The following is a 57,671-nucleotide window of genomic DNA, read 5'->3' on the forward strand; positions in this document are numbered from 1 at the left end:
ACGACTAATATCGGTCGGAGTTGGTTTCGTCGCCGTCCGCTCACAATCCCCACCCTATGAGTACATTGAGGGTGGGGACTTCCGCGACTCGTTAAGAGGGCTTCTGCTTCCCTTACTTGGGGTAGTGTTTCGCATGGGAGATTAATGTAGATAGTTTAATGAACTTATGCAGCAATTATCTGAGTAAGTCTTTGTTGCCAAGACTCATTGTTATTAAGAGTTAAGATAATCCGATTATAGGATTCATCTCGCAATTGAATAGTTAAATAATTTGTCTCTCGATTCACATACCAAAACTCTTTACCTCGGTTAGTGTAATAAGTTCCAGCCTTAATCACTCCAGGAATAAAGCTACCAGGGGCACGTAATTCTCGCCAATTACTTTGGGGTTCGGCTGTCGTAACTTGTTCAATATGGGCTAGTGGTATTTGCCAAAGTTTATTCAAGCGAACAGCTAGCAGTTGCTCTTTAAAGGTAAATTCTATCTGCAATTTGTCATCAACTATGCTTAGGTTCACGATCGACTTCGCCGTCAGTAATTTTTTCTATCTAGAGAAAGTATAAGTATATCTAACTGATGGTGCGATGTCTACGATGGGCTATTGGGGGTTACAGCTTTTTGAATGTACCGAATTGGCACGCCCTATGCGATATTGATTAACAAAACATAAAACTATATTGTTTGTTAAAATTCATCACTAGACCCTTTAAGTAGCTATTAAGTTGTGTTGAGAGTCAAATTTATAGCTGATAAAAATATCTAATGACAGAGAAATTAATATTCATGTATTATTAGTAAGGATTTGGCAATTTGGCAGATTATAATTAAACAATTTTGATATATTGCAGAAATTACCAAGATGTTTTTACTTATTATACAGAAGACGGGCTAACCCCCGTCTTTTTTGTTGCTGATCTTTTGGTATTACATTACAATTAACCTGCGATATATTAGCTAAAATACAAATAATACGAACAAAAAGCTGTCAGTTCTAAGCTAAAAAATATCTAATTTATATAACCCAATTAAACATAACTCTTATGGGGTGGGGATATTGCCCGCCTAGTATACAGCGTATTGCGGGTAAATGAAGTACATGGGTAGGGGCACAACATGTTGTGCCCCTACGGTGGTCTGTACGTCACCAAGTTGCAATCTGCTGTATGAAATTTCAATGTGAAAAAGCTTATGATATTTATCTGCAAACAAAATTAAAAAGTAAAAGTACTCCGCAGAATGCCGATGGTAACTGAGTCATTATCTGGTGTGTTACCAGGCTCTAATAGATGAATTATTCCTGGTGTAATGCTGATGTTATCTGTTAGCTGGAAACGATAAAATGCCTCAATTTGAGTGGTTGTCCCTGGTTGTCCCCCTGCACGTCCTAAACCAGTATTAATAAAATCAGGGACATTATTCCCCACAGGTAAACTACTACTGGTGATTTTAGGAGGTTGACCGACATAAATTCCTCCCAAATTTCCTTTAGCAAATAAGTCAGGGAAATTCATAAACACCATATAATTCGTCGTTTCTACATTTCCTGATTGCCCAGGAATGTAAGATTTAGTATAACCACCCCACGCACCTGCGCTAATGCGGGGTGAAATTTGCCAAGTTACAGTTGCACCAACGGCATTAGTTTGTAAAGGTGCTGATTTTCCGGTAGTGGTATTAACTGTAGTTAAACATTCATCACCAACAAATGTTAGCAAACAACCATCTGAAGAATAATTATTAACGTAATATAAACTTAAATCTAGAGTATCAGTTGGTGTCAGCAGCAATTGCACACCTGTAGTAGTAGTTCCATCAAATAAACCGCTATCTTTACCGGGATTTCCTGGTTTATAACTAGTATAAATTGCCTGCAAACTAGCGCGTTTAGCAAATTGCCAATCAATAGCTATACCGCCGTGGCCATATCCTATATTTAAAATTGGATTTCTTTGGGCAAAATAGGACAGTGGCCCTGTTGCAGCACTTTCTACCCGATTTGGGCCTCGGAAAGCAACCGGCATACTTACGCCTTCTGTTCCCACCATTATTGCTAATTTATCTGTCACCAGCCAATGAAAATTGAGGTCACTTATAATCAAGCTATCTGTAGGAAATTCGTAGCCAAGTAAAACATCATTTCGGGAAACACTATTGGTAAATCTAGGCGAAGTTTTTCCTTTACCATCTAAAAGACCTGTAAACAAATAACTACGGGGAGTGATTTGACTAGTTAAATATAGTTGCGCTAGAGAGATAACATTAATGTTTGTTCCAGCATCATTTGTATCTTTTTGTCCATCTCTAGGATTCACATCACCACGATTATTAGTCCGTCCTTGAATGCCAACTATTAGTAGTCCACTGAGTTTAGTTGTTGTTGAGAATTGGTTAGCTTCAATTTCGCCAGTTCTGGCTTCTAAACTATCGACACGACCCCGCAAAATTGCTAATTCAGGGGCAAATTCTGACTGTAATTTTTTTAATGTTGCTAAATCTTCGTGGGTGACTAAATCGCTGGTGGCTGTAGTGATTAATTCCTTGACTCTATCTAAGCAAGCATTCACCCCAGCGGCGAATTCATACCGAGTTAAGGCGCGATTACCGCGATAGCTACTATCTGGATAGCCTGCTATACAGCCATAGCGTTCCACTAAAGACTGTAATGCTTGGAATGCCCAATCGTTGGGTTGTACGTCCTTGAGTTGAGAAACCGATGTAACTTGCGCCATCGGATTTATTGGGGAGAGGGGAAGAGAATTTAAATCTGTACTCTCTTGCGCTTGAGTAGTTTTTGTTTTGATATACTCTTGTGCTGATGCTTTTTGAGCAACTCCATTTACTCCCGCAATTAGTAACCATGCGAGCATCCAGATTTTCGCATGACTGCGGCTAATAAGTATACCTTTCAACTTTTTACACTCTGCTCACATACTTAAGTGAAGAGTGTATGCGCTATTGTTTAGCCTTCACCTGGGAAAATTTACGGATTTTGTTCAAAATTAGATTTAAATCTTTCTGGGCAACTTCTGAAAGGACGAGTATAACAGGGTATTGGGTATTGGAGACTGGGGACTAGGTACTGGGAACTAGGAAAGAGTTTTCTCAATTCCCAATCCTCTATTTCTAATCCCCAATCTATGGCAAATCGTCCACGCAAGCTGATACCAAAAGCCTCTAAACCAAATAAACCTCATGCAGATGTGACGAAACGCATCGCTAAAAAACCCCAGAAAAAGCTAAAACGGGGAAGTTGGTTCTCGTCAACATTAGCGATGCCTACGGTGGCAAGCTACGCAATTCTGGTAAGTAGTGCTTGTCTAATTATGGCTTTTGCCTGGATTAGCGTTCTCTTTATCTTCAATCCAGACCAGGTAAGCTGGCTAAATAAAATTTTACCTGCATGGGCGCAAATCCCCCTTGGTAAGCACGAACGCCCCAAAACTATCAAACAAATTCAACTCGATTTGAGTCAAAAAAACCAAATATTTGGGGAAACTCTGTCTTTAAATCAGAATGCGAAAAACTCTTTTTTACTACCTGTTTTTCAACAGCGTGCTAATTGTCAATCTGATTGTAAAACACTTGTGGAAATCAGGGTTTACGAGCGTTCAGAAGAGTTAGAGTTTAAATCCCAGTCAGAAAATTACTACTACCTAACGAGTCAACTATCTGTAACTGGGCCAGAAGAATCCTTTGTGATTTCTCCCTCACTTGATGAGACATTAGAACTCCAAGATATCAGCATTCCCTTACCTTTAACTGAAGTGCAACGCTTTGATAGTGGCACACCATCACCAGGGGTTTGGTTTAATTTGTGGGGTAAACGCCAACAAGGAACTGGTGCGATCGCTTACGGTTATATTGTATACTACAATCCAGAACGCACCAATTTACTACAAATGTTGTCTTGGAGAAGTCCTAACGGACAATTACCTAAATGGCAGCAGGTAACTGGTGATGGTACAAAAGAGTTAGTTATCGATCAAACTATAGGTTTAGAACCGTATTTACAGGTTTATCAAGTCAAGCCTGTGAAGTTATTACTCAAACCAATTGAATTGGAGGCGATTAGCCTCAAATCACCAGCCTTCAAGGATTCTGCATATCAAAATGCCCTAGCAATTGCTCGTAGTGGACTGTGGACACCAGCCTTTGAATGGTTGAAATTCATCAAGGAACAGCGCAAAGGAGTTTTTCCACAGACGGCGCAAGGGCAAATGGATTTGATTCGCTTGCATTCCCAAATTACTAAAACCCAAGCCCAGAAAAAATGGGCAAGTCCTAGTCAAGAAGTGTTAGCAAACTTGATTGATGGTCGCTGGGAGAAAGCTTTAGAGGTGTTTGAAGCGTCACCACATAATGTCCAAGAAATTGCTACTCTACTCAAAGCGGATAAAAACCGATTGTGGAATCGGACTGCTGCGGCGTTGCGAGTGAACCCAAATAGATTAGAGGTGCAAGCTTGGTTCGCCTTAATTTTAGCAGTTCAGCAGGGAGAAGAACACGCTAATTCTTGGTTAAAGACGCAACCAAAAATTACAAAAGATAATCTTGCCTATATTCAAGGTTTCTTAGCAAGACTGAATGGTGAGGGTGCAAAGTCGCAAATATCCTCTACTCACCCTAGTCAGATTGTTGGTACAGTGCAACCAATTTCTCAAGTTACTAGTAGCGAGTGGCTGCAACAAAATTCCTCAGCAGACTTGAAACTCACAGATAATCAAGTTTGGTATCAGGTAGAGGTGAGTGCATTTAATAATGGGAAACGCTGGTTAAATTCCCCCTTTGAAAATTTCAACCCACCCAAAACTGATATCGCCAAATTTTTATGGAAAACTTTGGGAATCACTTCTGACCCAGAAATCCAGATTGTAGTCTGGTTGCCAAATGGAGAACAACAAATTACTATAGCTGCTATCAAAGCGGTGCAACTACGGGGTAAAGTTTTGCGCCTATTAGCTGCTGGCCCAAAAGTTCCAGAGAATCAAAACGATGTTATCCAACCCAAACCTTTAGCCTTAACAAATGCAGCGTTGGAATGGGTACAACCATCTCCCATCACTCTACAACAACTGTATCAACAAAATCCCCAAGGGGTGAATGTAATATTATCGAATCTTTGGAAATCTTTACAGCAATCTGGTGAAGTTGCGGCTGGTGCTATTCCTAGCTTTGAGCAGATGCAAGAAAAGTTGGGTGATTGGCCCGTTCAAGTGATTGATTTAACAAATAACGCTCAACCAGAAATAATACTGACTATCTCAGCAGTAGCAATAGCATCCCTGAATCAGTCTGCACCTGAAATTCAGGGGGGAAATATAGAGCAACGCCGCGACCGGACTATAATTTTGTCCGATCGCAATGAAGTCATTTACACTGATTTTACAGGAAATGACTTACAAAGACTCTCTGCGATCGCCAAGCTTTCAGACCTGCAATCCTTAGCCTTATTAGTAGAAAATGCTCGTAACTACAGTTTGAGGCGCTGGTCAGAGAAAAATCAGCGCTTTGAATAATACGCCCCTCGATCAAAGTACTGGCCTAGGCGTAGCCCGTCGTAGACATCGCTATTTCCAAAATTGACTTATTCTTTTTGGCTAGTTTCAGCTAGACGTTGGTTCTTGAGGTTTTCTAACTGCTGCAACAGAGAGTCTACCTCTGCTTGTAAATGCATAAATTTAGCTTGCTGATCGTCTTGATAATAAGACTTGGTTAGCTTACTGACCCAGTTAGCGTGGGATTCGCGATCGGAAACACTAGATAAACAGGTAGACATAGCCTAATTAAATCCACAATTTAACTCACACCATTAGAAATATTATAATAATGCTCTTTTAAGCTTTATTAAAATATTGTATATTTTTCATCAATTACTCTAATGGATTTCAGGTTCAATCATCAGAGACGGCGATCGTGGTGGCTGTGTTCCAAAGAAAACACCACCCTAAATGACTTGGGCAAGTACTCGCCCAATGCTACTGCCAAGGAGAGACAGCGCATTGTCTATTTAACTGGTATTCTAAATAAAAATGGCAAGTGAAACACCTGCACCACAAAAAATAATATTCTATAAGTAATATTCTTTTGGAATTCAAGGGCTAGGACAGGGCAAAGAAAAATTAGCTTTCTTCCTCTTCCGCTTCCATCTGCCACTTTCTTTAAATATCCAATCCAAAACATTAAGAAATTTTAAATCCTGTGACTTTGAGCCTGTCTGTTGCTAAATCTTATCGCCAACCCTGGCCCGGGCTGATAGAAGCCTATCGCCAATACTTGCCTGTCAGCGAAAACACACCGGTTGTCACTCTCTTGGAGGGCAACACACCTCTAATACCAGCGCCAGCGATCGCAGAACGTATTGGCAGACAAGTACGGGTTTTTGTAAAATATGATGGTCTGAACCCTACCGGCAGCTTCAAAGACCGGGGGATGACTATGGCAATTTCCAAGGCCAAGGAAGCAGGGGCAAAAGCAGTAATTTGTGCCAGCACGGGTAACACCTCAGCCGCCGCCGCCGCTTATGCAAGACGTGGGGGGATGAATGCCTTTGTATTAATTCCTGATGGTTATGTGGCACTGGGCAAATTAGCCCAAGCATTACTATATGGTGCAGAAGTATTGGCAATTAAAGGTAATTTTGACCAAGCGCTAGAAATTGTCCGTGAGATGGCCGAAAGCTATCCAGTCACTTTGGTGAATTCGGTCAATCCCTACCGCCTAGAAGGGCAAAAAACAGGAGCCTTTGAAATCGTTGATGCGCTGGGTGATGCCCCAGACTGGCTGTGTATCCCCGTTGGTAATGCGGGAAACATCACAGCATATTGGATGGGCTTTTGTCAATATCATCAAGATGGAAAGTGCGATCGCTTACCCCGAATGATGGGATTCCAAGCCGCAGGTGCAGCCCCATTAGTACATGGTCAGCCCGTGGCGCATCCCGAAACCCTAGCAACAGCAATTCGCATTGGCAACCCTGCTAGCTGGGAATTAGCGATCGCAGCCCAAACCGCGAGTCAAGGAAATTTTCACGCCGTTACCGATGCAGAAATTCTCGACGCTTATCGACTTTTGGCATCATCAGAAGGGATCTTCTGTGAACCTGCTAGCGCCGCTTCTGTAGCCGGCTTGTTGCAGGTGAAAGACCAAATTCCGACAGGAGCGACGGTAGTTTGTGTCCTCACTGGCAATGGTTTAAAAGACCCAGACACAGCTATTAAATACAATCACAGTCAATTTAAACAGGGTATTGCACCAGAATTGGGCGCAGTCGCCGAGGCAATGGGATTTTAAGCAGCATAATATCTATAAATTGCCCAAATGACTCATAAAATAAGATTGTTTTTTCTCTGCGTTCTCCGCGCCTCTGCGGTATAAAAATAATTTATTTAGCCAATCCAGACGCGGAGTACACGAAATAAAGAGCATAAAGAAGAATTTGGGGATTGTTAATTTTGAATTCGGAGCGAAGCAACGTGACTCATTCTACTGATATTGCTACCTTAGCCCGATGGATGGCAGCTGATTTTAGTAATCAAGAACAAGCTTTTGAAAATCCGCCTTTTTATGCCCACATTCGCGTGTGTATCCGTCCCCTTCCCTTGGAATTGTTCTCAGGGGTAAGTTTGTTTCTCGAACAAGCTTATGATTTTATGCTCAATCAACCCTACAGGCTGCGGGTAATGAACTTGATTCCGGCAGAAAACCACATTATTATTGAACACTACACCCTTAAAGAAGAACAAAAATTTTACGGCGCATCTCGTGAACCTGAACGTTTAAAAGATTTATCCGTTGACCAATTGGAAAAAATGTCAGGTTGCAACATGGTTGTAGAGTGGACAGGTAAGAGCTTTAAAGGCAGAGTTGAACCCGGTAAAGGCTGCATTGTGGTTCGTGACGGCAAAAATACCTATCTAGATAATGAATTTGAGATTGACGCTAAAGAATTTTTCAGCCTCGACCGGGGAAGGGATTTAGACACTGATGAGCGTCTGTGGGGTTCCATCGCCGGGCCATTTCACTTTGTTCGATGGGCAAATTTTGCCGATGAAGTCAAGTTAATTAACGCGCTTGACGCTCACATTTAGCCGCATCGCAATCTTCCTAGACCAACAGAAAGCCCGAACAAGAGCGGGTAAAGATATGCTCAGTTATGCCTATGTCATTATGACAGAAGTTCTGATTAGCGATCGCTAATCCAGATGTAACGAGAACCTGGATGGTGACAGCAATACTAAAGACTACCAAAAACATCCAGTTAACCCACTATTTGTACCCCACAATCTTGTGCTACTATTGTTAAACTGACCTATATGCTGTTTAAGCTATCAAGCGGTAAGCAAAAAGCTCTATAGTGTGGGTGTGGCGGCATAGCCAAGTGGTAAGGCAGAGGTCTGCAAAACCTCCACCCCCGGTTCAAATCCGGGTGCCGCCTTTAACAAATTAATGTCCGTTTTGAAGCATCTTACATCAACTAAAACCCTTGTAAAGCAAGGGTTTTATTATGGTCTGAAAATATCAAGTGAGGTAAAACTGGGGTAAATTCCAACCTTAGCTGACTATCAAAATGACTATCGCTACCTGTTTAAAACCCTTGCCATTCTTAGCCGTATTATGTCAAATGTAGTCACAATTTTTGCTCCAAAATGGATATTGATCGGAAAATACAGCAGGCGAACGATCAGCTAAAAGCCAGGGGAACAAGGGTAACGATTTACAGGCGGGGCGGGGGCGATCGCTTAATAGCATCCAAAGTATTTGTACCTCATAGCAGCAGGAAGTGCTGTATGGTGTAAGCTCTCGGTAAAATGGGTATGTCGGTAACGAAAAAAAAGACGCATCCATAACCAACCTTATGCTCACAACAGCTAATTTTCTTCAGTACACCCAATGGTCAGGCATCGCTACCTTGGTATTCGCTGCTTTAACAGTTTTGGCTTTTATTCTCAAATGGGGCATTCGCTTTCGACTGGTGGGTACGACTGGCTTTATGCTGGTACTGACAGGTGGTTTATTTGGACTGTCAATAGTCCCCTTGAGCCGGACTGTGATTCCAGGAGCAACCAAGTACACTTTAGTTTATGACAATGGCTCAAACCAAGCAGTGATTGCTACATCACCCCAAATTACACCCACACAATTAGAAGCAACTTTACGTCAAGCAGCTAGTAATCTTTTTTCTTATGGTCGTTCCGGTACACGAGAAGACGAAAATTTGACAGTTCGCGCCCGCACCATTATTCACCCGGAACCAGGGGCTTCTGTACCAGTTTACTTGGGTGAGGCCAAGCGATCGCTAGTTTCTCACCAAAATTCACCAGTCACAGTGGAAATTTACACAGACAAATTCGCCCAATTGCCAAAACCTAACGTTTAAGGGAATAGGGAATGGGGAATGGGGAATGGGGAATAGGGAAAGAATCAGGGAGCAGGGGGAGAAGAACTATTAATTATTGCCCAATTCCCAATTTCCAATTTCCAATTCCAATGCTTGTTATCAGAACGACATAATTTATTTTGTATTTACTGATACATTAATAGTTATTATTAGATTAAGATATTCAAACTTTCGTGGTTTTACTGTGGAAAAAGATCGATCGGTGTGCGTGTAATGGATACTGACAGTTGTAATTTGTCAGATGTTATCCTAATTGCCACTGTTGACATTTTTACAACTTTTTGCAGGAAAAGGAACAGCGTGGGAGTATACATTTCTCTGACGCACGTATCCCTAGCTGGAATGGCCACCATATAGATGATTCAGTTCTCAATCACTTTTCTTGAGAATCTGAGAGTGGTAATGTTAACTAATTATACGGTTATTCAAAACTTTGATAGTTCGGAATTTCAGGCTAATGGACATTACAGATTGGAGCAACGTCGTTAAATGGCTTAACGAGTTGGCGCGACTATATCGGTTAAAACCTAGTTGAGTCAGATATAAGTTTGTAGCTATTTGGCAACAAGCATCTCTAACTGTAAGTCTATTACATTAAGAAATATCAAGGTTTTGGCAAACTAGATTATATGTCTAATCAAATTTCTACTCAACCTTCCTTGTCTACTCAAACCTCTAGTTCATTATTTACGCTCACAATTGCGCCAGCAAAAGTAATCCGTGGTTCTGGGGTGTTGCAAGCAGCCGCAGCAGAGATCGCCCGTTTGGGAAGTCGTCCCTTAGTTGTGGCAGGTGAATGTACTCTCGCCATCAGCCGAAAGAATTTACAACCAGTTTTAGAAGCGCAACAGTTACATATTGCCCAAGCTTCTTATGGTGCAGATTGCTGCGAAGCTAGCCTGAAATCTTTACAGAAGAAGGCAAAAGAACATAAAGCTGATGTAATTATCGGTTTTGGTGGCGGCAAAGCCTTAGATACAGCGAAATTACTCGCGCAGCAGTTGCAGTTACCAGTAGTGACAATTCCGACATCAGGGGCTACCTGTGCCGCTTGGAGTGCCTTATCGAATGTTTATTCGGAAGATGGGGCCTTTCTCTATGATGTAGGGTTGTCTCGTTGTCCCGATTTATTGATACTCGATTATGACTTGATTAAAACTGCACCACAACGGACTTTAGTAGCTGGAATTGGTGATGCGATCGCTAAATGGTATGAAGCCTCGGTTAGTAGCGGGCATTTGCAAGACACTTTAATTATTGCTGCGGTGCAACAAGCAAGAGTTTTGCGAGATATCCTCTTGCAAAAGTCAGTCGCCGCCTTAAATGAACCGGGTAATGAAGTTTGGCGAGAAGTCGTAGACGCAAGTGTTTTATTAGCTGGGGTAGTTGGAGGACTTGGAGGGGCGCAGTGTCGCACAGTTGCAGCCCATGCCGTGCATAATGGTTTAACGCACATTTCAGGACATGGCAGTATTCATGGCGAAAAAGTTGCTTTTGGAATTTTGGTGCAACTGCGTTTAGAAGAAATGCTACAAGGCAATCAACTAGCAGCATCGGCACGACAACAGTTGTTAAAATTCTACACAGAAATTGGACTACCCCAAAAATTAAGTGATTTGGGATTGGGCAATATAACATTAGGCGAGTTACAAACAGCCGCCGATATTGCTTTAGTTCCTAATTCTGACATCCATCGACTACCCTTTAAAGTCGCGCCAGAACAGTTGATGGCAGCAATGGTTTCCACCACTGCACCTATAGATAGTAGAGACATGAATAGAGTTTCACCCAAGGGAATCAGTGACGAGGTTGAAGAATGAGTTTAAATTGGATTGTCCCAGCAGAACGCATACAAAAACTACCACCTTATGTATTTGCCCGTTTAGATGAACTAAAAGCGAAAGCACGGGAACAAGGGTTAGATTTAATTGATTTGGGTATGGGAAACCCCGATGGTGCAACGCCAGCACCAGTTGTAGAAGCGGCGATCGCTGCCTTGAAAGATCCCGCCAATCACGGTTATCCGCCCTTTGAAGGCACAGCTAGTTTCCGCCGCGCTATCACCAATTGGTATCATCGTCGTTATGGTGTGGTTCTCGATCCTGATAGTGAGGCTTTGCCATTGCTGGGTTCTAAAGAAGGATTAACCCATTTAGCGATCGCCTACGTTAACCCTGGCGATTTAGTTTTGGTTCCTTCCCCAGCTTATCCCGCCCATTTTCGCGGCCCTGCGATCGCAGGGGGGAAAATCCACAGCTTGATTCTCAAACCAGAGAATGACTGGTTAATTGATTTAGCTGCTATTCCTGATGAGATTGCAAGACAAGCTAAGATTCTCTATTTCAACTATCCCAGTAATCCCACTGCTGCCACCGCCCCCCGCGAATTCTTTGAAGAAATCGTCGCTTTTGCCCACAAATATGAGATTTTGCTGGTGCATGACTTGTGTTATGCCGAGTTAGCTTTTGATGGTTATCAACCCACTAGCTTGTTAGAAATTCCCGGCGCGAAAGAAATTGGTGTAGAATTTCACACCTTATCTAAAACCTACAATATGGCTGGTTGGCGCGTTGGGTTTGTGGTGGGGAACCGCCATGTAATTCAAGGTTTACGGACATTAAAAACTAACTTGGATTACGGTATTTTTTCTGCCTTACAAAAAGCAGCCGAAACAGCTTTGCAACTTCCAGATGTGTATTTGCACGAGGTACAACAACGTTATCGTACCCGCCGCGATTTCCTCATTGATGGGTTAGGAGAGTTGGGTTGGGATATCCCCAAAACCAAGGCGACAATGTATCTTTGGGTGAAGTGTCCCGTTGGCATGGGTTCCACAGATTTTGCCTTGAATGTATTGCAGCAAACTGGTGTTGTTCTTACCCCAGGTAATGCCTTTGGGGTTGCAGGTGAGGGTTATGTACGGATAAGTTTGATTGCAGATTGCGATCGCTTGGGTGAAGCCTTACACCGCTTCAAGCAAGCAGGTATCCGCTATCAACCTGCTACATCAGAAGCGATCGCCGATCTCGTTACTTGATTGGAGGAAGGAAACCTAACATTTCTAATAATGCCGACTCTTCCAAAGTTCGGTTAAGTCGATGAGACAGTTCTTCGGCTAGGGTAATAGCTTGCTCCTTTTCCTCATCTGTTTTGATAACCTTGGGTTGATATTGAGCAAGCAAACTAGCATAAGTTTCACGGTTAAAAGTAAGGGTCATTTTTCCATTTATCCTTATCGTATTCTGCGTGCGTCAAAATGTATTTAAGATAAATTATTTGGTCGGTGTAAACTAAATCAACTATCAGACGATATTTGTTTCCTTTGATATTAAAAACGGTGAAATTCCCAACAGCTTCTGCTTCAGGATAAACTGCTTGCACTTGGGCAAGATTATTCCACGCACTTTTATTGGCAGCTTTTTACGACTAGATAATGTGCATTGTATCTAACTCAATTGTGCCACAAGTTGATTTTCCAAAAGCGTGTCATTGGTTAACAAGTCTTCAACGGTGATTCGCAAAAAGCGTTGCTCATCAACCTGAAAAAGAATTTTGATGCGATCGCTTCCAGGATATCCGGCTGGTGTGAGTTGGGCAATTGTCCTCGCGCCTTCTTGATCGTTTAGAGGTTTAACGCTGGTTTCGTTACCATCTAGACGACGGGTAATTAAGCGATCGCCATCAAAATAAACTTCAGTACTACCCGTATCTGCTCCCAATTCTCCCATAATCAATTCAATGCTGGGCTGATTTTCTAAAGAAGCACCTAAGACTAATTCCACTGGCTGACTCATTGGGTATGCTTGTCCCGCTTTAATCAGAGAATGCCATTTGTGACGCTGATTGCGGCGATCCCAGTAGCGGATACCATAACTATGATATAGAAAGTCTTTGATTTGCACACCTTGAGCTAGCTGTAATGCACCTTGAGCGATCGCTTCAAAGGGACGTTCGCAACGGATTTTTTCTGGCTCAAAATACTGTTTTATCCATGTCTGCACTGCTGGCAATTGCACTGTTCCACCAACTAACAAAACTGCATTAATATCAGGAAGTTCAATTCCTTGGCGTTTTGCTTGCTGCAATAGTGTTGTCATTGACTCATCCAATAACTCAAAAAATGCATGTTCTTTGAGGATATTTTCAAAAGTATCGCGGTTTAATTCCAATTCATAGCTTTCATAAGTTTCATCATCAAAATAAACTTCACTAGCTTGATTTTGGGTTGATAGCTGAATTTTCAACCGTTCAGCCAAGCGTGTTGTCAAGGAACTTATCGCCAACTCTTGAGTTTTTGCAAAGTAATCTACTAACCAATTATCAATGTCAGTACCGCCCAAATTTTGCCCTGCTTTCGCCAGGACACGAGCAGTTTTGACTTTTTGTTTTGAATCTTCAGCCAAAGACTTATTACCCCACTTAAGGAGAAATCCCAAGGGCTTTGTGGTTGCTTGCACGCTTTGATCCAACCGCACAAGGGACAAATCTAAAGTGCCACCACCGAAGTCAATCACCAAGAGATTTTCTTGATCTGCCAAGCCATAACCCAAGGCGGCGGCTGTGGGTTCATCCAGCATCCGCACCTGTTCCACGGGGAGGGCTTGACAAACTTTCCCTAACCAGTGACGGTAAGCTTCAAAACTGTCTACGGGCACAGTTAACACGAGAGAATCTAACCCACCTTGCAGGGGTGCTAGTTCTTCAATCACCTGGGTGAGGAACCATTGCCCTACTTGCTCAAAGGTGACAATTTTGCCATCGAGTTCGGGTAAGAAACCTTGGATATCTGCACCAATACCCCGCTTGAAGCTGCGGAAAAATCGCGTTTCGCCCTTGAGATCAAGACCGCGATCGCGTACTTGTTGCCCTACTAAGACTTTATTTTGGCTTGCGTCTTCAACATAAACCAAGCTGGGAATCAGTGGCGGATTGAGACTTTGTTTAATTGATAAACCTGGTAGACTCAGGGTTTCTGGCTGCTGGGTTACAGGGTTCCAACGAGCAATGACTGTGTTGCTAGTACCAAAATCGATTGCGATCGCCATATTTTATATTTATTATCTCGCACGAACAAGCCAAAGCTGCTTTATTTATAAAATTCTTGAGATTTCATTGGGGCATTGAGAAGGCTATGGAAGCGGAGGTTGTTTTTTGCCAATCCTCCGTTTCGGATATTTTTATTCTCGCTCAAAAATGAATTGGCAAAATGCTGCAAAAAGCTTAGGTAACATTTTGTAGCCTACTGGCAACCAAATCAACAGAGGCTGCTACATAAGTGGATCAAATTAAATATCAAACCTCACCCTGCCTCCGGCTTCCCTCTCCTTACTAAGGAGAGGGATTGAGGGTGAGGTTTGATCTTATATTTAATTACGCCTACCTACTTATTCCTCTTGCACATCAACCCAGATACTCCCTTCTTCCACACGAAGAGGAAACACTGGCAACGCCTTTGGTTGTGAAACCAAAGAGAGTACTTTACCTACCCCAGGTGGCCAAGAACACCAGTCTTGTACCTCACCAGTTCGCAGATCAAAAGCACTGTGATGGAAGCTACAAACGATCGCCCCATCTTTGATTTTGCCACTTTTCAGAGGTAATTTTAAGTGGGGACACGTATTATCTACAGCATAAAGCTGATTTTCGTGATTCAAAAGTAGAATTTTCCGGTTGCCAACTTTCACCACTTCTCGCGTACCTGGGGAAAGTGCTTCAACTGCAAGAACTTTAGTCCAACTCATTAGGTTCTCCTCTCCTAATTGATCTGCTTTCAGTTTCTCGCAATTGTGACCAGTGCGATCGCCTTTCAATACTGGGGAAAAATCAGTAGATCGCAAATTTTTCCCGAAAGGGTGATGTCTATGACGGGCTTTGCCAACACTAGTGGAATATTAAAGCTATAAAATATTACATTAAATTCTATTTTGACACTGAATAAAATTAATTTTGGGTAAACTAAACAAAGTACTTCCTATCCCAGCATCATAAGGCTTGTAGCCTATAACAACCAATTTTGAGAAATATAAAAAATGATGAAGACAAGTTACGAATTTGACCAGGCTATTCTTCCCGCAGGATCTTCATTAAAGACCAATATTCTGCTACGTTTTCGTGCTGACATAGCTGAATCTCCTCGACGCAACCTTAACCTTTCTCTTGTAATTGACCGTTCCGGTTCAATGGCAGGCGCTCCCTTACATCATGCACTCAAAGCTGCTGAGTCTGTGGTAGATCAACTTGAGCCTGATGACATTCTCTCAGTAGTTGTTTACGACGATGAAGTGGACAGCGTTGTACCACCCCAAGCTGTGACTAACAAAGCCACACTAAAAAATTCAATCCGCAAAGTCAGAGCAGGCGGTATTACCAACTTATCGGGGGGATGGCTCAAAGGCTGCGAACATGTCAAAGCAGGACTAGATCCGCAAAAAATCAATCGTGTTCTTTTGCTTACCGATGGTCACGCCAATATGGGCATTCAAGACCCCAAGGTACTAACGGCGACATCAGCGCAAAAAGCAGAAGAAGGCATCACCACAACTACATTAGGTTTTGCTCAGGGTTTCAATGAAGACTTACTGATTGGGATGGCAAGGGCAGCTAGAGGCAACTTCTACTTTATTCAAAGCATCGATGAAGCAACTGAAGTGTTTAGTATCGAGCTAGACAGTCTCAGAGCAGTAGTAGGACAAAACCTCAAGGTGACACTTGAGTTGGCTGATGGTGTCAGCCTTGTTGATACCTTAAGTCTAGCCAAAGTTACCCAGAATGATGCTGGTCAAACTGCGATCGCCTTGGGAGAGCTTTACGAGGGTGAAGACAAACTTCTCGGCTTAAGTTTAGTGATATCAAGCGCTCAACTTGGCGAGTTACCTGTGATGAAACTGCATTACAGCGCCGATGTTGTCCAAAATGACCTTATTCAAAGCGTCTCAGGCACAGCAGATATTATCGCTAAAGTTGGCACTGTTGAGGAAGCTGCTTTTGCCTCTACGAGCCATATCATTCTTGAACTGAGCCGCCTCACCATTGCTAAAGCCAAAGAAACTGCCCTCGATTTAGCTGAACATGGCAAACACCAACAAGCCGAAGAAATCCTCCGTACCGTTGTCAAAGATTTGCGGGATAAAGGGTTAAACGAGAATTTTGAAATTGCTGAAGAGATCGAGCAACTTGAGTATTTCGCAGGTCGAATCGCTCAAAAAGCTCTGGGTAATGCCGGCCGCAAAGAATTGCGAGATCAATCTTACCAAACGATGAACCGCAATCGCAGCGATCTGGTGGGGCGCGGTGTCACTGCTGGCGATGAAGTGTACGCAATGCCGGTTGTGAATGAAGTTGGTTCAGGGGTTGAACTGTATTGCGTTCGGGAAGGGGGTAAACTGCGGGTCAAAGTCATATCCGAGGGTTACGATTCTAGTAAGAATATCCAGTTTCCCCGGAGTATTCGGGCTGAGGGAGCAAGGTACGTTGTTGAAGGTCTGGAACTTTCAAGCGATCGCACTTTCTACCGCGTACATGGCAATATCACTCGTTTTGCTCAACCCGGTGAAGCAGATATCTTCGTTACTCCTAGACAATCAAATATTGCTAATACAGGCAAAGCCTCTAAAGGCCCTGCCAGTGCCGCCGACCTACCCATAACTGACACTGTAAAGGACGGAATTCTTGTTCAGTGCGTCAAAGATGGCAGCAAGTTACGTGCTAGGGTAGTTTCTGACGGATATGAACCCGATTGGAACATGCGTTTTCCGCGATCGGTTCGTGAAGAAGGAATCCTTTATGTGGTTGATGAAGTGAAAACAGCACCTGATGGCAAGTCTTATATTGCCTGTGGTGAAATTAAGCGATTTCTCCAACCCACTATTACTGTATCGCCGTAAAATTCTAACCAACAGCACTAAATCAGTTAATAATGATTCACTTTTGGTAACTTTATTTGACAAACCATCAATAGGTAGGCGTAATTAAATATAAGAGCAAACCTCACCCTCAATCCCTCTCCTTAGTAAGGCTGTGTATACACAAGTCGAATTACCCCCCTTAATCCCCCCTTGTAAAGGGGGGAAACCGGAAAATCCAGTTCCCTCCCCTTTATAAGGGGAGGGTTAGGGTGGGGTAAAACCTTGGTTAGTCAGGTATTTTCAGACTTGTATATACACCGTAGCCTTACTAAGGAGAGGGAAGCCGGAGGCAGGGTGAGGTTTTATATTTAATTTGACCCATTTACTTAAAGCCACTGTTTACCATAACTTAGTTTCAAAAGGAGAATATCTTGGATGGCTCGAAATAAAAAGAAATCAGCCGGGTTCAAGTATGAGGATGCACTTGATTCTAGATGCCCTATTTGTTGTATTGTCCCGCCCCATATACTGAAAAATGTCGTGGTGAATGGCAATCCCCAGCAGCGTACTTGGGCTTTTCATACATTAAATATTTCAGCACAATTTCTAGGACGGAGAAACGTCGTAGGTAATGTCTCATTTGCACCTTCTCCGGGTGAGAAGCGCCGTACCATCTACGATGCAAAATATGGCCAGCAACTTCCTGGTACATTAGTGCGCGGTGAAGGCGATCCTCCCAGTAGTGATGTCGCAGTGAATGAAGCCTACGATGCTGCCGGTGCTACTTATGACTTATTTCATGAGATATTCGATCGCAATTCCGTTGACGACAAAGGACTACGTTTAGACTCCACCGTGCATTATGGCGTTAAATATGACAATGCCTTTTGGAACGGCGACCAAATGGTTTATGGTGATGGCGATGGAGAACTGTTTCAACGCTTCACGACATCAATTGATGTGATTGGGCATGAACTAACTCATGGTATAACCCAGTATGAAGCGGGTTTACAGTACTATGGCGAACCAGGGGCATTGAATGAATCCTTTTCTGATGTTTTCGGTTCTTTGGTGAAACAGAAGATCAAAAATCACACTGCACAACAGGCTGATTGGCTGATTGGGCAAGGTCTTTTGGCACCGACTGTCAAAGGTACTGCCCTGCGATCCATGAAAGCACCGGGAACAGCTTATAACGATCCTGTATTGGGTAAAGATCCTCAACCAGCCCATGTAAAAGATAAATATACAGGTACTGATGATAACGGTGGGGTGCATATCAACTCAGGAATTCCTAACTATGCGTTTTATTTAGCGGCTGTTGCGATTGGTGGCTATGCTTGGGAAAAAGCAGGCAAAATATGGTACATAACCTTACGCGATCGCTTAAATGCTAAAGCAGATTTTAAAAAAGCTGCAAACGTCACCATTCAAGTTGCTGGCGAACTCTACGGTAATGGTAGTGATGAGCAAAAAGCTGTGCAGAATGCTTGGCAAAAGGTAGGAGTTATTTAGAGACGCGATTCATCGCGTCTACAGGAGTCATACCTTCCACTGCCTCACTCAAGACTCAGGACTGATAAATCTGTTGTTTGTTCTTGCTAAACTGGCAGATGTATAGATATCATCTGCCAGTTTAAGTATTTATTCAGACTAAATAACACAACGGAGAGCAAAAAATGCGGATATCCTTTGAACGCACAGGCGGCTTTGCTGGAATCAGCAAGAAGACAACCGTTGATACAGACACTCTCCCACCGCATGAAGCTGCCACACTTCCCCGACTGGTTGAGGTTGCAGATTTATTTAGGCTACCTGAACTAATTACCTCGCCAAATCAAGAGAGCGATCGCTTTCAGTATAAGTTAACAGTAGAAGATAACGGTAAGCAGCATACAGTGACTGTCAGTGAGTCAGCATTGCCAGGAACCTTAAGACCCCTAATTGAATGGTTACAAACCGCAGCACAAAAAAGATAAAAAGTAAAAATTACTCATAAATTTTTGTTACTCTAATCAAAAATAAAAAACATCAAATACCAATATGTATTAGAGGTAGAACAACGTTATGGCGTTTCCCTACCTAGTGAGTATACACCAATGGGCAAGCTACTGCCCATTGGTGTCATTTAAGGTAAAAGCTCTCTACCCCCCTACACACAAATTGAATTACCCCCCTTAATCCCCCCTTGGAAAGAGTAGAAATAGCAAATCCGGTTCCCTCCCCTTTATAAGGGGAGGGTTAGGGTGGGGTAAAAGGTATGTGGAATAAGCGTTTGAGCTTAAGTTTACACCAATGGGCACTGCCTATCGTGCCCCCACACCCCGCGACATAACGTTGTACCGCATCTAAACGAGAACCGCCATATACCCTAATAAACAATTTACAACCAATTAAGAACCGCTAAATTTTATCAGCATGATTATGAACAAACCAATCAAGCGAGCATTTTTAGATACTGAAGATGGGCAGATTCTTTACCGTATTGGTGGTGAAGGAAAACCTCTGCTTTTACTTCATCAAAACTTCCGAAGTGGTGACGAATTCCGCGAGTTGATACCAATATTTGCTCAAAAAAGACTAGTCATTGCTATGGACTTTTTGGGATTAGGAGATTCTGATAAACCATCCAAAATGTATTCAATTGAAGATTATGCAAAAACTGTTATTTTGCTGATAGACGAATTAGGAATACAAACCGCAAGTATTCTTGGGAACCATACAGGTGCTTGTGTAGCAGCAGAAGTTGCAGCAGCTTATTCTGAGAGAGTCGAAAAAATTATATTATGCAACATAGATAACTTTAACGAAGAGGGAAAAGCAGCTTTATTCAATAAATTTGAAAATCTCAAGATACAAGCAGATGGTTCTCATCTTATGAAAAGATGGTCAGCCAGGGCAAGCTATATAGGTTCTGCTGAGTTAAATCATCGTTGGGTTTTGGACGATTTAAAAGGTTTTGGCTATCCTTGGTATGCACCTTTAGCTGTTATCGACTACTGCCAAAGAATGGAAGCAAGATTTAGTTTAATTAAATCTCCAACTCTAATATTGTCTGGAACAGAAGACGTAAAACAATTAGAAAGGCTAGGTTTTGCTAATGCAGATAATAGAGAGTTTATTTTAACAGCAATTCCTCATGCAAAGATGATTGATATTGAAGGCGGAACAATATGTATGATGAACCAAATACCTGAAGAAATATCAAAGGTGGTAATTGCTTTTCTAGAATAAGCTAGTTTTTAAAACCAAGAGAATTTATAATCTTTTAATATTGCTCAAAATAGGGCAATACAACTGAGTAAATAACTATATACAGCCTCTAAAAGTTTTATGCCCAGAAAACACATTGAGTTTATTCAATCAGCAGATGTCCCCCAGAAATCTTGGGTTATTGATGGTCTTTTGGAAGGTGCTAAAACACAGATTCTGAGTTTCGATACCGAAAACGGTTCTTCTACAGAAATTGTTGAGTGGACGCAACACTGGAAAAGCGATTCTGGTTATTTCAATTGTGATATAGAAATTTTTGTTCTTAGTGGACAAATGCAAATTGGACAACTGCATCTTGGACAATACACTTACGGCTTTATTCCTGAAGGTGTCTGCATGGAAGCTTGGAGTACTCAAGAAAATACTACAGCCCTATGGATGCCAAGCGCTGAACCCATTTTTATAAAATCACTAACTGATGCACCAGGGGCAAAAAGACAAGATTATATACCTTCTTTAAATTCCTATCTAATTCCTTGGTCTCAAACTCTCACTCCAGGTTTTCCTCCAGGAGCAATGAGAAAAACCCTGCGTGCCGATAGTAACATTAAAAGAAGCACTTGGCTGATCGGATTATTACCACAGTTTGCTGAAACTTTTGGAGAGTATCATCCTATGACGGAAGAGGGATTTGTCCTCCAGGGAAGTATGAAAACACAGGTAGGTCTCTTGACTCCAGGTTGTTATTTTTCGCGTCCACCACTTATTACACACGCCCCAGCATACACCGAAACTGGATTCTTTGCTCTTATTCGTGGTGGCTATCCTCATCTTTCGTACCATGCCTGGGAACCACCATTACAAACGTACTATCCTTCGGGTTGGAATAAATAGATGCCAAAATATGAAGTAATTTTGTCTCTACTTTAAACCTGCAAATACTTTCATCTAGAGGGAGTTCTTCAAGACTGGGAGCGTTTCAAATACCTCCCAGTAGGTGAACCTAGAACTTGCCCATTGTTGTAAATCAAATTACCACGCAAAAAAGTACTCTTCACCCGCCCAGTTAACTCCACTCCTTCAAAAGGCGTATAACCTTGTTGTGACTCTGATTCAGCAGCACTTACCACAAAGCTTTCATTTGGATTTACCAGCACCAAATCAGCATCATAGCCAACAGCAATATCACCTTTTTCTAACAACCCAAAGCGCCGCGATGGGTTCCAAGATAGCAACTTAGCCATCTGATTGTAAGACATTCCCCGCTTGCTACCTTCACTAAATACACCAGAAAGTAAATATTCTGTACCACCAAAACCAGACTTTGCTAACCAAATATTATTCGGGTCTTTATTACTTCTTTTTTGTTCAGCAGAACAGCAAGCATGGTCGCTAACTATCCAATCTACTTGATTATTGAGTACAGCTTGCCATAAGTACTCTACATCAGCGCGGGGACGGATAGGGGGGTTGACTTTTGCCCAAATCCCATTAGGAGTATCAACATCTAATAACAAATGTCCGACAGTAACTTCTCGCCGAAAATTGATGTGAGGAAAAGCAGTTTGCATAGTCAAAGCTGCTTCCATTGCTTTCCGCGAACTCAGATGTAACAAATTGATATTTACACAGTTAGTTTCATTTGCCAAATAAGAAGCAATGCAAATTGCTAAACCTTCAGAATGAGGAGGACGCGCTGCACTGTAAGCGTGAAGTCCGCTAAGACTAGAATCATTTTCAACTATTTTGGTATAGGCGTTGAGAATTTCTGCAACTTCACAGTGCAAACTTAAGCTGATAATATCTCGCGCTTCTGGATGTTTTTCCATCAAGCGGGTTAGACCACGCATAATAAATTCAAAATGGGCGAAGTCGTATCTTTCCTCTTTGTTAATCATCAAAAAGAGATTTTGCTGGTCTGATAAACCATGCAACCCATAGCCGCCATAAAACATGAAGATTTTAAACGAAGATATACCGTATTCCTCAAACAATAAAGGTATTTCGTCAATATGCTGGCTAGCTATAGGTGCGATGTGATAGCCGTAATCTACAAAAAAATTACCTGCGGATAACGCCAACACCTCTGGAAAAAAATCGCGGTAGGAGCCGCCTTTGTTAAGATAATATTGCCCTGTGCGGATGTAATTTAGGCTGGTAGTCACGCCTACCATTGCGGCTGCTTTAGTTTCAGTCACAGCATCTTTGTCGAGGGGTTGATAGATACCGACGTGCATGTGGGCATCCACGACTCCAGGGAAGCCTAGTAGGTTTTTGCCATCAAATACCTGTTTGCCTGTGTCTGCGCTAATATTAGAGGCAATCTGAGCAAATTTTCCATCCTTAATGCCTAAATCAAGTAGTTCGATTGCATCCTGATGGGGACGAACTACCCGCACATTTTTGATAATTTGATCTAATACGGGAGTTTCAGACACAGTAGACCTCACACTAAAATAAGTTTAGTTAGGAATTCCAAAATTGAATCGGGACAAAGAGCAAATTTCATTATTATATAACGGTTTTTTATGAAATCATCTTCAGGAGAAAAGACAATGGAAACCTTTAATGAATATCATATAGATCCGAATAAATTTACTTTTCTCAAAACTTTTACGGATAACTGGCAAGTAATTAGAGAGGAATTTAAACGCTTTATTAACCAGGCATCTGATGAGGAGTTAAAATTTACTTACGATATTCTTGGCCCTAAAAGTAAAACGATTAAAACTAAGGGTAAATCAAAATACAGCGCTTTTGGGATATTGTTTCAAGGTCTTTTTATTGAAGAATATATTCAAGCGTATCAAATACAATATCCTGATTATGGGTCAGATGAGGCATCAAAAAACGCACTTGAATTAAGAGAGAAATATTTCCCTAATTTAGCTAATGTCATAAAAAATGTGAATTTTAGCGATGATGATATCATCAGAAACGTCTATTATGGTACATTCCATCCTGGTTTAGATATTAAACTGCATGTGAACTATAACCTTCATACGAATCGTGGTTATCTGGGATTAATCGTGCCAGAGGGAGATGTGGCTATGAAAATATGCCACGAACAACTTTATTGGCATGAAGGAAAATTCCTAGTTTTAGATCATAGTTATCCACACTGCCCGCATAATTATACCAATTATGATAGGACTGTTTTGGTTGTAGACTTTTTTAAACCGGATAAGCCTAGAGATGAAGTAATCCGATTTGAGAAAGAGCAAGTCACAGAAAGGATGCAAGATAATCCTTATAGCTTAGGTGTTTTTGGTAAAAGCGATAAAGCTAAAGAAGAAGATTTTATTAAGTATGGTTTAGCTCATCAGTTAGAGTGGGATAAAGCTTTGATTTAGAAATGAATGTAACAACCTACAAAAAGTTAATCGCAAAGCAACTTAATCAAGATTTTAAATCTGCCGTTGAAGTTGTCGAAATTCCTATTTCCAAACCTGCTGCTAATCAAGTTTTAATTCAAAACAAATTTGCTGGTGTTAACGGTGGATTTGATACCTTACTTTGCCGTGGTGATGTTCCATATCTTAATTTAATACCTCCCTTTGATTTGGGTGTCGAAGCTGTAGGGGAAGTTATCGCTATGGGTGAAAATGTCAAAGATTTTCAAATTGGTGATGCTGTCATAACTACAGCACGTGGTGGTGGTTATCGAGAATATCAGGTTATCGATGCAAACTTAGCGGTGAAAGTGCGGGAAGCCACGCCAGAGTTACTAACACTAATGCCGACAGGTGTATCAGCGTTGGTGGCATTGGAACAAGCGGGGGAGATGAAAAGTAATGAAGTGGTTTTAGTGACAGCAGCAGCAGGGGGAACCGGTCATATTGCGGTGCAATTGGCAAAATTAGCTGGGAATCATGTCATTGGTACTTGCAGTTCTGAGGCGAAAGCAAGCTTACTGAAAGAATTAGGCTGCGATCGCATTATCAACTATCGTACAGAAAATCTCAATCAAGTCCTCAAGCAAGAATACCCCAATGGGATTAACTTAATTTTTGACTGTGTAGGTAAAACTGTATTTGATACCTGCGTTGAAAACTTGGCAGTGCGGGGACGCTTAGTTGTAGTTGGTTTTATCTCCGAATACGCAAATAATATAGAACAAGTTACACAACCACGCCTTTATCACCAGCTATTTTGGAAAGCTGCTTCTGTGAAAGGCTTTCTCATGCCTCATTATAAAGAATATATGGCAGAGGCACGCGATCGCCTTTTAAATCTGTTCTACACAGACAAACTCAAAGTTGCCGTTGACTCAACCCACTTTAACGGCATAGAATCAATACCCGACGCTGTAGAATATCTCCTCAGTGGTCAGAATTGTGGCAAAGTAGTTGTGAGATTTTAAGTAAGACGGTATTAGTTTATATCCAGTCAGGGGTGAGAATGACACAAGATTCAGAAAATACTTTAAAAGTTGCTCGACAGGCATTTGAGAATCTTACGCATGGGATGGGAACCGGAGAGTGGGAACCATTGTTAGATATGCTCACAGAAGATTTTACCCTTTGGTTCCCAATGGGTAAATTCCACGGTTTGAATGTCGGAAAAGAACGAGCTAGAGAATTTTTCGAGTATGTTTTTCAAGCCTTCAGTCCTGGTTTAAACCTGACTGCTCTAGACCGTGTTACCAGCAACGAAACAACGGCTGTCTTTGAGTTTCGGGATGAAGGGCTTTTGTTCGGACAGCCTTACAAAAATCGGGTAGCAGTTTCTTTTGATGTGCGTGGAGACAAAATTTGTGGCTATAGAGAATACTTTGGCAGTGATGGAAAATCATATTAAATAACTTGTAATTACGAATTACGAATTATTCAGTTTCTCTCAGGGTTGAGTTGGTTGATTTCTTTGCATTTAGCTTCTGCCGCTTGATATGCTGCCAAATAATCTTGACCACCTAACATTACATCACCATAATATTCATAAGGTGGATCGCCATAAATTGGCAATGGTTCATCTTCTGGATAATCTTCTTTTGACTCTTCAATAATGGCTTTCAGTTTTTTAACTGTTAGCCTTTGTGCTGCAAAATACCAGAGTTCTTGGGGATTTTTGTTCAAATGCGGTAATGTGGGATCGATAATGCGTACTTCAGAGGTATCATCTATCTCAATCCAACTGTGTTCAATTGGTCTGTATGGCTTTCCCAAAAAAGTTAAAAATCCTTGAACATATCTTGCCCCTTCAGTAGACAATGCTGCTTTGTAAGCATTATCAAACGGAGTACTAGCTCTGCTGTTTATACGTTCAGCAGTTGTGATTGACAGCGTTTCATCCAGTAGTTTGTTCATTAATCGCAAGGATTAGAGCAGCCATGAGAATATATTATCACTCATTGGGAATTGGGAATTGGGAATTGGGAATTGGGAATTGGGAATTGGGAATTGGGAATTGGGAATTGGGTAGAAATGACAAAAAAAGAGCCAGAGAGTTAGTTCTCTGACTCAAGGTTGGAGACAAAAGAATCATCAAATAAACCTAACTTAGGTAATAACCTAAATTCTTCCCAGGTTATGCAGCCCTAAAACAGCGCCCACTCCTAAGATGTGGCCAAAGGCGGTGGTTGCTAAAAGGGCTGGTAAACCAAAACCACCAAAGAGATTAGCTGAAGGTAGTCCTGGTTCTGCGTTGGGATATTTGATGGTCGATTTGCCAAAGGCAATGGCAATGATATTAGCAATGATGATAATCAGTCCGACTGTCGGACTCCATTGCAAGGGTGTAGTTGCAGTAGCGAGTAAGGTTGAAGTAAACACCTGATTTGCTCCTGAAATTTATTAATGATTAAAAATATAATCTGAAACTTTACGAAGCAAATTCAACAAATTACCCGATTTTGCATCAATATTTAACAGTTATTCTTACTACTTAATACAACTTGAGTTCATCGGAGTGAGTTCAATACGGTTCGATTGAGGTTTTTTGATGAAAATTCTAGATCGCAAAGACGCGATAAATCGCCGTCTCTACGAAAGTTTTACTCCCAAATCCTATACTTTCGCCTGTTAAGTAGTCGGACACAATTAAATTCATTGGTGGAGATAGGGAACAGGTTAAAGGTTACAGGTTACAGGAAAAAACTTGTGTAATTAATTCTGTCTGATTACTTAAGAGTTCCCTTTTGAAAAACTCCAGTTTTCAACTTGGACGAGGTTTAATTAATTAGATTTTCATAAAAAAGTAAGAAAGTATAACTTTTTTTTATCAAAAGGATGAAAAGAAGTATGGATTTTCCTCTATCTAAAGAAATTAAATATCAATGCTTAACCCAAAATTATACTTTTGGTAGAAGATATAAAAAAATATTAGATGTATATAAATTAAAATAAATATTAATCAATGTTCCTAAACAATTCAGGGAAGTGTGTTATACACGAACTGGAAACAGCCTAAAGCTTTGTTAAAATCAGCAACACACAAACTATGACTACCACCGAAAAACGTATCGCCTTGATTTCCGTCCACGGAGATCCGGCGGTTGAAATAGGGAAAGAAGAAGCTGGGGGACAAAATGTTTATGTGCGCCAGGTGGGTGAAGCACTAGCGCAGCTGGGATGGCAAGTTGATATGTTTACCCGTAAGGTGAGTCTGGAGCAAGACTTGATTGTTGAACATAGGGACAATTGTCGAACTATTCGTTTAAAAGCTGGGCCTCTTGAGTTTGTGCCGCGAGATGAGATTTTTGAACATTTGCCAGAATTTGTGGATAATTTCCTCAAATTTCAAGTAAAAAATGAGATTACATACCAGTTAGTTCATACTAACTACTGGCTCTCTAGTTGGGTGGGGATGCAGTTAAAGAAAATCCAAGGGAGTAAGCAGGTTCATACTTACCATTCACTAGGAGTAGTTAAGTACAAGAGTATAGAAAATATTCCTCTGATTGCTAATCAGCGATTAGCTGTAGAAAAACAGGTGTTGGAAACAGCAGAGAGAATTGTGGCGACAAGTCCGCAAGAACAGCAACACATGCGATCGCTAGTTTCCACAAAAGGTAATATCGATATCATTCCCTGCGGTACAGATATTCAGCGCTTTGGTTCCATTGGGCGAGAAGCAGCCAGGGCTGAAATGCAAATTGCCAAAGATGCCAAAGTTGTATTATACGTAGGACGTTTTGACCAACGCAAAGGTATAGAAACCTTGGTGCGTGCGGTAAATGAGTCTGGGCTACGCGATTCTAATAATCTCCAGCTAATTATTGGTGGTGGTAGTACTCCAGGTAACAGCGACGGCATTGAGCGCGATCGCATTGAGCAAATCGTCCACGACTTAGGAATCAGTCATTTAACCATCTTTCCTGGTTGTCTCAGTCAACGTATTTTACCAACTTATTACGCAGCTGCCGATGTCTGCGTTGTTCCCAGTCACTACGAACCCTTTGGACTGGTTGCGATCGAAGCGATGGCAAGCGGTACACCAGTTGTAGCTAGCGATGTCGGCGGACTTCAATTTACTGTAGTTAATGAAGAAACTGGTTTATTAGCACCACCACAAGATGTAGGTGCTTTTGCGTCTGCCATTGACCGAATTCTCTTAAATCCAGAGTGGCGAGACGAATTGGGTAAAGCTGGCAGAAAGCGTGTGGAAAGTAAGTTTAGTTGGCATGGTGTCGCAACTCAGTTGAGTGAACTTTACATCGAATTGTTGGAGCCATCAGCAAAAGAACCTGCATTGGTTGTTAAATAACCTTTCAAGCAACATAATACACTTCGGATAAAATCATCGTACATACCGATAAATTCTGTAGAGAGACGCAAAATTTTGCGTCTCTATATTTTTTATGGGAGCATATTTTGCCTACATTAATATCAATATTAGAGATGATAGAAGTATACTGGGCATCGACCTTTGAACGCGAACGGCTATGCAACCAGTTGATTTCACCACCCTTACAGCTACTTGTAGCGAAATACGCGCTAACTGGCTGCCCTCGCGGATAGAACAGGTTTATCAGCGCGATCGCTACACTATTGCCATAGCATTACGCACCCTGAAACAGCGTGATTGGCTACAGATTTCTTGGCATCCCCAAGCCGCACATATTTGTATTGGCGATCCACCACCGCGATCGCCAGATACTTTTACCTTTAGCCAACAACTAATACACCAATTGGGTAGTTTGGCACTGGTGGGTATTGAAGCGATCGCTCCTTGGGAACGTGTTATTGATTTGCAATTTGCCCGTCGTCCCGGAGAAAGCGCCCTATATCATGTCTATGCAGAAATTATGGGCAAATATAGCAACGTCATTCTCACCGACGCTAGCAATATAATTATCACCGCAGCCCATCAAGTCAGTCAGCAGCAATCTAGTGTCCGTCCCATCCAAACGGGACAACCTTATGAAACACCACCAAAACTGACTGGAAGTGTCCCCAGTCTGAGCGAATCTCAAGAACGTTGGCAAGAACGGGTAAGTTTAGTGCCGGGAGGAATCAAGCGGCAATTGCTGAAAAGTTATAGTGGACTGAGTGCTGCATTGCTGGATTTAATGCTGCTAGAAGCAAATATCGCACCAGAAACATCTACCGATAGCCTGAGTCCTGACGATTGGCAACGATTATTTGAGCGTTGGCAAGAATGGTTGCAAGCCTTGGATTCCAAAAAATTTCAACCCGCTTGGACAAAAGATGGTTACACCGTAATGGGTTGGGGTGTAGTTGAAAAAGTTAAAGATATTCAGGACTTGCTCAATCATTACTACAGTAACCAAATTGACCAACAATTATTTTCCCAATTGCGCCATCAGTTGAGTCAGAAATTGAATAATATTCTGGTGAAATTACGTAATAAAGCTCAAACCTTTACAACGCGGTTGCAGCAATCAGATCGAGCCGATGAGTATCGACAAAAAGCTGATTTATTGATGGCTCACCTGCAAAACTGGGAACCAGGGATGAAAGAAATTATCCTGGCTGATTTTGAGACAAATTTGCCAGTAGCGATCGCTCTCCAACCAGATAAAAATGCTGTCCAAAATGCCCAAGGTCTTTATAAACAGCACCAAAAGCTGAAACGCGCTCGTGCTGCTGTGGAACCGCTATTGTTAGAAGTGCAGACAGAAATTGAGTATTTAGAACAAGTAGAAGCTGCGATCGCTCAAATAGACACCTACCAAACAGCAGAAGATTTACGAGCTTTAGAAGAAATCCGTGAAGAGTTGATTGGGCAAAAGTATTTAGAAGATCCAGAATATCGCAGTCGTAGCGCCAACGAACCCCCTAGTACCAACTTTCATCGTTACCTTACCCCTAGTGGCTTTGAAGTATTAATCGGCCGCAACAATCGCCAAAATGACCAATTAACTTTTCGTGTAGCTGGAGATTATGATATCTGGTTCCATGCTCAAGAAATTCCAGGGAGCCATCTACTATTACGGCTAGAACCCGGTGCTGTGGCAGAAGAAGCTGATTTGCAATTTGTAGCTAATCTTGCCGCTTACTACAGTCGCGCCCGTCAGAGCGAGCAAGTGTCAGTAGTTTACACCCAGCCAAAACACGTTTATAAACCCAAAGGAGCAAAACCGGGAATTGCAATTTACAAGCAGGAAAGTATTCTTTGGGGAAAACCGCAAATGGTTATTAGTCATTAGTACATTGGGCATTGGGCATTGGGCATTGGGCATTGGGCATTGGGCATTGGGCATTGGGCATTGGGCATTGGGCATTGGGCATTGGGCATTGGGCATTGGGAATAGTTATTCGCCTTGTCGCCTTGTCGCCTTGTCCCCCTGCTCCCTGCCCCCTCTGCCCCTGATTTTTGCTATCTATACCCAGCGATCTGCTGAATTATTCTGATAGATAGAAGCTTTCAAACTTAGCTAATATCTTTTTTTGATGAATATTCAGGAAAAATCTGTGTTGACTGTTACAATATTTGTTAAGAAAAGTTGCCCGTTGCATTTTCGGAACGCGCAATTGGGTTTTAACTCTCTTGAGAAGACAACGCAAAAAAATATTTTCTTGACCAGCTGTGGGAGGCTGGTCTTTTTGTATTTCGACTAACTATAGGACTCATATTTGATTTTTGAAATATACGTAGGGTACGTTACTCTACGCGATAACACACCCTATACATACTTAGATACTCAACTGAGAACCGAGACAACATAAGTTGAAATTTTTGGGAAGCTAATTTCTAAATTAATAATTTTAGTGTCCTGATTATTAATTGGCATTAAGTAAGTGGGTCAGATTAAATATAAAAGCTCACTCCTGCCTCCGGCTTCCCTCTCCGATACTTTGGAGAGGGATTGAGGGTGAGGTTTGATCTTATATTTAATTACGCCTAACTACTTACATCTGACTTGCGATATATTCTATCTCTGATTAATTTGAAATTGCAGTTTTTCTCGTAATTTTTGTGCTTGTTGATAAGCTACTGTCTGCCCTTTATTTGAATTAGGTATTCCTGCTGTTTCGCAAGTTTGAATAAAGTAACTCAAACGAGTTCTCATTGCCCAAATTCCCATTGAAGGAAACAGAGTTAAAGCAAGCATTATAGGCGAAAAAGGCAAGAATGGTAACTTGACTAGTCGTTGCAATTTCTGGAAATTAACAGCCCAAGGATGTAAAAATTCACTCCCGATGCAAACGACTGGGAGAATGGGAATATGATAGCGATCGCTCAACTTAATAAAACTCACATCAAACTTTTCTAGTTGATACCGTCTTTTCCAACCTTTCCGAGGGCCGCGGATACCTTCAGGCGCATATAAGATAATTTTATCTTCAGCCATAGCTGCCTCAAAATTATCTAATTCGGCTCGTACACCACCCAAAACCTGCGACCATTTCGGTGGTAGCCACCAAATCACCCAAGGATGCTCAAATAATGCTGGACTTGCTACGGGCTGTACCACCCATCCTCTAGCTTCACTTAATAAATAACCCAAAGTCAAAAAATCCCAAGGAAAACACATGCCTGCGTGATTCATCGCCACAATCAATGGCCCTGTTTGTGGCAGGTTTTCGACTTGTTGTAATTCTCCTCGAAAATAGTATTTGACGATGGGGCCGAGAACTTCTTTGCGAAAAGCTTGTTGATATTTGGGATCGAATTCACCAACTTCTGTTTGAGGTGAACGAAAACCAAGACGCAACCAACGACTCAGCAACGCCAGATAAAATCCGCCAGGAATTAAAAATAATCCATATTCGGGCCAGTTCCAACCGTCTGTATCAGTATGGTAGCGTTGCCAATGACGATTGAATAAAATTAGCCAGCCTGGAGGATACCAAAGGCAAAACCAATCAAACCAGCTAAATATATAGCCTTCACCTGGCGGATTTTCCAGCTGAGTGTCGAGGAGGTTTTCGGAGTGTTGATTAATCAAAATGGTTAAAGTTCAGGCAAACATTTGATTAAAATTTAATTATAGCTTTCTAGTTTTGCCATCGGTATCTGACTCAGGTTAAAAAGTAAGGTTCTTCAGTACCTGTTATGCCAAATTATTAGTTAAACATCAAAACTTGGCTTCAAAATCAAGATTAAAACCCTAAATCACCCCCAAAGCTCTAAAATGTTAGTAAATAATGTTCATTCTTATTGCATAGCAATAGTTTCAGGGTATTTACAAGGTGATTTAGCATAATATGTAATTAAGAGCCAAAAGTAAAAAGGCAAAAGAAATATTGAATTTATCTTTCTTTTTACTTTTTACTTTTATCTTTTTACTTGTTTATGCATCCTTTTTAAATCCCCTACATTTATTTATGGGGATTATCTTTTTACTTTTTACTTTTTAACCTGTCCTATCTTTAATCCCTCTCCTTAATAAGGAGAGGGACAGGTTTTGCATAGCAAAACCAGGGTGAGGTTTCTTAGGCGCTACCGCCAATCGCCTCAACAAAGAATTGTGTGTACACCGTAGCCGATGCTTTGGAGAGTGACAGGTTTTGCATAGCAAAAACTTTCTTGAGGTTTCTTAGGGGCTATAAAACTTAACTACAAGCAAGGAATGAAGACTAATAAATGATATTGGAATTTTACCAAAAGATGAAGTTGATATTAACTAATGATTCTGCAAATTCTTCCGAAAGTTGGAGCCAAATGGCGAGACACCTGTCTTACTCTTCTTATTATGGAATTAGGAAAGCCACTAAAAATTTCAGATTTAATCCGTGAACTTCGGCAGCAACTCGATCTTTCTCAGGAGAAATTTGCAGCTAAGTTGGGAGTTTCGCTGCGAACAGTCAATCGCTGGGAGAACGGATCTACAGTGCCTTCACAGATGGCACTCAAGCTGATTGAAGAAATGTTACAAAAGATGGGTGAACCAGGCAAAAGACTACTGAACGAGTATCTCCTAAAAGCAGAGCAATGGGAGGACTCTTAAGATAATGTTGAAAGTACCACAAAAAATTTTGATAATGCGCTCTTGGTTACTAACTTATGGTGTGATGGTTCTGGCAGTCATAGCAGCACTGGTGCTAACGGGACTATTGCTACCAGTCTTCGATCCGAGTGTATTTACATTATTTTATGCTGCTGTGGCAATCAGCGCCTGGTATGGCGGCATGGAACTTGGAGTATTAGCGATCGCATTATCTCTTACAACCGCGCTCTATTTTCTAATCGAGCCAATCTACTCGTTCGATTTTCTCAGGCTGAACGTCTTAGTACAATTAACCACATTCTCACTAGTATCCTTCTTAATTACCGCCCTCTCTTCAGAGTTGCGAACTGCTAGACGCAAGGCAGAGACAAGCCTGAAATTGTTGCAAAATAGCGAAATGCGGTTTAGCCGGCTGGCAGAATCCAACATCATTGGAGTCATTGTCACTGATATAAACAACGGCTCCATCATGGAAGCCAATGATGCTTTTCTGAAAATGGTGGGCTATACGCGAGAAGATTTGTCTGCTAACCAAATCAAGTGGCGTGAGATTACCCCACCTGAGTATCTTCTATTGAGTGAACGTTCAGTAGAAGAACTGAGAACGGTTGGAGTCTGTAAACCCTTTGAGAAAGAATATATCTGCAAAGATGGTACAAGAGTTCCCGTTTTGCTTGGTTCTGTCTTTGTGGAAGATAGTGAAGAAACTGTCATTGGTTTTGTTGTTGATTTGAGCCAACGCAAACAAGCCGAACAAATCTTGCGGGAGAAAGAAGAACGTCTGAGGTTAGCTAACGAGCGTTTTGAGTTAGCAGCATCTGCGGTTAACTGTCTTATTTATGACTGGAATCTAGAACAGGATACCGTTGAGAGAACTGATGGGTTAACCCGGATTTTGGGCTATTCCCTCGACATTGCTGAACCAACAGCTAATTGGTGGCGTGAACTTGTTCATCCAGAAGATTTGCAGCGTGTAGAAGAGGAAGCAGTAGTTGCTTTGGCAAATGGCGATCGCTATACTGCCGAGTATCGCATTCGCAACCAAGATAATCAGTACATCTATATATTGGATCAGAAGATAGTGGTGGAACGGGATGCTAATGGAAAACCAGTACGCATAGTTGGTAGCACTACAGATATTAGCGATCTCAAGCAAGCTAAAAAAGCGCTGAGTCAGACTCAAGAGCAATTTCAAGCTTTTATGGACAATATTCCAGCCGCAGCATGGATTACCAATGGAGACGGAGGTGTACTTTATCTCAGTCCAACTTATCGGAGCATATTTGATATAGCAACAAATAAAGCGATTAATAAAAATATTTTTGATTTATACCCAGCCGAAATCGCTCAACCCTTTCTCGATAACATTAGAATAGTTGCCCAGACGAATCAGGTTGTTGAAACCATCGAGTCTGCCCCACGCACAGATGGCACTCTGGGAGAATTTTTAGTATACCAGTTTCCTATTGCAAATGCATCTGGGCAACGTCTTGTAGGAGGGGTTGCAGTTGACATCACCGAACGGGAACGCATCCTTCGTGAACGTCAGCTTGCTGAACTTGCTTTGCAAGAGCGTAGTGAAAGACTCAAACTGCTCTCTGAAACCACCAGTGATTTGCTTTCAACCGAGCGCCCATTGGATTTAATGAACAGCTTGTTTAGCAAACTCTCGGCGCAGATGGATTTGCATTTCTACTTCCACTATCTAATTGAGACGCACGAAAATCAGCAGAAACTTCGGTTAGTAGCTTGGAACGGCATTACTGATCAAGTATTTCAAGCAATTGAATACCTGGAATTTAATCAAGGAATGTGCGGACTAATAGCGCAAGAACGCCGTCAAATTGTCATCAATGATGTACTGAATTCTACTCATCCAAATGCCCAGATTCTCCATTCTTTAGAAATCACAGCTTATGCAGGGCAACCATTAATTGCTCAGGGAAAGCTGCTTGGTGTTCTCTCCTTTGCCAGCCGCACTCGTACCCGCTTCACCTCTGGGGAAATTGCCCTACTGCAAGCAACCTCCGATCAGGTGGCGGTTGCTCTGGAACGCGCTCAGTTGATGGATTCATTACAGAAGCAAAAAGAGCAATTAGTCCAAGCTAACCGGATTAAAGATGAATTTTTGGCGGTTCTTTCTCACGAACTTCGCACGCCGTTAAACCCGATTTTGGGATGGTCAAAGTTACTGCAAACTAAAAAGTATGATGAAGCAACCACCACTCGCGCCCTCGAAACTATTGAGCGCAATGCCAAGCTTCAGACTCAACTAATTGAAGATTTACTTGATGTCTCTCGCATTTTACAAGGTAAACTGAGTTTGAATATTGCTCCTATAAATTTGGAAACTGCGATCGCAGCAGCAATAGAAACTGTACGTCTATCCGCCCAAGCTAAATCTATCAATTTGCGATTTACGATTTTAGATTTGGGATTAGAAAATTCTCAGAGAAATTTAGAATCTATCGATCTTAACAACCAAGCCGAAAATCTCAAATCCCAAATTCAATTTGCACCCCAAGCGCCCCAAAGGTGTAATTCAAAATTACTGGTAACAGGTGATTCCAGTCGTTTACAGCAAGTTATTTGGAATCTCCTTTCCAATGCGATTAAGTTTACGCCCGAAGGTGGACAGGTAGAAATTAGTTTAAAGTCTGTTGGTTATCAGGCTCAACTTCAAGTCAGTGATACAGGTAAGGGAATTAGTCCAGATTTTTTACCATTCGTATTTGACTACTTTCGCCAAGCTGATGGCGCAACTACCAGAAAATTTGGGGGATTAGGATTAGGATTAGCTATTGTTCATCATATCGTTGAGCTACATGGGGGCACAGTTAAGGCAGAAAGTTTGGGTGAAGAACAGGGAGCAACTTTTACAATTATGCTACCAATGATTAAGATTCATCCAAATAGCCAGCAGATTGATAGACAACCTGATAATTTACCCGATCTAAATGGGGTAAAAGTTCTGCTTGTAGACGATGAGCGTGATACACGAGAGTTAATTGCTTTCATTCTGGAACAATCTGGCGCGGTAGTAACTCAGGTAGCATCGGCTATGGAAGCATTACAAGCTTTGCCTCAGTTCCAGCCAAATCTGCTGTTAACCGACATTGGAATGCCAGAAATAGACGGCTATATGTTAATGCGTCAAATCAGAGCGATGTCACCAGAAGAAGGGGGGAAAATTCCAGCGATCGCTCTTACCGCTTATGCTAGTGAGGCTGACTATCAACAAGCAATTGCCGCCGGATTTGGTCAGCATATCACCAAACCTGTGGAACCAGCTAAATTAGTTCGAGCGATCGCAAACCTGATTTTCTAGTTGTAGTGTCTTAAAGCCTGTTTAAAGCCCTTTCTGCTTCATTAAACTCTTGCAGATGGGGGGAGAGTGAAAAACTACGAAGGAAGTTCTTGCTGAGTCATATAACTAAGCTGATTTTAATTGAATAATACCTTTTTGAACCTCGCATTGACGTAAAGTCACGCGATTCCTGCTTCATAGATCCCTGCCTAAATTGCTCCAGGTCTTATGCAGGGTTAGCGCATCTCAAACCCTATTGACAAGGGGATTTATTTGATATGTGGGAGGATGTTCAAGTGACACAACTCAAGGTAGGTTAAGAGATAACCCATCTAGCTGCTGTATCTAAGTAATGTCAACGGGATTTAAGAAGAAGTGCAAAACTAGAAAATCTGTTACACCCAGTGTAGACAGTAAAGAGATTACCAGTAACTTTCTGCAACATTTTACAGGAATAAAAGACCCTAGATCGGAAAGGACTCGATTGCATTTACTCACCGATATTATCACTATTTCCTTGTTGGCAGTCATAGCAGGGGCAGAAGGTTGGGAAGAAAGGTTTTCCAAATTCAGCGATCGGGAAATTTATTCTCGCCTCCTTGTGCCTCAACTTTTTGTATGTAGATTTAGCTAGCACAACTCTTCAACTTCTTCTACCGTAGTAGGGTATTGTTGTGTAGAAAAGTTTTTTTACAATAACTATGTTTTACAGTAACAGATCAGTAATGTTTTTGATTTGTACTTGAGTGAATAGCTTTGTTCAAATCCCGGAGCAAGTCTTCTTCGGCATCGCGTTCTTGCTTGAGTTCTCTAATCATTTCCTGACTAGAACCAATCAGCAAACCAGCAACTGCACCCACAAGGGCGTATTTTTGCTCCAAATTTTGATACATTTGACTCGTGTAAGGGCAAGGAAATAAACCAGCAGCAATAAAACCTATTCCTGCACCCACAAATGCTGTCACAAAGCCAGAGAAAGCGATCAGTCTAGCATTCATTTGCTTTGCTCCAATGCTTATAACTTTGGTGAACTATAGGAATCCGGTTTGATTTCTGAAAAGATTCGTAGGGGAGCCAGTCGTGTGGGCGGGTTTCCCGCGCCACTTGCCACAAACTCCTCCACACCCGCAAGGCAGTGGCTTGACTTGAGGGAACTGGAGTTTTGTTAACAAGGAGAGTACGGCACCAAACTCTTGATAATGATGCGTTACGAACTTCGTTCTAACACATCCTACAATATCTAATTTTGTTCAAAAATCAAATACGAGTCCTATATGTATATTCTCTCAGTGGTTCTCAAAGTTGCAACTTAATCTTTACCTCTTGTAATAGTATGCACAATTGCATAGACTAGTATCCTACTCATTCCAATGAACATCGCTAGATGCTGCAACTTGTATTTCGGTTGCTTGCAAATCTGACTTTTCACGGGATCTGGAAAACCTCTCTCTAAATCTCTCTCCTACAAGGAGAAAGACTTTGAATTTTCCCCCTTCCCGACACGGGAAGGGGGCTAGGGGGTTAGGTCTTTCATGGGCTTTTCCACATGACGTGAAAAGTCAGGCTTGCAAATCTGCGATCGCAGTTTGTAAATTATTTCTAGCTAAAGCTCCTTCTCTAACTAACTGGTAAATATCAAAGGTTTTTGAGGCTGATATAGCTAGGAAAAACGACGAATGCGAGTGCATCTCGTAGAGAAACAATCTCAACTTTTAGCGATACGCCTCTTTGATTCGGCTGCCCTGATGGGGAAGCAAGCTACGCGATCGCTAACGGTGATTTTGAATTGCTGGCTATAATTTTATTTTGGGAATCAATCCTTCAATTCCCTCAACATACCAATCCATCGCCAGTTGTCCGCGATCGTCCAAAACCTTACCCTGTGGCACTCGCACTACCCCTTTTTGGTCTTTTACTGGCCCATCAAAAGGATGTGCAGTACCCTGAATAAATTCATCGCGCTTTGCATTCACCAGTTGTTGCACATCCGCAGGAATCGCTTGATTCATCGGGGAAATATCCACCATCCCTTCAGCAATCCCATCCCAAACACTTTGAGATTTCCAACTATTATTCATTACAGCCAAGGCTTTATCTGTATAGAATTTGCCCCATTTGTTAATTACTGATGTCAGGTGGGTTATTTGACCAAACTTACTCATATCACTGTTGTAGCCAAAAGCATAAATGCCTTTTTCCTCAGCTAATTGGACAACAGCACCAGAGTCGGTATGCTGCGTTAGTACATCTGCACCTGAATTGATTAAAGCTTGAGCGGCTTCTCTTTCTTTAGCTGGATTGTACCAACTTTGTACCCAAAGTACCTTAACTTTTGCTTTGGGATTTGTTGAGCGCATTCCTTGAGTAAATGCATTGATTCCCCGAATTACTTCTGGAATTGGGTATGCACCAATAAAACCAACTACATTTGATTTTGTCATCTTGCCAGCAATCATGCCGGTTAAGTAACGTGGTTCTTCAAAGCGTCCTAGATAATTGCCAACATTAGCAGCAAGTTTGTATCCTGCACAGTTTTCAAAAATAACATCACCAAAGTCTTTAGCAACTTTAATTGTTGGGTTCATGTACCCCAAGGAAGTTGTAAAAATTAACTTGTTACCATCTAATGCTAGTTGACGAATCACCCTTTCAGCGTCAACACCTTCGTTGACATTTTCAACAAAGGTAGTTTTTACCTTATCGTTAAGATTGGCTTCCATATCTCTGCGTCCTAAATCATGGGCATAAGTCCAACCAAAATCACCCACAGGGCCTAGATAAACAAATCCCACCTTAAGAGGTTCATTTACTGCCACAGGTGACGCTGAGGGAAGCATCTCACCCTGCAATTTGGAATTTTTACCTTGAGCGCAACTCGTTAAGGCAAAACTAGATCCTGCTAAAGCGACATACTTTAGAAAATTCCGACGATCCATATTTTATTGATGGGGTTTAGTTGCTGAAAAATATTTTCCTAATTTCTAGTAATGACAGACACACTATTGACTTAATTTTAGCTCTTGTTCTTTACCCTCAACTGACTAACAAAAGAAAGCAAATAATGGTTGAATTGGGCATGGGGCATGGGGCATTGGGCATTGGGAATGTGTACAAGCAGAATAAGGTAAACAAAGGGAACAAGGAGGATAAGGAAAGGTTTATTTTCCAATGCTTAATCCCTAATCCCTTTTGCTAACAACTCCCACAAGGGAATGCGGTTTAATGGAGGTTTTTAATGAATTTATTTGAGCTTTTAGCAGGGGAAGACAATCATTTAGCCCTTGTTACACCTGGAGGGCGATCGCTAACCTATCAGCAATTGCGCGAGAATATTCTTGGATTGGTATCTCAACTCAACAGCTTTAGATTGAAACGGGGCGATCGCATTGCCATTGCTATGACTAATGGTTCACCAATGGCTATCACCTTTTTGGCTGCCGCACTGTGTGGCACTGCTGCACCTTTAAATCCCAAATACAAACAAGAAGAATTTGCTTTCTACTACGAAGATACCCAAGCAGATGCACTGATTACCTTGTCTGGGGAACCAGAAGCAGCTATTGCTGCGATCGCACCCAATATGATGCTGATTAATGCCAAGGTAAACACTGACGGCACTTTAAGCTTTGAATTAGTCAAAACAGGCTCAAAACCAGCAGAATCCTCGAATCCCACAGCCCCTAATGCCGACGATCTAGCGATGATTCTCCACACTAGCGGCACTACCAGCCGTCCGAAACGTGTACCGATTCGTCATCGTAACTTAATCGCCTCAGCCAACAACATCATTGGTGCTTACTCACTCACCGCAGCTGACACTACACTTTGCTTAATGCCCCTGTTCCACGTTCACGGATTGGTGGGCTGTTTGCTGTCAACCCTAGCATCGGGCGGCACACTAATTTGTCCTAATGGTTTTAATGCTCTAGAGTTTTGGAAACTGGTAGATACCTACAAACCTACCTGGTACTCCGCAGCGCCAACCATGCACCAGACAATTCTGGCCCGCGCTAGCCGCAACACAGAAATTGTCCAAGCTAACCGTTTTCGTTTCATTCGCTCTAGTAGCGCTTCTTTGCCCCCCATTATCATTGAACAGTTAGAGGCAACTCTCAACGCTCCCGTGGTGGAATCTTATAGCATGACTGAAGCATCCCACTTAATGACCACCAATCCTCTACCGCCAAAAGTGCGGAAACCAGGTAGTGTAGGTTATGGCTTTGGTGTAGATGTCGGCATTATGGACTCCGAAGACAACCTGTTATCTCAGGGAAGCTTGGGCGAAGTGGTGGTAAAAGCACCTAATGTCATTGATGGTTACGAAAACAACCCAGAAGCCAACGCCACAGCTTTTGTAAATGGTTGGTTCCGCACAGGAGATCAAGGTACTGTGGATGCAGACGGCTACCTCCACTTAACTGGACGCATTAAAGAATTGATTAACCGGGGTGGGGAAAAAATTTCTCCTTTAGAAGTGGATGATGTTTTGCTGCGTCATCCCGCCGTTGCTGAAGCTTTAGCTTTTGCTGTTCCCCACAAATCTTTAGGTGAAGATATCCACGCTGCTGTTGTCCTTAAGGGAGAAGCTAGCGAAAAAGAACTTTTAGCTCACTGTTCAACTATGTTGGCAGACTTCAAAGTTCCAAAGCAAATTCACATTTTAGATGAATTACCTCGTGGTGCTACCGGGAAACTGCAACGGTTAGCTATGGCGAAATTGCTTAACATCGGCTAAATCAGCGATACACTAAGGAAAATTCCTTGAGGAAGCATCAATGGCACGGCCAAACGGGGTTCAAACTGAAATATCTGCACAGGAATTGCCTACAATCTCAGATGAAGATACAGTGACAGTTGAAGATTTGCCAGAACAAGTAGAGGATGTGCAAGATATTGACGACATCTTGAACTCACTCAAAACCTTGCTGAGTAGCCTAGAAAAGCTCCAAAAAGTCCGGCAGGAAGTGGGCGATATCAAACCGTTAATTGGGCGGATGCTGGATGGGGAACTGGTTGCTGGTGAAGAACTTGAGCAACTTAAGGCAGGTGTGAGCAGTCTTTCTCGCCTTGTTCGGGCCTATAATGACCATCAAATAGCGTTGGCTAAAGCCCAACCTGCGAGAAATTTGCTAGATCAAGTCCTCAAAGAGCGGAAAGCTAATTGAGATAAGAAGCGATCGCATTTTTAATTTTAGGAAATGCGATCGCATCCCTAATTACCCAAATGTCTAAACGCACAGCGTAAAGCTGGAGACTCCTAAAGCTCTTGCTTTTCATGATATATCGCTGTAAAACCAAAGTGTTTAATAAATAGTAATAAATATCTACATGAATCAACAGTTAGAATTGCCTTTTAAGGAATTTTATTCTTGCACTTCTAAATCCTTGGACAGTTCATCTACATTCATTAATAACATGAAATTGCCAGTTCATCGCTGGTTTAGATTTAGTGCAGGTTTCTCTGCCCAATGGGTTGAAACTATAATTAGCCAAGCTAAAGAACGAGGAGAAATTACAGTCTTAGACCCATTCTCTGGTTCTGGTACAACCTTACTCGCATCTGAAAAGCTTGGAGTTAAATGTTTGGGAATTGAGGCTCATCCCTTTGTTGTACGTATAGCAAGAGCTAAACTTTTATATCAAACTGACGCTGATGCTTATCTTGAACATATACAAAAAGTTATAAAACGTGCCGAAAATGTTCAGCCATGTATAGATACATACCCGAAACTGATTCATGAATGCTTTAGTATATCTTCACTTGAGTCTCTAGATAGATTACGCCAATCTTGGGAAAAACTTGCTGATGATTCATCTGAATCTCAGTTAGTTTGGTTAACACTTGTATCAATTCTTCGTCATGTTTCTCATGCTGGAACTGCACCCTGGCAGTACATTTTACCAAATAAAAAGAAACAATATTCTTTAGATACAATGTCTGCTTTTTGCCTAATGGCAGAGAGTATAGCTACAGATATGAGAATTGCCGGAAAAATGGCGGCTTCTGTTGCTACACTTATTCAATCTGATGCTCGGACTTGCCAGGGTGTACCTGATAATTTTGCCAACTTGGTAATCACATCACCACCGTATGCTAACAACTATGACTATGCAGATGCTACACGTCTAGAAATGTGTTTTATGAAAGAAATTTCCGGTTGGGGTGATTTACAAAGTGCGGTGAGGCAATACTTAATTCGTTCATGTTCGCAGCACGTAACCAATAAGAATGTAAACATCGATGAAGTTCTAGCATCTGATGAATTATATCCAATCAAAGCTAGTATTATTGAAACCTGTCACAAATTGTCCCAAGAACGACATTTACATGGAGGTAAAAAGAATTATCACTTGATGATTGCCTGCTATTTTTTGGATATGGCTAGAGTTTGGATAGCACTTCGCAGAGTATGCAAAAGTCCTACAACAGTTTGTTTTATGATTGGTGATTCTGCTCCCTATGGTATTTATGTTCCGGTGATTGAATGGATGGGTTTATTAGCACAAGCAGCAGGGTTTAAATCTTTTAATTTTGAAAAAGTTCGTGACCGAAATGTGAAGTGGAAAAATCGCAAGCATACAGTTCCTCTTTGCGAAGGTTGTTTGTGGGTTTACGGATAAAGTAATCACAACAAAAATTATTTTTGCACGAATGTAATGGCAGAGTCATTTTCACATAAATGGGGTCAGATTTTAGGGCATTTCATCCAAGAATTTATTCGTGAGACACTTCAAAAAGTGGCTGATGAGCATGGTTTTTACTTAGATTTTCAGAGAAAGCGCAAGGCACGAATCACTAAAAAGGTATCATGGCAGGATCGTTACGGTAACTATCATGACCTTGACTATGTACTGGAACGAGGAGGTACAGAAGATACTCTTGGTCTTCCAGTAGCATTTATTGAAACTGCGTGGCGGCGTTACACCAAGCATTCTAGAAACAAGGTTCAAGAAATTGAAGGAGCGCTTATTCCTTTGGTAGACACCTATAGTCACCTTAACCCATTTTTAGGAGCTATTTTAGCAGGTGTGTTTACTCAAGGAGCGCTTGACCAATTAGAATCTAAGGGCTTTAAAATTCTTTATCTTAAGTATGAAAATATCGTTAAATCATTTACATCTGTTGGTATAAATGCATCTTTCAATGAAAGTACGCTAGAAGCAGACTTTCAAAATAAGATTGAGCAATGGAAAAAATTATCAGAGCAGGATATTACTAATATCAAGAATCAAATGCTAATTCTTGAAAAAATCCAGATAGATCAATTTATCAATATCTTAGAGCAGTCATTTGCTAGACTAGTCCAACAGGTAAATGTCATTGTCCTACATGGAATATCTCAACAAAGTGCCACTGTCGAAAATGCTATTGAATATATTTATAATTATCTAGATAATCAACCTACATTTGCCCCACCATTAAAATACGAGATTGATATTCGTTATAATAATGGTGATTTAATTCATGCCATATTTAACAATAAAATTGAAGCACTCAAATTTCTCAGAACATTTATATAAAGTGCTAATTAAATAATTCGTAATTAAGTAATGATAAACGTTGCACCCGCCATTGTAATATTAGGTAAAAATAGCGTGACAGTAGCACGCAAAATAATCAGCGTTCTACCAGGGGCGACGCTATACGGTCTAGAGGGTCGCACATCGGGAGTTGATGTCAGCTTTACTAATTTTGGCGAGACGTTGCGCGAGTTATTTGCCCAAGGAACGCCGCTAATTGGCATTTGTGCCGCCGGCATTTTAATTAGGACGCTAGCCCCTCTGCTTTCGGATAAACAACAGGAACCACCGGTGTTAGCTGTCGCTGAAGATGGTAGTGCTGTTGTTCCACTCTTAGGCGGACTTGGTGGAGTAAACGATTTAGCCCGCCGCATTGCCGAAGTGCTTGATGTCAAGCCTGCAATTACGACTACAGGCTATTTACGTTTGGGTACAACGCTGTTGTCTCCTCCCCCCGGATACCATTTAGCAAACCCAGATGATGCTAAAAAGTTTATTTCAGATGTGTTAGCTGGGGCAGAAGTCAAACTAGAAGGCATAGCGCCTTGGTTGAGCGATCGCAAACTACCCATAGATCCACAGGGAGATTTGACCATTCAAGTTACGGAACGTTTGGTGACTCCTACAGCCAACTGTCTTGTGTATCACCCAGCAACGATCGCGATCGCAATTAATGACACCATTGATAATCCAGTCACTTTAGTACAGCAGCTACTAGCTGATGCCAAACTAGAAAAAACATCAGTCGCGGGGATATTTGCACCCATGACCGCCGCAGCCAATCCCGCAATCCACGCTGTAGCTAGCGCGTTGGGAGTACCTGCCCGCTTTTTTACCCCAAATCAGCTAGAAAGTCTGTTATCACAAGGTTATAGCCGCGCCCAAGCAGCAGCGATCGCAGCTACAGGCACATCCCCCTTATTTTCGTCATCTCCTGACGTGGCGATCGCTATTGCCTCCCAAGCAATTGACCCCAACACCATCGGTCAACCACGCGGACGATTAGCGATTATTGGCACTGGCCCTGGTGGAGCGCAATGGATGTCTCCAGAAGTGAAGGAGATACTGAAGTCGGCAACTGACTTAGTGGGTTATAAAACTTACTTAGATTTAATCGGTTCTCTGGCTGATGGCAAGCAACGCCATGAGTCTGACAATCGTGAAGAAGAAGCACGAGCAAAAATGGCTCTTGATTTGGCAGCATCAGGGCGATATGTAGCTGTCGTTTCATCTGGCGACCCTGGTATCTATGCAATGGCAACAGCAGTTTTTGAAGTGTGCGATCGCTATGCCTTACCCGAATGGGATAGTATCGATATTCATGTAGCACCAGGTATTTCAGCTATGCAGGCAGCCGCAGCAGCAATTGGTGCGCCCCTTGGACATGACTTCTGTGCTATTTCCCTCTCTGATATCTTGAAGCCTTGGTCTGCGATCGCACAACGAATTGCTGCTGCTGCGGAGGCTGATTTCGTAATCGCATTTTACAATCCTGTTTCCAAAGAGCGTACCTGGCAATTAGCAGAAGCAAGAAATATTTTACTCTTACATAGAACACCAGATACTCCAGTAGTCTTGGCGCGGAATCTCGGCAGACCTGGACAAACGGTTAAAGCGATCGCACTTGACCAGCTAACACCAGCAAGCGCTGATATGCGGACAATTATTCTCGTTGGTTCCACAAAAACCCGAACTATCAAGCGTAGTGATGGTAATATCTGGGTTTATACACCGCGTCGCTATACCAAAGAGTAGGTATAATAAGCGCCCTCAATAAATAACTAAGACTAGCCTTTTCAAGGTGACTTCTAAAATAAGATTGTTTTTCTCACTGCCGCGCCAGTTGCTACAACGGCGAGGCAGCGCAGTCTTCTCCCAAAGGGAGCTACAGCGTACACACAAGTCATCAAATTGCCCAAAACAAAAACCTCACCCTGTCAAGAAAGAACATCCCTCTCCTTACTAAGGAGAGGGACAGGTTTTACGTAGTAAAACCAGGGTGAGGTTATTTTTAACCACAGAGGTGTAGAAAGCACTCAGAAAAAATAAGAGATTTTACCGAAAGTAAGCTGACAAAATTTTTCACATAATGAAAAAGTGTAAATTTATGTTACATTTAGTTACGAGTCGGGAGTCGATCGCAACCAATATTTGACACCAGACTAATTTATCAAACCTTCCCATAGAACTCACAAAATGACTCTATCGATTCGTCCCGATCTAACTTCTGCCGATCAGTTACTGTCATCTTTAGCTACTGGGCAAAAACAAACTGTCACAGAAGCCCAAATGATGCAGGCTGTGCGTACTTTGTTGATTGGATTAGGAGAAGATCCAGACCGCGAAGGATTAAAAGATACTCCAAAAAGGGTGATGAAAGCTTTACAGTTTCTTACCAAAGGATATGATGAATCTTTGGATGAACTGCTAAACGGAGCAGTGTTTACAGAAGAAGCCAATGAAATGGTATTGGTACGGGACATCGATATTTTCAGTTCCTGCGAACATCATATTTTGCCAATTATTGGTCGCGCTCATGTTGCTTACATTCCTAATGGCAAAGTAATCGGATTATCTAAGATTGCTCGTATTTGCGATATGTATGCACGACGTTTACAAGTTCAAGAACGTCTGACGGTGCAAATTGCTGATGCTTTACAAAGATTACTTAAACCTCAAGGGGTTGCAGTGGTAATAGAAGCGACTCACATGTGTATGGTCATGCGTGGTGTGCAGAAACCTGGTTCTTGGACTGTGACTAGTGCAATGCGCGGTCTTTTTGCAGAAGATGTCGGCACTCGTCAGGAATTTATGAATTTGATTCGGCACAATTCTAATTTTCGTTAAATAGCTTTATTTGACGAAAATTTAGCAGTTTTTAAAATGGGATTTTAACTGGCGTTTGCCCCTCAAAACTGTTTAGCTTTTGAGGGGCAAATTTTTGGCTTTTCAGGCTAAAATTTGATTATTTCTCAGCCTGCCGGCCCATGCATCAGCAAGAAATGTAAGAGTGATATTCCTGATAGGCTTTGCTTGCACTGTAAGATTTAATCGGATAATCTGAGCGATCGCAATTGTTTTCTAAAAAAATTAATGAACAAATTCCTACTGAGTTTGCTTTCTTCTCCTGTGCTGATTACCTCCATTCTCTCTATGGGAGTTATGCTAAATCAAGCACAAGCTATAGAGCCACAACTAGTAGCCAAAACCACAGACCGTCTATCTTGTATCCGCAATAAACATAAAGTGGGTTTAGTGTGTGCAAGGGCTTCTGTATTGGCTCAAATTCCTAACTATCAGCGTGAAATAGAGTTTTCTCAAGAAGATGCTCCTATGCTGGAGTTTAATGATGAAGAAAGCAATGTGGCAATCAACTTATTTGGCTGCGATTGTCCCGCCTGTATAAATTCTTTACGTCAGATGCGCGGTGCTACACCCTTGGTATATTAAGACTTACGCAAAACTACAGGTGGTAGGGGCAATTCATGAATTGCCCCTACATGGAAATAGTGGTTTCGGCTATTTTTTGCGTAAGTCCCATACTTTATGCAAAAGAAAAATGCTGTAACAATTTATTTATATGACTCTTAGCCAATCTCACCCATATCTTTCACCAGAAGAATACCTCGAAACTGAAAAATCTAGCCTGATTAAACATGAATATATCCAAGGGCGGATTTATGCAATGGCAGGGGCAAGTGATGCTCATGTAACAATTACCGCTAACTTAGTCACCTTACTGAGAAATCACATTCGCGGGACTGGATGTCGTATTTACGTTGCTGATATGAAAGCACGCATCGAATCTCTGAATCTTTTCTACTATCCTGATATCATGGTAACTTGTGATCAACGAGATACCAATTTTGAATATTTTAAACGCTATCCCAGCTTAATTATTGAAGTTCTGTCACCCTCCACTGAAGCTCTAGACAGAGGCGATAAATTTAGTGATTATCAAGAATTAGAAACATTGCAAGAATATGTTTTAATCAGTCAAAACCGTCGACGTGTTGATTGTTTTCGACGCAATTCACAAAACAGATGGGAGCTTTATAGCTATAGGGTAAATCAAGAATTACAGTTTACCAGCCTGAATTTTTCTTGTTCTCTCACTGATGTTTATGAAGATGTCTTCTTTCCTGAAACTTTTAATCCTACTTCTGCTTAACGGGAAAGTGTCAAGGCTAATGAATCTTTGATAATCGTTTAAAATAAGGGATTTCCAAGGAATAAATTATCCTAAAAAACGAACCACAGAGACAAGGCAGCGCAGTCTTGGGGGTTTCCCCCATGAGCGACTGCCGCGCAGAGAACACAGAGAGAGGAGAGATTAAGGAACGTGGATTAAATAAAATGCAAAACTTGTATCCTGTCTCACGATCCCTCTCCTTTACAAGGAGAAGGATTGAGGGTGAGGTAAGCCAAAGACATAAACTGGATGTTATTTAATTCTTATTCCTAAGAGGATTTTTGACTCAGTTTTGGAATATTTTTTTATTTGGAAGTCCCTAATTACGCTGATTTTTCCACTCGCAAACCAAAGTAGGTCAAAATAAGCTCAGTTGAGCCACTATTGAGAACTTCATGTACTTCTCCCGGTTCTATAGCTACGCAGTTACCTGGAAGTAGTGGGTATTCTTTACCATTAATATGAATTACTCCCGAACCAGCTTCTACAAAGAATACTTCGCACATATCTTGATGTGCGTGGGCTGGTGCGGTTTGTCCGGGAGCAAAACTTGCTTGAGAAAAGTTGGTGAGATGAGGCAAATCGCCGAAGCGTAGCATCACTTTTTTCTTGATTTCGGGATTGTGAGAAACAGACTCTTCTGGCAAGTCTTTCAGAGAATTGGTAATCATTGGGGTCTTAAATCGTTAGATAATTCTACAATACCCCTAGATCCATCAATCCTCACTCGTTGACCATCTTGCAAAAGCCATGTAGCGCCCCGAACATCCATCACAGCAGGAATACCATATTCACGAGCCACGATCGCACCGTGAGAAAGTCGTCCACCAACTTCGGCAATTAAGCCTCCAGCCCTTAATAGCAAAGGGGCCCAGCCGGAATCTGTGTAAGGTACGACTAGAATTGTATCTCGGTCAATCTCAGGCACGTCTTGTAAATTTCGTAACACCTTCACTCTGCCTTCAGCTTGCCCATGACTGGCTCCAATACCTTGTAAAATTTGGTCAGAGTAGAGTGCAGAGGGAGCTAAGGGGTGAGGAGGTGTATTGCCGTAGACTAAAAGTGGTATTTGAATGAACTCGCTATCTTGAACGAATTGCGATCGCCTCGATTCCACTAACTTATCTAATTCCTCAATTAACCTAGAATCGTCACCCCCAATTAAACGTTGCACTTCATCAAAGTTGAGGAAAAAGATATCTCCGGTTTTCTGGAGTAAGCCTGATTTTAACCATATCTTCTCTAAAGCTACAAAACTCCAACGCAATTCAGCTAAGAGTCGTGAATAAACTTCGGTAACTCTCCCCTTGATATCCACACGCCGTTGCACAAATCCCCGTTTGTACTTACTAGCCAAGATGCTATTAATCGCGTCTTTAGCGCCTGATTGGGGTTCGTTCCCCTGCATTAACTGCACAAACATCTGCTTAATCATCTGGGGATTTTCCCGCCAAGTGGGAACGGAGATATCAGTCCCTACTTCACTTAAATAGCCGTAATCCTGAAGTAATTCATCAAAGGCTTGGAGGATTTTTTCTCCCTCTGGGGTTTGCTTTAACTGCTCAAATACTTGCTGTGGATCAAATTCAACCAATATCTGTTTGGCATCTGTTGCGATCGCACTGAGCGATCGCAATGCTGCTATCTCTGGAGTCACGCTATTATCAATTTGGCCATCCTTGACGCGAAAAATCGCCTGTCGCAGGGCGGCACTTAAGGGGGCTAAAATGCTGTAATACGTTCCGTGGCGCAGCAACTCCAGAATAAAGTCAATTCTGATTAGTAGCTTGGCTGGTTCCAAATTATCTACATTGTCTTGCGCCAACTGCGACAACCCAGCAATAAACCGTTGATGATAATCCCGCTTGAAGTCTTTTTCTAAGTTTAATTCTCGCTTCAGCAACTTCCCTAGTCCTGGTAAATTCTCCCAGGTTGCCTGCAAGGATGGTTTACTTAATTTTGCTCCTCTGGTTAAAAATTCCAGACTTTCCGGCGGCAATCCCATACGGAGAAAAATGTTTCCTAAGAGGGATGCGTTAAAATAGGCTCTGGAATAGTGCAGAGTTGCTGTCTCATTAAAATCTAACCCTAAAGCGCGATCGCCCAAAACTAGAGTAAAAAATTCTCCCCAAACTCCACAAGTTAAGGGACGATTAATTGACCATGTTAAGGGGTGAATTACTCCGGGAATCACTTCGGCGGCGATTTTGCGTGTCCAAATTGGTAGTAAAGTGGTAATGGGTCGAGATTGCAACACCCACAGCGTTTGACCGTCGTAACTCCATTCGATATCTTGAGGAGTGCCGTGATAGCGTTTTTCGAGTCGGTAGGCTAAGTATGCAACTTGCTTAATTAATGCTTGCGGGACTCGTCCAGTACCTTCTAATTGCACAGAGGAAGATTTTTCGGCTTCAACGACAAAAGCGCGATATTGTTCCGGTGTGACTTTTCCTGAAACGATTTGCGTGGGGCTACCTGGAAGGGCTTCAATGATGATTGCATCACCTTGTTGAGTAATGGGATCGCGGCTGAAAGCAACGCCAGAATAAACACTTTGGACTTGTTGTTGAATTAACACAGCCATTGCTGTATCATTTGAACCGCGATCGCGCCGATATTGTACAGCAGATGGATGATTGTAAGAAGCTTGAACTTGAGCGATCGCTTGCTGTAATGCCTCTGAGCTAGTAACATTTAAAACTGTTTCATACTGCCCAGCCGCAGAAGCCTGTTCTGAGTCTTCGCCAATAGCAGAAGAACGTACAACCAAGGGGGATAACTCTGATGGCTGGAGAAATTCTGTCAACACTTCAGCATCATCAACTGGGGCTAGCACCCACCCCTTTGGGACTGGATAGCCCCAGCGCTTAATTTGGGATAGTGTAGCCGCCTTTTCTCCCACAATGGCAGCATCCAAATCTTCATCTAAAGAAACCATAGCGCTTTGGCGTAGCCCGTCGTAAACATCGCCACGTAAAAATTCCAACATCGCTTGCGATTCTGTTTGCGCCTGTCGAACTGGTAGGTTCATATCATCAGGAATTTTTGTATAAATCCATCCCATTAAACCAGCTAAAGCAGCAGCAGCTAACATTCTGGGGATATCGCTAATATGCAAAATTGCCACAAACAATGGAAAAAGCAGTAAAACCCCAAATTGGACTATCTTTTTTGATTGCAGAATTGTAAAACTAATACCTGCCAAGAAACAGAGAAATATTGCCACAAGTGGATCGTGTACGATAAATCCCCAAACAACATTTGTCGTACCTGCCCCTTTGCCTATCCAGTATCTACCAATTACCAGAGCGATGAGGGCAATCAATTCCCAAAACGATCCCTCTGGAAAGAAAACGCGGGTGAGGAAAACTGCCGCAATTCCTTTCAAAGCTTCCGACAAGACTGCCAGAATTCCGACAAACTTACCGCCGTGGTAGAAAGCAGCTGATACACTGATGTTTCGTGTACCAATTTGTGATAATTTCTTACCTGTAAGCGCGTAAGTGATCCATGCAATCAGGGGTAATCCGCCCAAGAGGGGGCAGACAACTAAAATAGCTAAGACACCCCAAGGTTCAAACATTATGGATTTTGGATTTTAGATTTAAATTTTCCATCTAAAACCTCAAATCTAAAATCTAAAGTTTTTCTGAAATTTTTGATGGTAATTAGCGCTCTTTTATTTATTAGTCATGGAATGGACACTTGGCTACGACGGAAACCGTTTAAGACAAGTGTCCTCCTAGACTACCAATGGTTTTAGTTTAGCGCGTATGCAGCTTGCAGCGCCCAGATAATGAGAGCAGCGATCGATCCCAGAAGTAGCACGGTAGAGATAGTGACTACTTTTGGTGAATCTGCACCCTCAAATTTCATAATCCCTCGGTTTAAATCGGACATAGCTTTGTAATCCTCTCTTTATTGGAGCATGAAACATTTGTCCGTTTTGATTGTAGTCCCTCTATTTACGGATGATGTTAAGTTCCTAATATTATTTTGTTTAAGCTTCGCAATTTTTCCAACCCCAGAATTACTTATTTATTCAGGGGTAGCAGTCTTAATTTATGGAGATGAGGGAGAAAGAATAAATAACTAATGCCCAATGCCCAATGCCCAATGCCCAATGCCCAATGCCCAATGCCCAATGCCCAATGCCCAATGCCCAATGCCCAATGCCCAATGCCCAATGCCCAATTCCCAATGCCCAATGCCCAATGCCCAATTCCCAATGCCCAATGCCCCATGCCCAATTCCCAATTCCCAATATCGAGCAATATGTACTAAAATCAATGACTTGAGTCATAAAGAGAGCAATCATGGCATCCATCCGCGAGTTGCACGAACAGCTAGTTAAGAAAGAACGTTCCGCCGTTGAAATTACCCAAGAAGCTTTAGAGCGCATTCAAGCCTTAGAGCCGAAATTGCACAGCTTCTTATGTGTGACAGCAGAAAAGGCATTAGAGCAGGCGGGGGCTGTGGATGCCAAAATTGCTGCCGGAGAAGAAATCGGGCTGCTAGCAGGTATTCCTGTTGGGATTAAGGACAATTTATGTACCAAGGGAATCCCTACCACTTGCGCCTCCCGAATTTTGGAAAATTTCGTGCCGCCTTATGAATCAACGGCGACGCAAAAACTGGCGGATGCTGGGGCGGTAATGGTAGGCAAAACCAACTTAGATGAGTTTGCAATGGGTAGTTCCACTGAAAACTCTGCCTATCAAGTGACGGCTAATCCTTGGGATTTGTCACGAGTTCCAGGTGGTTCTTCGGGAGGTTCTGCGGCGGCGGTGTCGGCACAAGAATGTGTAGTTGCTCTCGGTTCTGATACTGGTGGTTCGATTCGCCAACCTGCATCTTTTTGCGGTGTGGTGGGGATGAAACCAACTTATGGTTTGGTTTCGCGTTATGGTTTGGTGGCTTATGCTTCGTCTTTAGATCAAATTGGCCCATTTGCAAATACGGTAGAAGATGCGGCAATATTATTAGGTGCGATCGCAGGTCACGATCCCAAAGACTCTACCAGTCTGAAAGTTGCCATTCCCAACTACGCAGCCAACTTAAAACCAGACTTCAAACCCAGAGGACAGCTAAGAATTGGCATCATTAAAGAAACTTTTGGTGAAGGTTTAGATTCTGTAGTGGAACAAGCTGTTACCAAAGCAGTAGATGTATTACAAAGTTTGGGAGCAGAGATTCATATAGTTTCTTGTCCACGCTTTCGTTATGGCTTACCCACCTATTACATCATCGCCCCATCTGAAGCATCAGCAAACTTGGCTCGTTACGATGGCGTTAAATATGGCTACCGCGCTCCTGATGCCGATAATCTGCTATCGATGTACACTCGAACTCGTGCTACTGGTTTTGGTACAGAAGTTAAACGCCGAATTATGATCGGCACTTATGCACTTTCGGCTGGTTATTACGATGCTTATTACCTGAAAGCGCAAAAAGTCCGTACCCTAATTAAGCAAGACTTTGAAAAAGCTTTTGGCGTGGTTGATGTGTTAGTTTGTCCGACATCTCCAACTACAGCATTCAAAGCAGGGGAAAAAACTACTGATCCCTTGAGTATGTATTTAACTGACTTGATGACTATTCCTGTGAATCTTGCTGGTTTACCTAGTTTAAGTTTGCCATGCGGTTTTGACGATCAGGGTTTACCAATAGGATTACAGCTAATTGGCAATGTGCTGCGAGAAGACCAATTGTTTCAGGTAGCTTATGCTTATGAGCAATCTACTACTTGGCATCTGCGTAAACCACAAATATCTTGAAATTGGGAATTGGGAATTGGGGATGGGGCATTGGGGATGGGGCATTGGGGATGGGGCATTGGGGATGGGGCATTGGGGATGGGGCATTGGGCATTGGAAATTGAGTAATAATTAATAGTTCTTCTCCGCCTGCTCCATGCCTTATCCTGATTATAAATATTCACACCGACTTACTTATTAGTGACTATTGACTGTTGACTAGTGACTTCTGGAATCGGCGATTTTGATGTAGTTTGTCGTGGATTCAGTATATGTAGAAGACCCGCAGATGCACCTACTAATAAGAAAATGTAGGTCAGAACAAGAGGTATGTATGTATTTGGTTTATTGTCTGAATTCTTGTAATCATTCTTGGAGTCTTGGCGGACTACATTGCTGATAAGAGTATGTGATAAAGCATTTCCATCCAGCCCTAAAGCATCTCCATAGCGACGGATGAATCCTTGAAGAAAAACAGGTTCAGGTAATTCTTCAAATCGTTCTTCTTCTAAAGCCTGCAAAACACCTGCCCGAATGAGGGTTAGAGCGGCTATTTCTTCTATGCGTATGGATTTTTCTTGTCTTACTTGTCGCAAGTGTGTGGTTATTTGCTTTAGCTGCTCTACTTGAGCTTGATTTAAAAGCGTCACAGTCTTCTCCTGTATGGGCTAATTCTACTATTCATATAGTGAGAAGACTTAAAAGTGCATACGTATTTTTACTGAATAATAGATTTTAGCCATTTTTTTAATCTATAGCTAAAGTCTAGATTTTAAAATGCTAATTTCACTATATTTACGTATATATTCTGTTAAAAAGTATACTTTATAAGCGATAAGTTGTCCACATAGTTGAAAAACCCGCAATTTATAATACAAGTATTTTCCGAAGTGCCTATAAATCTTACAAAATCAGCCTTCTTTCTTTTTACTTTTACCTTTTTACTTTTGCCTTGTTGTACTAGTAGGGTGTGTTAGACGGAACGTTGTAACGCATCCTACTAGTATTTTAAAAATCAAATACTAGTCCTATATTTGTTTTTTTAACCTTTCCCTAGCTGTTTCTTAACATTACTAAGATAATTTGAGTTTTGTAAATATGAATTAATGCTATTAATTTATGTAGCCTTTTTTACTCAGAAAACATTTTTTATGGTGCTATTGCGGTTCTCAGTTGAGTAGGTACTGAACCCCACCCCTGCCCGCAAGCGAGGAGGGGGCTATGACGTACTTCATGTGATTAGGAAACGCTATATTGCGATCGCTAAAACTGTGAAGTGCATCTTTTTAGTTCAATTTTTCTAATGCTTAGGGATTTCCAAAAAATAAATTATCCCATGTTGTGGAGTGGGCAACATGAGCGCCCTGATTATATAAATTAAATGCAGAACAGCTTAGTACCTCCACTATTAGGGGTTTCAAGTTAAATAAAACTCAAAATAAATTGAAGGAGACGTTATTAATGGCTTTGACACAAGGCGATATTGCTTTTATCTCTTTCAATGCTGATGAAGATGGCTGGTCTATTGTCACTTTTGTAAGCATAGATCCGAATACCATAATTTACTTTACCGATAACGAAGCTACTAGCCTGACAGCTTTTAATACTGGCGAATCTTATTTTCAGTGGAACTCAGGGACAAGTACAATTACTGCTGGCACTGTAATTCGCTTCAGTGCAATTGATAATGCTACTAATCTAGCAGCTTCAATTGGTGCATTTAGTCGGGTTAGCGTTTCTGGTAGTAGTAACTATGGTTTGAGTGCAACTAATGACACTATTTATGCTTATCTCGGCACGAGTGCTAATAGTCCCACTGTATTTTTGTCAGGCATATCAAATGATACTAGTACGCAAGGAACAACTGATTTAACTACTGCGGGTTTAACTATTGGAACTAATTCAATTTTGCTCAATAGTAGCGCTGATTACGGTGTATATAATGGCGCACGCAGTGGAGAGTCGAGTTTTGCAAACTATAAACTTTCTGTTAACAACGTCAGTAATTGGACAGTCGATACCGTTAATGGTGACTATACTACGACAGTTCCAGATACTACAAACTTTGCGATCGCTAGTGGAAATCCCACGGTTAATTTATCTGTAAACACTAACTCAGGAACTGAAGCAGATACAACCCAAATTATCGTTACTGCTACTGCTTCTAGTGCTGTTTCTGGTAATCAAACAGTTAACTTAGGTGTAACCGGAACTAACATCACTGTCGGAGACTATAACCTCAGCAACACTGTAATCACAATTCTCAACGGACAAACAACAGGTTCCGTCACCTTTAGCATTGTCGATGATGTTCTGATTGAAGGAACAGAAACCGCTACCTTAAGCATCAGCAACCCTAGCACTGGTATTACACTAGGCAGCACTACTACTCAAAATATCACCATTACTGATAATGATGTAGTCGTGGGACAAGCGCCAACTATTCAACTAGACACAGCTAGCACCACAGACCTTTTAGATGCTAATGGTGCTTTATCGGCTACTGGGACGGGGGCAATTAGCGGCGTAATTGGCAACGTTAACGACCCAGCCAAGACACTGGGTGTCAACTTTACGATCGCAGATTCTGATACTCCTGTAGGAAATTTGACTGTAACAGTCACTAGTAGTAATGCAGCAGTTGTTCCTAACGGGAACTTAACGCTAAGTGGCACTGGCAGCAACCGTAATCTGAAAATTAATCCTGTAGGTGTTGGTACTGCCAATCTTACAGTTACAGTCAGTGATGGTGGTAGTAGTGCCAATTATGCGATCGCTTATGCAGCATCGGCGAATGATGGCACTGCCACAACTCAATTTTTAACGGGTACAAGCGATGCTTCTACAGCCATTCCTGTGGGTGGCACATTCTTCTTAGAAGCTGATGATGAAAATCAAGTTTTGCGTCTTTACGATTACAGCAAGTCGGGACTCCCTGTAACTGGTTTTGACTTTACAAGTTCTCTAGGACTGACTGACAGTTCTTCTGGCGTGTTACGAGAAGTGGATCTCGAAGCTTCAACCAAGGTAGGTAATCGCATTTTCTGGTTGGGGTCACAGAGTAATAGCGATGATGGTAAGAATCGCCCTAATCGCGATCGCATTTTTGCCACCGATATTACTGGTACAGGAGCATCCACTACACTTAGCTATGTAGGGCGCTACAACTTTTTAAAAGAAGACATCATCAACTGGGATGTCAATAACGGTCACGGCAAGGGAGCCAATTACTACGGCTTGGCTGCTAGTGCTGCAACTAATGTCGGGTCAAAGCAATCAAACGGATACAATATTGAAGGCTTGGAAATTGCCCCCGATAACACCACAGCTTATATCGCCTTCCGCGCCCCCGAAGTTCCACCTTCTGGACGATCTAACGCCCTCATCGTTCAAGTTACTAACTTCACCAACCTGATATCAGCTAGCGGTGGAGGTACACAAGGCTCTGCACAATTTGGCGCTCCCATCGAATTAAATTTAGGTGGGCGGGGTATTCGGGAAATTCGTAAGAATGCTAATAACCAGTACGTGATTATTGCAGGGCCAGCAGGAGACGCAGGAGTAGCCCCCAACGATTTCCGCCTTTACACTTGGGATGGTAATCCCAATAGCCAACCGCAATTACGTGCGGCAACATTCCCTGCTAACTTCAACCCTGAAGGAATTATCACCATCCCTGATAATTTAACAAATACTTCTCAAATTCAATTTGTCAGTGATGATGGCAACAGCATTCTCTACAACGATGGGACATCTGCTAAAGATTTATCAGAGAACAATTTCAAAAAATTCCGCACCGATAGCATTACACTTGGCGCTGTAGTTCTCACTCCTCGGATTCATGACATCCAGGGTGCATCTCACATTTCTCCATTAAACGGGCAACAAGTAGGTGATGTCGGGGGAATTGTGACAGTCATTAAATCTAATGGCTTCTATTTACAAGATCCTAACCCAGACAACGACGATCGCACTTCCGAAGCTATTTTTGTCTTTACCTCATCAGCGCCAACCGTATCCGTTGGAGATTCTGTATTAGTCAATGGAACAGTCACAGAGTTTCGTCCAGCTAACAATGTCAACAA

52 protein-coding genes, 1 tRNA gene and 1 pseudogene (1 of these 54 running past the window's edge) are annotated in these 57,671 nt (G+C 41.9%); 33 read left to right on the forward strand and 21 right to left on the reverse strand.

What is annotated here, in order from left to right; all coding sequences use genetic code 11:
• Positions 1-164: 164 nt before the first annotated feature.
• Positions 165-518, reverse strand: coding sequence for a hypothetical protein (locus tag V7K98_RS17950; protein ID WP_335024157.1), 354 nt, complete (start codon positions 516-518; stop codon positions 165-167).
• 694 nt (positions 519-1,212) lie between these two features.
• On the reverse strand, positions 1,213-2,868 hold the full coding sequence (locus V7K98_RS17955) for an iron uptake porin (RefSeq protein WP_335024159.1): 1,656 nt from the start codon (positions 2,866-2,868) through the stop codon (positions 1,213-1,215).
• A 270-nt stretch (positions 2,869-3,138) separates the two neighbouring features.
• Between V7K98_RS17955 and V7K98_RS17960 the strand changes: the two genes are divergently transcribed.
• Entirely contained in the window at positions 3,139-5,517 is a 2,379-nt protein-coding gene (locus tag V7K98_RS17960; RefSeq protein WP_335024161.1) for a hypothetical protein, read from the forward strand.
• A 68-nt stretch (positions 5,518-5,585) separates the two neighbouring features.
• Here the strand turns inward: V7K98_RS17960 and V7K98_RS17965 are convergent, their stop codons facing one another.
• Positions 5,586-5,777: a hypothetical protein gene (locus V7K98_RS17965; RefSeq protein WP_335024163.1), complete on the reverse strand. Its 192-nt coding sequence runs from the start codon at positions 5,775-5,777 to the stop codon at positions 5,586-5,588.
• A gap of 102 nt (positions 5,778-5,879) precedes the next feature.
• Here V7K98_RS17965 and V7K98_RS17970 point away from each other — a divergent pair, with 102 nt between their 5' ends.
• From V7K98_RS17970 to V7K98_RS17980, 3 genes are all read left to right on the forward strand, one after another.
• A complete protein-coding gene (locus V7K98_RS17970) occupies positions 5,880-6,041 on the forward strand; it encodes a hypothetical protein (RefSeq protein ID WP_335024165.1) in 162 nt (53 codons plus the stop codon).
• A 158-nt stretch (positions 6,042-6,199) separates the two neighbouring features.
• Complete coding sequence (gene thrC / locus V7K98_RS17975; protein WP_335024167.1) at positions 6,200-7,291, forward strand: threonine synthase; 1,092 nt, start codon at positions 6,200-6,202, stop codon at positions 7,289-7,291.
• A gap of 182 nt (positions 7,292-7,473) precedes the next feature.
• Entirely contained in the window at positions 7,474-8,088 is a 615-nt protein-coding gene (locus tag V7K98_RS17980) for a chromophore lyase CpcT/CpeT (protein ID WP_335024169.1), read from the forward strand.
• Positions 8,089-8,104: 16 nt separating this feature from the next.
• Here the strand turns inward: V7K98_RS17980 and V7K98_RS17985 are convergent, their stop codons facing one another.
• Positions 8,105-8,254: a hypothetical protein gene (locus V7K98_RS17985; RefSeq protein ID WP_335024171.1), complete on the reverse strand. Its 150-nt coding sequence runs from the start codon at positions 8,252-8,254 to the stop codon at positions 8,105-8,107.
• 110 nt (positions 8,255-8,364) lie between these two features.
• On the opposite strand from V7K98_RS17985, the gene V7K98_RS17990 reads away from it, so the two are divergent.
• From V7K98_RS17990 to V7K98_RS18005, 4 genes are all read left to right on the forward strand, one after another.
• Positions 8,365-8,435: transfer RNA gene (locus V7K98_RS17990), tRNA-Cys, on the forward strand.
• A 420-nt stretch (positions 8,436-8,855) separates the two neighbouring features.
• Positions 8,856-9,377, forward strand: a complete 522-nt coding sequence (locus V7K98_RS17995; RefSeq protein WP_335024173.1) for a Ycf51 family protein — start codon at positions 8,856-8,858, stop codon at positions 9,375-9,377.
• A 650-nt stretch (positions 9,378-10,027) separates the two neighbouring features.
• Positions 10,028-11,218: an iron-containing alcohol dehydrogenase family protein gene (locus V7K98_RS18000; protein WP_335024175.1), complete on the forward strand. Its 1,191-nt coding sequence runs from the start codon at positions 10,028-10,030 to the stop codon at positions 11,216-11,218.
• On the forward strand, positions 11,215-12,435 hold the full coding sequence (locus tag V7K98_RS18005; RefSeq protein ID WP_335024177.1) for an aspartate aminotransferase: 1,221 nt from the start codon (positions 11,215-11,217) through the stop codon (positions 12,433-12,435). Before V7K98_RS18000 ends, V7K98_RS18005 begins: the two co-directional genes overlap by 4 nt.
• Here V7K98_RS18005 and V7K98_RS18010 read toward each other — a convergent pair.
• The 4 genes and pseudogenes from V7K98_RS18010 to V7K98_RS18025 form a co-directional block, all read right to left on the reverse strand.
• Positions 12,428-12,616, reverse strand: a complete 189-nt coding sequence (locus V7K98_RS18010) for a hypothetical protein (RefSeq protein ID WP_335024179.1) — start codon at positions 12,614-12,616, stop codon at positions 12,428-12,430. The genes V7K98_RS18005 and V7K98_RS18010 overlap by 8 nt on opposite strands.
• A pseudogene (locus V7K98_RS18015) lies at positions 12,600-12,818 on the reverse strand (type II toxin-antitoxin system HigB family toxin); the annotation flags it as partial. The gene V7K98_RS18010 and the pseudogene V7K98_RS18015, both read right to left, overlap by 17 nt.
• Positions 12,819-12,844: 26 nt before the next feature.
• Positions 12,845-14,443 carry an Hsp70 family protein gene (locus V7K98_RS18020; RefSeq protein ID WP_335024181.1) on the reverse strand — a complete coding sequence of 533 codons (1,599 nt, stop codon included), beginning with the start codon at positions 14,441-14,443 and terminating at the stop codon, positions 12,845-12,847.
• 339 nt (positions 14,444-14,782) lie between these two features.
• The gene (locus tag V7K98_RS18025) at positions 14,783-15,139 is read right to left on the reverse strand and encodes a Rieske (2Fe-2S) protein (RefSeq protein ID WP_163928064.1); all 357 of its coding nucleotides are present in this window, start codon (positions 15,137-15,139) and stop codon (positions 14,783-14,785) included.
• Positions 15,140-15,427: 288 nt separating this feature from the next.
• Between V7K98_RS18025 and V7K98_RS18030 the strand changes: the two genes are divergently transcribed.
• The 5 genes from V7K98_RS18030 (at position 15,428) to V7K98_RS18050 (ending at position 21,349) form a co-directional block, all read left to right on the forward strand.
• On the forward strand, positions 15,428-17,281 hold the full coding sequence (locus tag V7K98_RS18030; protein WP_335024183.1) for a vWA domain-containing protein: 1,854 nt from the start codon (positions 15,428-15,430) through the stop codon (positions 17,279-17,281).
• 396 nt (positions 17,282-17,677) lie between these two features.
• Positions 17,678-18,757, forward strand: coding sequence for a M4 family metallopeptidase (locus V7K98_RS18035; RefSeq protein ID WP_335024185.1), 1,080 nt, complete (start codon positions 17,678-17,680; stop codon positions 18,755-18,757).
• A 164-nt stretch (positions 18,758-18,921) separates the two neighbouring features.
• On the forward strand, positions 18,922-19,221 hold the full coding sequence (locus tag V7K98_RS18040; RefSeq protein WP_335024187.1) for a protealysin inhibitor emfourin: 300 nt from the start codon (positions 18,922-18,924) through the stop codon (positions 19,219-19,221).
• Positions 19,222-19,666: 445 nt separating this feature from the next.
• Entirely contained in the window at positions 19,667-20,476 is an 810-nt protein-coding gene (locus tag V7K98_RS18045; protein ID WP_335024189.1) for an alpha/beta fold hydrolase, read from the forward strand.
• Between the two features lie 99 nt (positions 20,477-20,575).
• Positions 20,576-21,349 carry a DUF4437 domain-containing protein gene (locus tag V7K98_RS18050; protein WP_335024191.1) on the forward strand — a complete coding sequence of 258 codons (774 nt, stop codon included), beginning with the start codon at positions 20,576-20,578 and terminating at the stop codon, positions 21,347-21,349.
• 68 nt (positions 21,350-21,417) lie between these two features.
• Here V7K98_RS18050 and V7K98_RS18055 read toward each other — a convergent pair whose 3' ends face one another.
• On the reverse strand, positions 21,418-22,893 hold the full coding sequence (locus V7K98_RS18055; protein ID WP_335024193.1) for an amidohydrolase family protein: 1,476 nt from the start codon (positions 22,891-22,893) through the stop codon (positions 21,418-21,420).
• Between the two features lie 117 nt (positions 22,894-23,010).
• Between V7K98_RS18055 and V7K98_RS18060 the strand changes: the two genes are divergently transcribed.
• The 3 genes from V7K98_RS18060 to V7K98_RS18070 are packed head-to-tail and all read left to right on the forward strand — an operon-like array spanning position 23,011 to position 25,255.
• Positions 23,011-23,808 (forward strand): aspartyl/asparaginyl beta-hydroxylase domain-containing protein, encoded by a 798-nt coding sequence (locus V7K98_RS18060; protein WP_335024395.1) that lies wholly within the window; start codon positions 23,011-23,013, stop codon positions 23,806-23,808.
• Between the two features lie 2 nt (positions 23,809-23,810).
• The gene (locus V7K98_RS18065) at positions 23,811-24,818 is read left to right on the forward strand and encodes a zinc-binding dehydrogenase (RefSeq protein WP_335024195.1); all 1,008 of its coding nucleotides are present in this window, start codon (positions 23,811-23,813) and stop codon (positions 24,816-24,818) included.
• A gap of 38 nt (positions 24,819-24,856) precedes the next feature.
• Positions 24,857-25,255 (forward strand): nuclear transport factor 2 family protein, encoded by a 399-nt coding sequence (locus V7K98_RS18070; protein WP_335024197.1) that lies wholly within the window; start codon positions 24,857-24,859, stop codon positions 25,253-25,255.
• A gap of 29 nt (positions 25,256-25,284) precedes the next feature.
• Here the strand turns inward: V7K98_RS18070 and V7K98_RS18075 are convergent, their stop codons facing one another.
• From V7K98_RS18075 to psaK, 3 genes are read right to left on the reverse strand one after another with little or no spacing between them, the layout of a single operon-like run.
• The gene (locus V7K98_RS18075) at positions 25,285-25,761 is read right to left on the reverse strand and encodes a hypothetical protein (protein ID WP_335024199.1); all 477 of its coding nucleotides are present in this window, start codon (positions 25,759-25,761) and stop codon (positions 25,285-25,287) included.
• A gap of 37 nt (positions 25,762-25,798) precedes the next feature.
• On the reverse strand, positions 25,799-25,939 hold the full coding sequence (locus V7K98_RS18080) for a hypothetical protein (RefSeq protein ID WP_335024201.1): 141 nt from the start codon (positions 25,937-25,939) through the stop codon (positions 25,799-25,801).
• Between the two features lie 26 nt (positions 25,940-25,965).
• Positions 25,966-26,226, reverse strand: coding sequence for a photosystem I reaction center subunit PsaK (gene psaK / locus V7K98_RS18085; protein ID WP_335024203.1), 261 nt, complete (start codon positions 26,224-26,226; stop codon positions 25,966-25,968).
• A gap of 667 nt (positions 26,227-26,893) precedes the next feature.
• On the opposite strand from psaK, the gene V7K98_RS18090 reads away from it, so the two are divergent.
• Together V7K98_RS18090 and V7K98_RS18095 are read left to right on the forward strand one after the other, a co-directional pair.
• Entirely contained in the window at positions 26,894-28,159 is a 1,266-nt protein-coding gene (locus V7K98_RS18090; protein WP_335024205.1) for a glycosyltransferase family 4 protein, read from the forward strand.
• Positions 28,160-28,337: 178 nt separating this feature from the next.
• Positions 28,338-30,065: an Rqc2 family fibronectin-binding protein gene (locus V7K98_RS18095; protein ID WP_335024207.1), complete on the forward strand. Its 1,728-nt coding sequence runs from the start codon at positions 28,338-28,340 to the stop codon at positions 30,063-30,065.
• 726 nt (positions 30,066-30,791) lie between these two features.
• Here V7K98_RS18095 and V7K98_RS18100 read toward each other — a convergent pair.
• Positions 30,792-31,808: a 1-acyl-sn-glycerol-3-phosphate acyltransferase gene (locus V7K98_RS18100; RefSeq protein WP_335024209.1), complete on the reverse strand. Its 1,017-nt coding sequence runs from the start codon at positions 31,806-31,808 to the stop codon at positions 30,792-30,794.
• 681 nt (positions 31,809-32,489) lie between these two features.
• Here V7K98_RS18100 and V7K98_RS18105 point away from each other — a divergent pair.
• From V7K98_RS18105 to V7K98_RS18115, 3 genes are all read left to right on the forward strand, one after another.
• Complete coding sequence (locus V7K98_RS18105; RefSeq protein WP_335024211.1) at positions 32,490-32,810, forward strand: helix-turn-helix domain-containing protein; 321 nt, start codon at positions 32,490-32,492, stop codon at positions 32,808-32,810.
• A gap of 4 nt (positions 32,811-32,814) precedes the next feature.
• The gene (locus V7K98_RS18110; protein WP_335024213.1) at positions 32,815-36,138 is read left to right on the forward strand and encodes a PAS domain S-box protein; all 3,324 of its coding nucleotides are present in this window, start codon (positions 32,815-32,817) and stop codon (positions 36,136-36,138) included.
• Between the two features lie 331 nt (positions 36,139-36,469).
• Entirely contained in the window at positions 36,470-36,751 is a 282-nt protein-coding gene (locus V7K98_RS18115; RefSeq protein ID WP_335024215.1) for a transposase family protein, read from the forward strand.
• 85 nt (positions 36,752-36,836) lie between these two features.
• Here the strand turns inward: V7K98_RS18115 and V7K98_RS18120 are convergent, their stop codons facing one another.
• Positions 36,837-37,115 (reverse strand): hypothetical protein, encoded by a 279-nt coding sequence (locus V7K98_RS18120; RefSeq protein ID WP_335024217.1) that lies wholly within the window; start codon positions 37,113-37,115, stop codon positions 36,837-36,839.
• 561 nt (positions 37,116-37,676) lie between these two features.
• Positions 37,677-37,805, reverse strand: coding sequence for a hypothetical protein (locus tag V7K98_RS18125; protein WP_335024219.1), 129 nt, complete (start codon positions 37,803-37,805; stop codon positions 37,677-37,679).
• Here V7K98_RS18125 and V7K98_RS18130 point away from each other — a divergent pair.
• A complete protein-coding gene (locus V7K98_RS18130; protein ID WP_335024221.1) occupies positions 37,794-37,916 on the forward strand; it encodes a hypothetical protein in 123 nt (40 codons plus the stop codon). The two genes, V7K98_RS18125 and V7K98_RS18130, sit on opposite strands and share 12 nt — an antisense overlap.
• Here V7K98_RS18130 and V7K98_RS18135 read toward each other — a convergent pair.
• A complete protein-coding gene (locus V7K98_RS18135) occupies positions 37,911-39,053 on the reverse strand; it encodes a BMP family ABC transporter substrate-binding protein (protein WP_335024223.1) in 1,143 nt (380 codons plus the stop codon). The genes V7K98_RS18130 and V7K98_RS18135 overlap by 6 nt on opposite strands.
• Positions 39,054-39,352: 299 nt before the next feature.
• On the opposite strand from V7K98_RS18135, the gene V7K98_RS18140 reads away from it, so the two are divergent.
• The 8 genes from V7K98_RS18140 to V7K98_RS18175 all read left to right on the forward strand — a co-directional run bounded on the left by V7K98_RS18140 (position 39,353) and on the right by V7K98_RS18175 (position 47,809).
• Positions 39,353-40,852, forward strand: coding sequence for an acyl--CoA ligase (locus tag V7K98_RS18140; protein ID WP_335024225.1), 1,500 nt, complete (start codon positions 39,353-39,355; stop codon positions 40,850-40,852).
• A 40-nt stretch (positions 40,853-40,892) separates the two neighbouring features.
• Complete coding sequence (locus V7K98_RS18145; protein ID WP_094332093.1) at positions 40,893-41,282, forward strand: hypothetical protein; 390 nt, start codon at positions 40,893-40,895, stop codon at positions 41,280-41,282.
• Between the two features lie 250 nt (positions 41,283-41,532).
• Positions 41,533-42,738: a DNA methyltransferase gene (locus tag V7K98_RS18150; RefSeq protein ID WP_335024227.1), complete on the forward strand. Its 1,206-nt coding sequence runs from the start codon at positions 41,533-41,535 to the stop codon at positions 42,736-42,738.
• A 36-nt stretch (positions 42,739-42,774) separates the two neighbouring features.
• On the forward strand, positions 42,775-43,638 hold the full coding sequence (locus V7K98_RS18155; RefSeq protein WP_335024229.1) for a hypothetical protein: 864 nt from the start codon (positions 42,775-42,777) through the stop codon (positions 43,636-43,638).
• Positions 43,639-43,668: 30 nt separating this feature from the next.
• On the forward strand, positions 43,669-45,393 hold the full coding sequence (gene cobJ / locus V7K98_RS18160; RefSeq protein ID WP_335024231.1) for a precorrin-3B C(17)-methyltransferase: 1,725 nt from the start codon (positions 43,669-43,671) through the stop codon (positions 45,391-45,393).
• A gap of 441 nt (positions 45,394-45,834) precedes the next feature.
• A complete protein-coding gene (gene folE / locus V7K98_RS18165; protein ID WP_335024233.1) occupies positions 45,835-46,485 on the forward strand; it encodes a GTP cyclohydrolase I FolE in 651 nt (216 codons plus the stop codon).
• Between the two features lie 246 nt (positions 46,486-46,731).
• Positions 46,732-47,088 carry a hypothetical protein gene (locus V7K98_RS18170; protein ID WP_335024235.1) on the forward strand — a complete coding sequence of 119 codons (357 nt, stop codon included), beginning with the start codon at positions 46,732-46,734 and terminating at the stop codon, positions 47,086-47,088.
• Positions 47,089-47,218: 130 nt separating this feature from the next.
• Positions 47,219-47,809, forward strand: a complete 591-nt coding sequence (locus tag V7K98_RS18175) for a Uma2 family endonuclease (protein ID WP_335024237.1) — start codon at positions 47,219-47,221, stop codon at positions 47,807-47,809.
• A gap of 344 nt (positions 47,810-48,153) precedes the next feature.
• On the opposite strand, the gene V7K98_RS18180 is transcribed toward V7K98_RS18175, so the two are convergent.
• The 3 genes from V7K98_RS18180 to V7K98_RS18190 all read right to left on the reverse strand — a co-directional run bounded on the left by V7K98_RS18180 (position 48,154) and on the right by V7K98_RS18190 (position 51,730).
• A complete protein-coding gene (locus V7K98_RS18180) occupies positions 48,154-48,501 on the reverse strand; it encodes a cupin domain-containing protein (RefSeq protein WP_335024239.1) in 348 nt (115 codons plus the stop codon).
• Complete coding sequence (locus tag V7K98_RS18185) at positions 48,498-51,413, reverse strand: glycerol-3-phosphate acyltransferase (protein ID WP_335024241.1); 2,916 nt, start codon at positions 51,411-51,413, stop codon at positions 48,498-48,500. The genes V7K98_RS18180 and V7K98_RS18185 overlap by 4 nt, the downstream gene beginning before the upstream one ends.
• A 176-nt stretch (positions 51,414-51,589) precedes the next feature.
• Positions 51,590-51,730: a hypothetical protein gene (locus V7K98_RS18190; RefSeq protein ID WP_041565237.1), complete on the reverse strand. Its 141-nt coding sequence runs from the start codon at positions 51,728-51,730 to the stop codon at positions 51,590-51,592.
• A gap of 223 nt (positions 51,731-51,953) precedes the next feature.
• Between V7K98_RS18190 and V7K98_RS18195 the strand changes: the two genes are divergently transcribed.
• Positions 51,954-52,184, forward strand: coding sequence for a hypothetical protein (locus V7K98_RS18195; protein ID WP_442940422.1), 231 nt, complete (start codon positions 51,954-51,956; stop codon positions 52,182-52,184).
• Positions 52,147-53,607: an Asp-tRNA(Asn)/Glu-tRNA(Gln) amidotransferase subunit GatA gene (gene gatA / locus V7K98_RS18200; protein WP_335024245.1), complete on the forward strand. Its 1,461-nt coding sequence runs from the start codon at positions 52,147-52,149 to the stop codon at positions 53,605-53,607. The genes V7K98_RS18195 and gatA overlap by 38 nt, the downstream gene beginning before the upstream one ends.
• Here gatA and V7K98_RS18205 read toward each other — a convergent pair.
• Together V7K98_RS18205 and V7K98_RS18210 are read right to left on the reverse strand one after the other, a co-directional pair.
• Positions 53,573-53,701 (reverse strand): hypothetical protein, encoded by a 129-nt coding sequence (locus V7K98_RS18205; protein ID WP_335024247.1) that lies wholly within the window; start codon positions 53,699-53,701, stop codon positions 53,573-53,575. The genes gatA and V7K98_RS18205 overlap by 35 nt on opposite strands.
• Positions 53,702-53,777: 76 nt before the next feature.
• Positions 53,778-54,236, reverse strand: coding sequence for a helix-turn-helix domain-containing protein (locus tag V7K98_RS18210; RefSeq protein ID WP_335024249.1), 459 nt, complete (start codon positions 54,234-54,236; stop codon positions 53,778-53,780).
• A gap of 811 nt (positions 54,237-55,047) precedes the next feature.
• Here V7K98_RS18210 and V7K98_RS18215 point away from each other — a divergent pair.
• Positions 55,048-57,671, forward strand: partial view of a putative Ig domain-containing protein gene (locus V7K98_RS18215; protein WP_335024251.1) — the 5' end (the start) only. Its footprint extends 2,635 nt past the window's final position; 2,624 of the gene's 5,259 nt are visible here — the first part of the coding sequence; the start codon lies at positions 55,048-55,050; the stop codon falls past the right edge of the window.

Source organism: Nostoc sp. (assembly GCF_036917435.1).
In the GTDB taxonomy this organism is placed as follows: Bacteria; Cyanobacteriota; Cyanobacteriia; order Cyanobacteriales; family Nostocaceae; genus Nostoc.

Bases quoted from the DNA above. Each gene is read 5' to 3' on its own strand.
- V7K98_RS17955 (WP_335024159.1), bottom strand. From the start codon at position 2,868: ATGCTCGCATGGTTACTAATTGCGGGAGTAAATGGAGTTGCTCAAAAA.
- V7K98_RS17960 (WP_335024161.1), top strand. From the start codon at position 3,139: ATGGCAAATCGTCCACGCAAGCTGATACCAAAAGCCTCTAAACCAAAT.
- V7K98_RS17965 (WP_335024163.1), bottom strand. From the start codon at position 5,777: ATGTCTACCTGTTTATCTAGTGTTTCCGATCGCGAATCCCACGCTAAC.
- V7K98_RS17970 (WP_335024165.1), top strand. From the start codon at position 5,880: ATGGATTTCAGGTTCAATCATCAGAGACGGCGATCGTGGTGGCTGTGT.
- V7K98_RS17985 (WP_335024171.1), bottom strand. From the start codon at position 8,254: ATGTTTTTGGTAGTCTTTAGTATTGCTGTCACCATCCAGGTTCTCGTT.
- V7K98_RS17995 (WP_335024173.1), top strand. From the start codon at position 8,856: ATGCTCACAACAGCTAATTTTCTTCAGTACACCCAATGGTCAGGCATC.
- V7K98_RS18000 (WP_335024175.1), top strand. From the start codon at position 10,028: ATGTCTAATCAAATTTCTACTCAACCTTCCTTGTCTACTCAAACCTCT.
- V7K98_RS18005 (WP_335024177.1), top strand. From the start codon at position 11,215: ATGAGTTTAAATTGGATTGTCCCAGCAGAACGCATACAAAAACTACCA.
- V7K98_RS18010 (WP_335024179.1), bottom strand. From the start codon at position 12,616: ATGACCCTTACTTTTAACCGTGAAACTTATGCTAGTTTGCTTGCTCAA.
- V7K98_RS18020 (WP_335024181.1), bottom strand. From the start codon at position 14,443: ATGGCGATCGCAATCGATTTTGGTACTAGCAACACAGTCATTGCTCGT.
- V7K98_RS18025 (WP_163928064.1), bottom strand. From the start codon at position 15,139: ATGAGTTGGACTAAAGTTCTTGCAGTTGAAGCACTTTCCCCAGGTACG.
- V7K98_RS18030 (WP_335024183.1), top strand. From the start codon at position 15,428: ATGATGAAGACAAGTTACGAATTTGACCAGGCTATTCTTCCCGCAGGA.
- V7K98_RS18035 (WP_335024185.1), top strand. From the start codon at position 17,678: ATGGCTCGAAATAAAAAGAAATCAGCCGGGTTCAAGTATGAGGATGCA.
- V7K98_RS18040 (WP_335024187.1), top strand. From the start codon at position 18,922: ATGCGGATATCCTTTGAACGCACAGGCGGCTTTGCTGGAATCAGCAAG.
- V7K98_RS18045 (WP_335024189.1), top strand. From the start codon at position 19,667: ATGAACAAACCAATCAAGCGAGCATTTTTAGATACTGAAGATGGGCAG.
- V7K98_RS18050 (WP_335024191.1), top strand. From the start codon at position 20,576: ATGCCCAGAAAACACATTGAGTTTATTCAATCAGCAGATGTCCCCCAG.
- V7K98_RS18060 (WP_335024395.1), top strand. From the start codon at position 23,011: ATGGAAACCTTTAATGAATATCATATAGATCCGAATAAATTTACTTTT.
- V7K98_RS18065 (WP_335024195.1), top strand. From the start codon at position 23,811: ATGAATGTAACAACCTACAAAAAGTTAATCGCAAAGCAACTTAATCAA.
- V7K98_RS18070 (WP_335024197.1), top strand. From the start codon at position 24,857: ATGACACAAGATTCAGAAAATACTTTAAAAGTTGCTCGACAGGCATTT.
- V7K98_RS18075 (WP_335024199.1), bottom strand. From the start codon at position 25,761: ATGAACAAACTACTGGATGAAACGCTGTCAATCACAACTGCTGAACGT.
- V7K98_RS18080 (WP_335024201.1), bottom strand. From the start codon at position 25,939: ATGATTCTTTTGTCTCCAACCTTGAGTCAGAGAACTAACTCTCTGGCT.
- V7K98_RS18090 (WP_335024205.1), top strand. From the start codon at position 26,894: ATGACTACCACCGAAAAACGTATCGCCTTGATTTCCGTCCACGGAGAT.
- V7K98_RS18095 (WP_335024207.1), top strand. From the start codon at position 28,338: ATGCAACCAGTTGATTTCACCACCCTTACAGCTACTTGTAGCGAAATA.
- V7K98_RS18105 (WP_335024211.1), top strand. From the start codon at position 32,490: ATGATTCTGCAAATTCTTCCGAAAGTTGGAGCCAAATGGCGAGACACC.
- V7K98_RS18110 (WP_335024213.1), top strand. From the start codon at position 32,815: ATGTTGAAAGTACCACAAAAAATTTTGATAATGCGCTCTTGGTTACTA.
- V7K98_RS18115 (WP_335024215.1), top strand. From the start codon at position 36,470: ATGTCAACGGGATTTAAGAAGAAGTGCAAAACTAGAAAATCTGTTACA.
- V7K98_RS18120 (WP_335024217.1), bottom strand. From the start codon at position 37,115: ATGAATGCTAGACTGATCGCTTTCTCTGGCTTTGTGACAGCATTTGTG.
- V7K98_RS18130 (WP_335024221.1), top strand. From the start codon at position 37,794: ATGCGAGTGCATCTCGTAGAGAAACAATCTCAACTTTTAGCGATACGC.
- V7K98_RS18125 (WP_335024219.1), bottom strand. From the start codon at position 37,805: ATGCACTCGCATTCGTCGTTTTTCCTAGCTATATCAGCCTCAAAAACC.
- V7K98_RS18135 (WP_335024223.1), bottom strand. From the start codon at position 39,053: ATGGATCGTCGGAATTTTCTAAAGTATGTCGCTTTAGCAGGATCTAGT.
- V7K98_RS18140 (WP_335024225.1), top strand. From the start codon at position 39,353: ATGAATTTATTTGAGCTTTTAGCAGGGGAAGACAATCATTTAGCCCTT.
- V7K98_RS18145 (WP_094332093.1), top strand. From the start codon at position 40,893: ATGGCACGGCCAAACGGGGTTCAAACTGAAATATCTGCACAGGAATTG.
- V7K98_RS18150 (WP_335024227.1), top strand. From the start codon at position 41,533: ATGAAATTGCCAGTTCATCGCTGGTTTAGATTTAGTGCAGGTTTCTCT.
- V7K98_RS18155 (WP_335024229.1), top strand. From the start codon at position 42,775: ATGGCAGAGTCATTTTCACATAAATGGGGTCAGATTTTAGGGCATTTC.
- cobJ (WP_335024231.1), top strand. From the start codon at position 43,669: ATGATAAACGTTGCACCCGCCATTGTAATATTAGGTAAAAATAGCGTG.
- folE (WP_335024233.1), top strand. From the start codon at position 45,835: ATGACTCTATCGATTCGTCCCGATCTAACTTCTGCCGATCAGTTACTG.
- V7K98_RS18170 (WP_335024235.1), top strand. From the start codon at position 46,732: ATGAACAAATTCCTACTGAGTTTGCTTTCTTCTCCTGTGCTGATTACC.
- V7K98_RS18175 (WP_335024237.1), top strand. From the start codon at position 47,219: ATGACTCTTAGCCAATCTCACCCATATCTTTCACCAGAAGAATACCTC.
- V7K98_RS18180 (WP_335024239.1), bottom strand. From the start codon at position 48,501: ATGATTACCAATTCTCTGAAAGACTTGCCAGAAGAGTCTGTTTCTCAC.
- V7K98_RS18185 (WP_335024241.1), bottom strand. From the start codon at position 51,413: ATGTTTGAACCTTGGGGTGTCTTAGCTATTTTAGTTGTCTGCCCCCTC.
- V7K98_RS18190 (WP_041565237.1), bottom strand. From the start codon at position 51,730: ATGTCCGATTTAAACCGAGGGATTATGAAATTTGAGGGTGCAGATTCA.
- V7K98_RS18195 (WP_442940422.1), top strand. From the start codon at position 51,954: ATGCCCAATGCCCAATGCCCAATGCCCAATGCCCAATGCCCAATGCCC.
- gatA (WP_335024245.1), top strand. From the start codon at position 52,147: ATGGCATCCATCCGCGAGTTGCACGAACAGCTAGTTAAGAAAGAACGT.
- V7K98_RS18205 (WP_335024247.1), bottom strand. From the start codon at position 53,701: ATGCCCAATGCCCCATCCCCAATGCCCCATCCCCAATGCCCCATCCCC.